The sequence below is a fragment of the Rhizorhabdus phycosphaerae genome (assembly GCF_011044255.1).
Taxonomy (GTDB): Bacteria; Pseudomonadota; Alphaproteobacteria; order Sphingomonadales; family Sphingomonadaceae; genus Rhizorhabdus; species Rhizorhabdus phycosphaerae.
Genome location: NZ_CP049107.1, coordinates 4,110,957 through 4,166,230, shown reverse-complemented (window position 1 = coordinate 4,166,230; position 55,274 = coordinate 4,110,957). Strand labels below are relative to the sequence as shown.

The window sequence follows — 55,274 nt, the reverse complement described above, 5'->3', positions numbered from 1 at the left end:
TAGCCGGCCCGCGCGAGGCGGCCGAGAAAGTCGGTCTGGAGATTGCCGAAGACCGGGAGATTGGGCCGGTCCTTGTCGTTGCCGGCACCGGTATCGAACAGGATGCGGACGGTGCCGGTGTCGATGACCCAGCTTTGCAGGCAGGCGAAGACCTTGCCGCTGTCGGGATCGAAATAGTCGGGGGTAAACTCGTCTCGATGGGGGTCCCACCCCTCTGCCACGAAGCCCGAAAAGAGCTCCGAGGGTGGGGCGAAGGTGCCGGCCCACTCCTCGATGCGGTGCACCCGGATATTGCCGATCGCGAAGCTGTCCATCCCGCCCTGCCCCGAAGATTTGTGCGGATCGAAGAAAGAGAAAGGGGCGGACCTTTCGATCCGCCCCTTTGGTTCAGAAGTTGAAGCCGAGCGTCGCACCATAGGTGCGCGGCGGCATCAGCGAACCCACTCGCGGATAGGCGTAGGTCGCCGCCGCGATGATGTTGTTGGCGATGATGAACTTGTTGGTCAGGTTCTTGACCCAGCCCGTCAGCGTCCACTGGTCGTTCGGCGCATGATAGGCCGCGCTGGCGTTGAGCAGGACATAGGAGCCCTGCACGGCATCGCGGTTGTTGAACTCGCTGAAGAAGACCTTCGACTGATATTTCAGGTCGCCGCCGAGGGTGACCTTGCTCTCGCCCAGCGGAATGTCCCAGTTGAACCCACCGCCGAACGAATAGCGCGGCGCGTTGGGCAAGCGGTTTCCGCTGAGGTCGACCAGACCGGCCTGACCCGGGCACGGCGCATAGGAGATGCCGGCCCGCGCGGGGAAGGCTGCGCCATAATAGGCATTGCAGAACTTCGTGAACTTGGCGTTGAGGTAGGACGCGTTGGCGTTGATCGAGAATTGCGGAGTGACCTTCGCCTCCAGCTCGAGCTCGCCGCCATAGTTGCGTGCGGTCGCGGCGTTGATCGTCTGGACGATGCTGTTCGCGTTGACGAAGCTGACCTGCAAGTTGCTGTAGTCATAGTAGAAGATCGCGCCGCTCAGCATCACGCGGTTGCCCGCGAAGCGCTGCTTGAAGCCGCCCTCATAGCTCCACACCGTCTCCGGGTTGATCGCCGGATCGGCGCTGCCGACGTTGATCACGCCAGACTTGAAGCCCTTGGTGACGCTCGCATAGAGCATCGTGGTGTCGGTCGGGCGATATTCCAGAAGCAGCTTCGGCGTGAGCGCCGACCAGCCCTTGGTCTCGTCGGTCGGGATGTTGATGCCGATCGCGTCGAAGCGGAAATAGCCGTCGCCCTTGCGCCGCTCATAATTGTAGCGCGCACCAGCGGTCAGCTTGAGGGTGGGGCTTAGGTCGACCGCACCCTGCAGATAGACGCCGACGGCATCGATCTTGACGACGCCATTCTGTTCATAGGCGCCATTGTCGAAGGTGTTCGCCGGCAGGCCGAACAGCACGCCGAGGTTGGTGGTGGGGACGAGCACCGAGCCGGTCAGCTTCTCGTGCAGGTACATGGCGCCGCCGAGCAGGGTGAAGCCATCGCCCTGATAGTTGACGGTGAACTCCTGGCTGACCGCACGGCTCTTTTCGACATAGTCGTTGCGGCCGGCAAGGTTGACCTGCGAGCTGTCGAGATCGTCGCGCTGGAAGCGGTTGAAGCTGCGATAGGCGGTGGTCGACTTGATCGTGGCAGCGCCCAGATCCCAGTCGAGCAGGCCGGTGAAGCCGTAACCGTCGCGCTTGTTGATCGCTTCCTGGTCGGAATAGATGTTGCGCAGGTTCACCTTCTCGCCGCGCGCCTTGTAATATTCGATGATCGTCTGACCGCCGATCAGCTTGTGCGGCAGGCCGGCTTCCGGAACGACCGAAGGGCCGAAATAGTGGAAGGCGTAGTTGTTGTCGTCTTCCTTGAAATGGTCGACGATGACCGTGCCGGTCAGCGTTTCGGAGAATTTCGCGACCACGGTGCCGCGCAGCGAATAGGCGTCGCGATCGTCGACGTCGGCGCCGGTGAAGACGTTCTTGCCGTAACCGTCGCGCTTCTCATATTTGCCGGCGACGCGGACGAGCAGCTTGTCGCCCGAAAGACCGCCGCCGACCGCCGCCTCGAGGATCTTCGAGTCATAATTGCCGTAGGTCGCCCGAACATAGCCTTCGAGCTCTTCCTTCGGACGCGCAGTCACCATGTTGATCGCACCGGCGGTGGCGCCGCGACCATAGAGGATCGACTGCGGGCCGCGCAGGACCTCGATCTGCTCGAGATCGAAGAAGCCGCTGAGCTGCTGCGCCGGACGGGGGAGGATCGCGCCATTCTGGAGGAAGGCCACGGCACCCTCGCCGCCGACGTCGAAATTGTTGAGGCCGACGCCGCGAATGAAGGTCCGGTTCACACCGAACTGGTCGCCGATCGAGACGTTGGGAACGACGACCTGAAGATCGCCGATATTCTGCACGCCGCCCGGCGCGATGTCGGCGGCGCGAACCGCACTGACGGCGGCCGCCACGCGGCTGAGCGCGGTGTTCTGGCGCGTCGCGGTGACGATGATCTCGGCGGTGTCCGCCACGGCGTCCTCGGCCGGCGCCTTGGCCGCCGACTGCGCGCTGACGATCGCAGGCCACATGACCAGCATGGCCAGCGACGCATTGCGAACGGAACGAAGATGGATTTTCATCTGGCCTCCCCTAATCGGATGAACCGCTGCCTTACTCTTCAGCGCTGATTCATACTGACGGGTATATATTCCTTTCACTTGGTACTCAAGCGCTTTCACGCCGTGGCGCAGCAGCGTCCGGCGCACCCTCGGTCAGGAGCGCTCACATGATTTCCGAGAGCGAGATCAGTGGCTTCGCTTGCAAACTCAGCCGTGAACGAGGGGAGCGGCTATGCCGCCCCCCTCGACATCAGTCGAAGTCGCCGAGGTCGATCAGACCGGGGGTAACGCCGGCGAGCTTGATGGCAGAGTCGATCATACTGCCCCCGCTCGCCGCGAAGAACAGATAGGTGTCGACCCCCACGGTGACCGCAACGACTTCGTTGTTGCCGGCATGGCCGTCGATCGCCGCCTGAGCGGCGGTCTGGGCCGCCGTCAGGTCGGCCGCCGTGGCGCTGAGCAGCGCGACAGGATCGAAATCGAGGTCGATTTCGTCGATGCCATGCTGGAAGTCGCCGATGGTCTCGACGCCGCTACCCGAATACAGTGCCGAGTCGGAGGAAAATTTGAAGACGTCGGCTTGCCGAGATTGCCGTTGAGGCGATCATTGCCGGCATCGCCCGACAGGGAGTCGTTGTCCGCGCCACCATTGATCCGGTCGGAACCGGAACCGCCGACCAGCGTATCCGCCCCGGCATTGCCTTGTAGATAGTCCGAGCCGTCGCCGCCCGACAGACTGTCGGCATCGTCGGCCCCGCCGCTGGCGCTGCGGCCATAGAGATGGTCGTTGCCGCTGCCGCCGATCAGCGTGTCGCGACCATTGCCGCCATAAAGGGCGTCATGCCCGTTGCCGCCATCGAGGCGATCGCCGCCCTCGCCGCCTTCCAGATCGTCATCGTCGTCACCGCCGCTCAGGTCGTCGTCGCCATCGTCGCCGCGCAGATGGTCGCGTCCACGTCCACCGCCGAGATGGTCGCTGCCGCTGCCGCCCGACAGGCTGTCGTCGCCATCCTCGCCTTCGAGGTCGTCGTCGCCATCGTCGCCGCCCAGATCGTCGTCGCCGCCGCCGCCGAGAATGGAGTCGTCGCCGAGGCCGCCATGTTCGATGTCGGAATCGTCCGATCCGTCGACCAGATCGTCATCGGAACCGTCGCCGTCGCGGTCGTCATCGTCGCGGGAATCGTCGTCAGGACCGTCTTCGCTGTCGTCCTGCGGGTCATCGTCGTTGCCCGATCCGCTCCCGCTGTCGTCGCTGCCGCCGCTGAACAGCGCCGCCTTGGCAATGGCGGAAAGCGCATCCTGCGCATCGGCTTCGCGATCGATCATGCTCATAACTAAGCCCCCACGTTGGTCATCTCTCCCCGACGGCTAGATGATCCCCCTGACCGCAAGCTGACGACTGCGGGAACTACTTGACCATCTCATCGGGGATAGTCGGCTGCGGCAGGCTCAGGCGGCTAGGAAGGCCGACGCATCGCTTCTAAGGATCGCAGCTAGGAGGCCCGCGCCCGATGACCATGACCATAAGAGCGGCAACGCTCGACCGCTGCGGTTGCAGCGAAGCCCCGTTCGAGACGTCGAAGCCCCTGCGGCTTGCACCGCTTCATCTCGCAGCGCCGCGCCCAGGCGAGTTGCTCGTCCGGATCGAAGCGGCGGGGCTCTGCCATTCGGACCTGTCGGTGATCAACGGCGATCGCCCGCGCCCGATGCCGATGGCGCTGGGCCACGAAGCCTGCGCCACGGTCATGGGCTTGGGCGACGCAGCGGACATGGATTTCGCAATTGGCGACCGGGTGGTCCTCGTCTTCCTGCCCGCCTGCGGGTCGTGCGAGGAATGCGCGTCGGGACGCGGCTACCTCTGCCCGCGTGGGGCGGCCGCCAACGGCAAGGGTGAGTTGCTGCAGGGCGGATGCCGGCTGTCGCGGGACGGCGAGCCGGTCCACCATCATCTGGGCGTGTCCGCCTTCGCCAGCCATGCGGTCGTCGATCGCCGATCGGCGGTGAAGATCGACCGCGACATTCCGCCCGAGATCGCCGCTTTGTTCGGCTGCGCGGTGCTGACCGGGGTCGGCGCGGTGTGGAACAGCGCGCGCCTCGCGCCCGGCGAAACGGTGACCATCTGGGGGCTCGGCGGGGTCGGCCTCGCCGCCCTGCTCGGCGCGGTGGCGGGTGGCGCGATCGATATCTGCGTGGTCGATCCATCGCCCGACAAGCGGGCGCTGGCGCTCGAACTCGGCGCGGCGCGCGCCTTCGCGCCGGATGATGCCGAGGCACTCCCACGGTCGCAGGTGGTGATCGAGACGGTGGGCAAGGCGGCCGTCCTGGCCCAGGCCTATGCCGGCGCCGCGCGGGGCGGGCGCATCGCGACGGTCGGCCTGCCCAACCCTCAGGAGATGCTGTCGATCCCGGCGATCTCGCTGGTCGCGGAGGGCAAGACGCTGATCGGCAGCTATATGGGCGACGCCATTCCGGCGCGCGACATTCCCCGCTACATCGCGCTGTGGCGCGCCGGGCGGCTGCCGGTGGAGCGGCTGCTCACATCGGTCAGCCCGCTCGACGACATCAACCTGCTGATGGACCGGCTGGCGGCGGGCGAAGCGATCCGCCAGATCGTCCTGCCCGGCGCATCCCCCGAGGACGACTGAATGGACCGCACGCCCCTTTCACCCCGCCCCGCTTATCGCCACTGGACGCGCATCCAGACGCTATGGGCGGACAATGACATCTATGGTCATGTCAACAATGCGGTCCATTATCGCTGGTTCGACACGGCGGTGAACGCCTGGCTGATCGAGCGCGGCCTGCTCGACATCGAGAAGGGCAATCCGATCGGCCTCGTGGTCGAGACGGCCTGCCGCTATGCGGCGTCGCTCGCTTATCCGGAGGTGGTCGAGATCGGGCTGGCGGTGGAGAAGATCGGGACGTCGAGCGTCACCTATCGGCTCGGGGCCTTCGGCGCCGGAAAGGACGAAGCGGCCGCGCAGGGCCGCTTCACCCATGTCTATGTCGACCGCGCCTCGCGGCGGCCGGTGCCGCTGCCCGAAGACTGGCGCGCGGCGTTCGGGGAGTTGCTGCTCGACTGAGCGAGCGGGGCCGACGCACGCAGCGCCGGCCCACCCGTTCAGAGCATCTCGGCGGGAATATCCATGATCGGATCGGCGCCCTCGCGGATCGCGGCGGCAAGGCCCAGCGCCTGCGGCAGGACGCGGCGCACATAATAAGCGCCGACGCCGCGCTTGGCGGCATGGAGCGGCTCGTCGCTGCGCGCCGCATCGACCATGCGGACCCACATCCAGCCCATCGAGACGAGCGCGAAGAGGCGCAGATAATCGACCGCAGCCGCCCCGGCGACGTCGACCGACGCGCCGCGCACCGATGCCGTGATCGCGCGCAACTCGGTCAGCGCATCGGCGACCCGCGACGCCATCGCGCGCGCCTCGGCCGTCTCGACCGCCGCCAGTTCGGCCGCGATCAGGTCGAAATAGCCGTCGACCACCGCGCCGCCCGCCAGCGTCAGCTTGCGGCCGATCAGGTCCATCGCCTGCACGCCGTTGGTGCCCTCGTAGATCTGGGCGATGCGGGCGTCGCGGACGAACTGCTCCATGCCCCATTCGCGGATATAGCCATGGCCGCCGAACACCTGCTGCGCCTGCACCGCGGCCTCGAAGCCGATATCGGTGAAGGCCGCCTTCACGACGGGGGTCAGCAGCGCGACCAGCGCATCGGCCTTGGCGCGCTCGCCGCTGTCGGGATGCGAGGCCGCGCGGTCGAGCTGGAGCGCGGTCCAGCCCGCCAGCGCGCGGCCCGCCTCGACGAAGGAGCGAACGTTGAGCAGCATGCGTCGGACGTCGGCATGTTCGACGATCGAAACCGGGTTGCGGGCGCCATCGGCGCTGCGCCCCTGCAGACGATCGCGCGCATAGGCCACCGCCTGCTGATAGGCGCCGCCGGCAATGCCCAGGCCCTGGATGCCCACCATCAGCCGCTCGGCGTTCATCATCGTGAACATGGCGGCGAGGCCACGATGCGGCTCACCGACCAGCCAGCCGGTCGCGCCGTCATAGTTCATCACGCAGGTCGGCTGGGCATGGATGCCCATCTTCTTCTCGAGCGCGCCGACCGACATGGCGTTGCGGACGGTGAAATTGCCGTCGGCATCGGGCAGGAATTTGGGCACGAGGAACAGGCTGATCCCCTTCACCCCCGCCGGGGCGTCGGGCAGCCGCGCAAGGACGAGGTGGACGATGTTGCCGCCGAAATCATGGTCGCCCGAGGAGATGAAGATCTTGGTCCCCTGCACCGCATAGCTGTCGTCGCCATTGGGCGTGGCGCGCGTCTTGAGCAGGGCCAGGTCGGTGCCGGCGCCACTCTCGGTCAGCGCCATCGCGCCGGTCCATTCGCCGGTGACGAGCGGCGCCAGATAGCGCGCCTTGAGCTCCTCGCTGGCATGGGCCGCGATCGCCTCGCAGGCGCCGCGCGTCAGGCCGGGGAACAGGCCGAAGGACAGGTTGGTCGCCGAGATCATCTCGTCGAGCCACAGCTGCAGCACGAAGGGCAGCCCCTGCCCGCCATGCGCCGGATCGCCCGACAGCGACGCCCAGCCGGCCGCGACGAACTCGCGATAAGCCTCGGCATAGCCCTCGGGGGTGTGGACGACGCCGTCGATCAGGCGGCTGCCCTGCTCGTCGCCCTCGCGGTTGAGCGGCTGGAGCCGTTCGGCGCACATCTTGCCGGCCTCGTCGAGCACGGCGACGGCCAGGTCGGCGTCGACCTCCTTGCCCATCTCGCCCATGGCGCGGTCGAAGCCGAGCACCTCGGTCAGCAGGAACTTATAGTCGTCGATCGGCGGAATATAGGTCTGCATCGGACATCCTCTGAATCAGTTGCCGCTCTTATACCAAACATCTGTTACAGTCGCAATCGACCCGCCCCTGCCCCTAAGGCCACTCACCCATTCGGCACGTCCCCATGGCGGAACAGCAGCGCCACCTGTCGCGCGATGTCGCGCGGGGTCAGCCGGCCCGGCCGGTACCAGTCCGCCGCCGAGTTGAGCTGGACCAGCAGCATGTTGCGATAGACCGAGCGGTCCACATCGGCGGGCAGCGGCAGCCGGTCGATCAGGTCGCGGAACAGCGTCTCGAAACGGTCGCGCCGTTCGATCAGCGCGGCGCGCACCTCGACGGGCACCTCGCGAAAATCGTTCATCATCGGCATGGTCAGCGAATTGGGATCGAGCTGCAGGTCGAGCAGCGCCCCGCAGGCGGCCTCCAGCTGCGCCCAGGGATCCGAATGCAGCGCCATCTCGCCCGCGATCTTCGCCTCGGCCGCATCGAGCGCGGCATTGTGCAGCTCGACGAACAGCGCGTCCTTAGACTTGATATGGTGATAAAGCGAGCCGCCCAGCACGCCCGCCTGCTCGCCGATGTCGCGCATCGATGTGCCGCGATAGCCCTTGCGCGCGAACAGCTGCGCCGCGATCTCCAATATCTGCCGCCGGCGGTCGCTGCCCTTGTCGTCCTGTCGCGTGCCCGACGCCATCCCTGCCCCGCCTGCTCTACCGTCGAAGGGCTTATAGCCACCTTCCTGCCCGCGCCAAGCCGCACCGCGCCCTACCCACCGACAGCGCAGGGGCTCGACGCCGGCCCGGCTTTCGACGACAGCAGTCTGCCCCTGTCATCGAGCGAGTCCTTCATGACCGAACATATCCGCGCCGACCGTGCCGACCGCGTCCTCGTCCTCAGCTTCGCGCGGCCCGACAAGAAGAACGCCATCACCCTGGCGATGTACGACGCGCTGACTGCGCATCTGGCCGAGGCCGCGCGGGACGAGACGATCGGCGCCGTCCTGTTCCGCGGCGACGGCACGATGTTCAGCGCGGGCAACGACCTGCTCGACTTCGCCAAAGTCGCCGGCGCGGGCCAGGTGCCGGAAAACGCCCCCCGCTTCATCGACGCCATCGCCGCCTTCCCCAAGCCGGTGATCGCCGCCGTCCAGGGCCGCGCCGTGGGCATCGGCACGACGATGCTGCTCCACTGCGACCATGTGCTGCTGACCGAAGACGCCCTCCTCACCGCGCCCTTCGTCGGGCTGGGCCTGGTGCCCGAAGCCGGCTCCAGCCTCCTCCTGACCGCCCGCCTCGGCCACGCCCGCGCGATGGCGATGTTCGCCCTGGGCGAAGCGATCGACGCGCAGGCGGCCCTGACCGCCGGCATCGCCAACCGCCTCGTTGCGGCGGATGCGCTGGACGCCGAGGCACTCACGGCGGCGCAGGCCTTCGCGGCCCTGCCGGCCCAGGCCTTCGCCCAAACCAAACGCCTGATGCGCGACGGCGCGGCGCTGGCAAGCCGGATCGCGGAGGAGAACAAGGCGTTCGGCGAGCGGCTGCGGTCGGCCGAGACGGCGAAGATCGTGGCGGCGCGGATGGGAGCGATTGGTGCGAAAGTGTAAGAGGTTTGGAGGGCTGCTGGATACATCGGCGGCCCATAAGCTCAAAGCCGTTCAGCGCGCTGGAAAGTCGATAGTTGGGACTTTCCCGCCCTTACCGGGTGACGCGTAGTACGGCAGGTCTCGCCAAAAGCGGACGCCAAGACTTCGCTCACCGGCCATCGGAGGGCGACTGGAGATGGGGAATATGCCGAAACGCAGTTCCTACCGCCGTTGATGGCGATAGCAGCCGCAGGACCGGCGATGGGGGGCTCGGAAATTAGTAGGGGGCACCCATTTGAGCAGGCCGAGATGATGCTCTGGTCCCAGCTTATCGAAACCGACCGTTATTGAGCAGCTAACTCCACCTCACCATTTTGCATCGAACTGCTTATGCACGTCTGCCTTTAATTTTTCCGTCATTTCAGTGACCATGGCAGCGGCGCGAGCGTCGTCTACCTTCGAGATTTCCGACGCGTCGCGCATCACCTTCTTGAACTCGGCGTCGCGTAGCCCTGACGACAACCGAACCCCTAGAGCCGTAGGGAAGATGGATTCGTAGCTGGCGTGCACTTCTGCCTTGGACGGTGACATAGCTATGTAGTGGAGAAGCAATTCGGGTCGCATCATGAAACGTTGATTTTGATTGGCGCGAACCACATCCCGCGCTGCCCGTCGCACCTTTCCATCCTGTGTAAGCCACCACGTTTTAAAGCCAAAAGGATTGCCTGGGCTGGATTCACGCTCTGCGCGCCGCTTCTGATAAATCCGGAGCACTTGCAAAGCATCATTGTAGGCTAGGATGCTAAGCGCTGATTTTTGGTAGCCCCCCTCCTCCTTGATGACACGGATCGCAGCAGCTAACTGCTCGATTTCGCCCTCCTCAATACCAGCGCGCATCTCTTCTTCACTCTCATAGGAGAGCTCGAAACGACGCATTAGGTAATTGGCCAGTTCGCGATCACCCGAATTTCGAACGACGTCCGAAGGATTGCAGAATTGGGAGAGATAGTCTCGCCAATTCTTTGGTGGCGATACGCCATTAACTGGCGCCAGCTTTGCATAGAAAAATGACCTTATGAGAAGTCGATCAATATATTCTACTTCTGCCAAACTTATCCTATGGACATTACGCTCGTAATGATTCTCGAACTCTAGCATCTGACGGCGTATGTGGGTTGCGACTTCTTCCACGGCTTTCTCCGTGAGAATGAGCTTCGATCCAGCAGCTTTCAGAATACGAAGTAAATTAATGGTCGTCTGCGATTCCGGATGCAAATACAACTCAGACAGTGAACGAATAATGATATCGGTACCGAGGTAAAGATCAAACGAACCCGCCATTGAGGAAAAGAACTCTACAATTTTTGGTTCGTTTTTCAACAAAAGCAACAAAACGTAGGTTCTGCTCAATTTGTCGAGATATCGACGCTCCACAGCTGTGGACATGTAAAATGTGCCACGCAGAACTAGAATGACGTGTCGTCGAATTTTTGTTTTAATATCGCCCGTCAACGGGAGTCCTGCAACAACTTGACTTACTATCTGCCCAACATCCGTGAACAGCTCGTCATCCATGTCAGCATCGGTCACAAACTGTGCCACTTTAAGACCTTGATGCTCGAATACACTCTCAAGAGTAGAGTGGCATACCTTGACAATCGATTCTCGCTCAGCCTCGGTGTCTTCGTTCGATCTTTGAGCCAGTCGGTCTTCGAATGCACACGATACCTGATGCTTTAACAAATCGTCGTCGGCATTCTCGACCGCAACAAGCTTTCGAGTTTCGTATGGCAGACAGAATTGCCCTAATCCTCGATAATGCCTAATTTGCCGCCCGCCGGGCGCATCTTTCGCCGACAAAACCCCCAGCCGATGGTCGAGCGTGGCTCGAATGAAGGCCTTTGCAGTTGGCAGCGCGGTTTCAATGCGACGCAGTATTTCGGCTCTATCAATTGCCTTAGGTTTGGTCGGGTCGGCATCTGTATCGCGAAGTGCCCACAAAATGAGACTATCAGACACGGCTTCAAGAAGAGTACTTCTATTATGACGCCTTTCTACTTCTTGCCGAAGAAATACTGCAAGCGTCTTGTTGAATTGGTCGGGTACTTTCTGAGCGATATCCGACTCACCAAAATTAAATAAATATGAGATCGATGGAAGAAGATAGGCGTTAAAGGCAGCTTGGATTGCTTCACTGCTGTTGATATAAATTTCAATAAATTTTGCGTCTCTTATGGCAACTCGACAGCCAAGTTCATCACTGAGAACGCGCTCGTCTTTATCTATATCTTTGACGGTCTGAGAGGTGATGTATGTCAGCGCTTTAGGATTGCGCCCATATGCAACAAGCCTAGCATGCGTCTTACGGATCTTGCCCCGTGTCGAGACTTCTTTGGAAACCTGCAGAAAGCTGGTCGCAGCTTCGTCAACGAATAGCTCAGGATCGTTAGTTAAGGCTGCATCAAAACCCTCGGCTCCGCCGTCGTGCACACCACCCAACGGCACAAAGTTACGATCCTGCAAATCGCCATAAAATACCTGAGCAAACCGCTCGAAATTTGACGTGTCGACGTCAATCAGCGCCTTTGCAACGAGTCGGGGGTCTATCATCCTCACCTACCTATCGGCATCACGCTCACTAGCAAACGCGAAGTAATCCGTGACCAGGTTGAAAATCTTGGTCGAAAAGGTAGTTGCGACCAATAAATGATAAATTTGTATCATGATTTCGATGGGCTACAAACTCAAGCGGCGGAGCAGGAGGAAGTTGGGTGCTGATGAAAGGTTTAGGGCCGCCAGTACCACTAGCCAGATGACCGGGTTTAGGGCGCACTGCTGCCAGACTGCTCGATGCGGATAGAATGGCGGGTTTCGGCGAGAGCGGCCATTCTGGCGCGGGTTTTGGAACGGCCTGATTTGATCGAAAGCTGCTGTTCGGGACGGCAGTCCGAGCAAAATGTGCGGGCCAAGCCGTTCCGGCCGCCACAGCCTCTCCGCTTCCCCCTCACACCGGCAAAGCCGTCACATGCTTCGTCAGCGACAGCGCGAAATGCGATGACGCCGTCGCCACCGACGGATGGTTGAGCAGCGTCCGCATCAGGAAGGCCTCATAATCCGCCACGTCGCGCGCGACGACGCGGAGGAGATAGTCCCATTCGCCGGACATGGAGAAGCATTCCAATATCTCGGGCCGGGAGCGGACGAAGCTTTCGAAGCTCGCGCGGTCTTCGGCGCTGTGGCTGCGGACGCGGATGTTGCAGATCACGTTGACGCCATAGCCCAGCCGCGCCGCGTCGACGGTGCGGATCGCGCCGTTCAGTAGGCCGGCGCTCTCCATCGCGCGGATGCGGCGCCAGACCGAGGCGGAGGAGCTTCCGACGCGCTGCGCCAGATCGGCGTGGCTGATCGCGGCGTCGGCCTGGAGCTCAGCCAGGATGCGGCGGTCGATCGCATCGATCTGAACGATTTCACTCATGATCGGCTCCATATCGATATGAGGTTTCAGAAGATCGCCGATCAGCGATCATTTTGAAAGGCATTTTCGCTTATCCTCTGCAATGATCGCTTCATGACGACCACCGCCTCCACGCCGCCCGCCGGGGCCGCCGCCGACTGGACCATCCCGCAGGGCTGGGAGCGCTACACCCCGGCCGAACATGCGATGTGGGACCAGCTGTTCGCGCGGCAGGCGAAGCTGCTCCAGGGCCGCGCCGCGCCGGAGTTTCTGGCCGGGCTCGACGTGCTGCGGATGGAGCGGCCGGGCATCCCGAATTTCGAGGAACTGTCGGAGCGGCTGATGGCGCTGACCGGCTGGCAGGTGCTGGCGGTGCCCGGCCTCGTGCCCGACGACATCTTCTTCGACCATCTGGCGAACCGCCGCTTCGTGGCGGGCAATTTCCTCCGCACGCCCGAACAGCTCGACTATCTGCAGGAACCCGACGTGTTCCACGACGTGTTCGGCCATGTCCCGCTGCTCGCCGATCCGGTGTTCGCCGATTATATGCAGGCCTATGGCCGGGGCGGGCAGCGCGCCGGGGCGCTGGGCGCGATCGAGCGGCTGTCGCGGCTCTACTGGTACACGGTCGAGTTCGGGCTGGTGCGGCAGGCGGAGGGCCTGCGCATCTATGGCGCGGGGATCGTCTCCTCGCACGCCGAGTCCCTCTTCGCGCTCGACGACGCCTCGCCCAACCGGATCGGCTTCGACCTGCGCCGGGTGATGCGGACCGAGTACCGGATCGACGATTATCAGCAGAATTATTTCGTGATCGACAGCTTCGAGGATCTGCTGCGCCAGACGCTGGAGACCGATTTCGGCCCGGTCTATGCGCAGCTGTCGCAGGAAAGCGACATCCCGATCGCGGCGATCCTGCCCGGCGACGATGTGATCACGCACGGCACGCAGGCGCATGCCCTTGCCGCCAGCGAGGCTCCGGCCGCGTAAAGGACGCCGTTTCTACAACGTCCAGCGGCGGACGCTCTCCGGGGTCGCGACGTCGCGCCACATGCCCTTGAGGTCGGCGAGCAGGCCATTGTGCTTGAGCAGCGCGGCCAGCCGGTCGGCGGGCATCGCGGCATAGTCGCTGTGCGACACCGCGCCGATCACCACGTCATAGCTGCCCGACAGCGCGTCGCCGGCCAGCTCGACCCCATATTCGTGCCGCGCCTCGGCCGCGTCGGCGAGCGGGTCGTGGATCACCACCTCGTGCCGCAGCCACTCCAGCCGGCGGACGACATCGATCACGCGCGAGTTGCGCAGGTCGGGGACATTTTCCTTGAAGGTGAGGCCCAGGACGAGGACGCGCGCGCCGCTGCCGATGCGCTCGTGGATCTGGTCGGCGATCCAGGCGCCCATGCCGTCGTTGATGCCGCGCCCGGCCAGGATCACGCGCGGATAATGGCCGAGTTGCTGCGCCAGATGGCTGAGATAATAGGGATCGACGCCGATGCAGTGGCCGCCGACCAGACCCGGCACGAAGCGGAGGAAGTTCCACTTGGTCCCCGCCGCCGCCAGCACGTCCCACACCGAGATGCCGACCTTGCCGAAAATCTGGGTGATCTCGTTGATGAAGGCGATGTTGATGTCGCGCTGGGCGTTCTCGATCACCTTCGCCGCCTCGGCGACCTTGATCGAGGCCGCGCGGAAGGTGCCGCCGGTGGTGACCGCGCCATATACCTCGCACAGCCGGTCGAGGACCTGCGGATTCTCGCCCGCGACGACCTTGGTGATGCGGTCGACCGTATGTTCGCGGTCGCCGGGATTGATCCGCTCGGGGCTGTAGCCGAGGAAGAAGTCGGTGCCGCGCTTCAGGCCCGACAGGCGCTCGATCTCGGGCCCGCAGATGTCTTCGGTCACGCCGGGATAGACGGTGCTCTCATAGACCACGATCGTGCCGCGGCCGGGCTTCAATATGCCCGCCAGCGCGCGGGTCGCCGACATGACGGGGCGCAGATCGGGGTCGTTCGCCTGGTCGACCGGGGTCGGCACGGTGACGATGATGACGTCGGCATCGGCGCCGGCGGCGATGTCGGTGGCATAGTCGAGCGAGGATGCGCCCAGCGTCGGCCCGTCGATCTCGTTGGTGCGGTCGTGCCCGGCGCGCAGCTCGGCGACGCGGCCCTGGTCGATGTCGATCCCCACGGTCGGGAAATGCCGCGCGAGCGCGACCGCCAGAGGCAAGCCCACATAGCCCAGACCGACGACCGCGATCCGGCTTCCATCCACCCGCTTATCGATGCTCACGAACGACGCCCCCATCACTCTGGCCCAATCACTCTGGCCCACTGCCCCCGAAACCGAACGGCTCTATTGGCCCACCTTGGCGTTCCCGCAATACCAAGGCAATGCTTCGCGCAGGCCTTCGCCCAGGCTGTGCGTCGGCGCATAGCCGATCGCAGCCAGCGCAGCGCCGATATCGGCGAGCGAATGGCGCACATCGCCTGCGCGGAAATCGGCATGGGTCGCGGCCCGGTCATAGGCATGGCCGAGCGTCCCCAGCCCGTCGCGCAGCAGGCCGAACAGCTGGTTGAGCGTGGTCCGCTCGCCATAAGCGACGTTCAGGAAGCGCGCCTCGCCCGCCTGGGGCGACAGCGCCGCGCGCAGATTGGCCTGCACCGCATTGGCGACATAGCAGAAGTCGCGGCTCGTCTCGCCGTCGCCGTTGATCACGACCTCGTCGCCCGCGATCATCGCGGCGGTCCAGCGCGGGATCACCGCCGCATAGGCGCCGTTCGGGTCCTGACGGGGGCCGAAGACATTGAAATAGCGCAGCCCCGTCGAGGCGAAGCCATAGCTGCGCGCATAGATACCGGCGACCAGTTCATTGTGCAGCTTCGACAGCGCATAGGGCGACAGCACCCGCCCCACCCGCGCCTCGACCTTGGGCAGGGTCGGCTCGTCGCCATAGACCGAGCTCGAAGAGGCGAAGACGAAGCTGCCAACGCCGGCCAGGCGCGCGGCGTCGATCATGTTGGCGAAGCCGGTGGCGTTGACGTCGTGCGTCGTCAGCGGATCGGCGATCGAGCGCGGCACCGATCCCAGCGCCGCCTGGTGCAGCACATGGTCGATGCCCTCGACCGCCGCGGCGCAGGTCGCGCGGTCGCGAATGTCGCCCTCGATGAAGGAGAAGTTCGCCCAGGCCGCCTCGCCGACCCGCGCGCGGATGTCGTCGAGATTGTGGCGATGCCCGGTGGCGAAATTGTCGAGGCCGCGCACATGCTGGCCTGCGCGCAGCAGCGTCTCGACCAGATGCGACCCGATGAAGCCCGCCGCCCCCGTGACCAGCCAGTGCGCGCGGCGTTGCGAAAGCAGCGTGTCGAGATCGTTCATCCCCGCTGCCTAGCCCAGAAATGCGCGGTCGGGAATCGGCTATCGCCGCGCCCTGCCCTCCCATCGGCGATTCCCCACTTTGAACCGTCACGCCGCATCGCTATCTGCGCGGGCATGAGCAACTATCGCCAGCCCGCCGAATGGGCGCCGCACGACGCCGTCTGGATCGGCTTTCCCAGTCATCCCGAATTGTGGGAGGACGATCTCGAACCCGCGCAGGACGAAGTTGTCGCCTTCGCGCGCGCCGTTCATGCCGATGGCAAGGGCGAGCGCGTCATCCTCGTCGCCGCCGACGAGGCATCGGCCGAGCGCGCCCGCGAGCTGGCGGGCGATGCGGCCGAGGTGATCGTCGAGGCGTTCGGCGACATCTGGCTGCGCGACAGTGCGCCGATCATCGTCCGTTCGGAGGCCGGTCTCGCCGCGACCGACTTCGGCTTCAACTGGTGGGGCGGCAAATATGAACTGCCCGGCGACGAGAGCATCGGCGCCCGCCTCGCCGCGCGCACCGGTTTTCAGACGCGCCGGCAGGACTGGGTGTTCGAGGGCGGCGCGATCGACGTCGACGGCACCGGCGTCGCCGTGACGACCGAGCAATGCCTGCTCAACCCGAACCGCAACCCCGACCTCGACCGCGCGGCGATCGAGGCGCGGCTGGTGGACGGGCTGGGCATCGAGCGGCTGTTGTGGCTCGGCGACGGGCTGCTCAACGACCATACCGACGGCCATGTCGACAATCTCGCCCGCTTCGTGGCACCCGGCACCATCGCCATTCCCGAACCGGCCGGTGTGGACGATCCCAATGCCGAGGTCTTCGCCGACGCGCGCGCGCGGGCCGAGGCCTTCGGGCTGAAGGTGGTCGCCATCCCCTCGCCCGGCGCGGTGGAGAGCGATGGGGAGATCATCCCCGCCTCCTATATGAACTTCTACATCGGCAACGCCGCCGTGGTCGTGCCGCTCTATGGCGCACCGAACGACGATGCCGCCGTGGCCGCGATCGCCGCGCTGTTTCCGGGCCGGACGGTGACCGGCTTCCGCGCCGACCATATCCTGACCGGCGGCGGCAGCTTCCACTGCATCAGCCAGCAGATTCCGAGCGCATAAGGAGCGAACCGAGATGACCAAGATCAAGGTGGCGGCGCTCCAGCTCGCCTTCTCCGACGACATCGACGAGAACATCGCCGAAGTGTCGAATCTCGTCCGCGAGGCGGCGGGCAAGGGCGCGCAGGTCATCCTGCCGCCCGAGCTGTTCGAGGGCCATTATTTCTGCCGGGTCGAGGACGAAGGCCTGTTCGCGCGCGCCAAGCCCACGGCCGAACACAAGGCCGTCACGGCGATGCAGGCGCTGGCGGCCGAGCTGAAGATCCATATCCCGACCAGCTTCTTCGAGGCCGACGGCCCGCATCATTATAACAGCCTCGCGATGATCGATCCCGACGGGCGGGTGCAGGGCGTCTATCGCAAGAGCCACATCCCCGACGGCCCCGGCTATGAAGAGAAATTCTACTTCCGCCCGGGCAATACCGGCTTCAAGGTCTGGCCGGCCGAGGACACGACCGTCGGCGTCGGCATCTGCTGGGACCAATGGTATCCGGAGACGGCGCGCGCGATGATGCTGATGGGCGCGCAGGTCCTCTTCTACCCGACCGCGATCGGCAATGAGCCGCACGACCCCGATCTCGACACCAGCCGCCTGTGGCGTCGGGCGATGATCGGCCATGCGGTGTCGAACGTCGTGCCGGTTGTCGCCGCAAACCGGATCGGGACCGAAGACGGCCAGACCTTCTACGGCCACAGCTTCATCTGCGACGAGCGCGGCGATCTGTTGGCCGAATTCGGCGCGACCGAGACCGGGGTTCTCGTCGCGGAACTGGACATCGATCTGGCCAAGCGCCACCGTGCGGCCTTCGGCTTCTTCCGCGACCGGCGTCCCGAACTCTACGGCCGCCTCGCGCAGGATATCTGACAAACGCCCGCTGAGGAGAGGGACGATGACGATCGCGCGAGTCTATACGATGCACGCCAAGGAAGGCATGTCCGCCGAAATGGAGGCGGCGCTCAACCATCTGATCGACGGCGTGACCGCGATCGACGGCTCGCATGGCGCTGAACTGCTCCGCGACGCGGGCAATGACCGGCGCTTCATCCTGATCGAGAAGTGGGAGAGCATCGAGGCGCACAAGGCCGGCGCGGAGGCCTTCAAGAAGATCGACACGTCGGCGCTCATGGCGGCGATCGACGGCCCGCCCGACGGTGCCTATTTCGACTATCTCGTCCGGCAATAAGCGCCGGCATCCGCAGAAAAGAGAAGAGCCCCTCGACCGGTGGTCGGGGGGCTCTTTCGTTTCAGACGTCAGGGCGCGTGCGCCGGCTCGATCTCGGCGGGTTCGATCGGATCTAGATATTTGGTTTCCCATTTCGCGACCACGACGCTGGCGACGGCATTGCCGACGACGTTGGTCGCAGACCGTCCCATGTCGAGGAAATGATCGACCGCGAGGATCAGCAGCAGCCCCGCCTCGGGAATGTCGAAGAAGGCCAGCGTCGACGAGATGATGACCAGGCTGGCGCGCGGCACGCCGGCGATCCCCTTCGACGTCACCATCAGGATCAGCAGCATCGTGAACTGGTGCCACAGAGTCAGTTCGACGCCATAAGCCTGCGCGATGAACATCGTCGCGAAGGTGCAGTAGATCATCGAGCCGTCGAGATTGAACGAATAGCCGAGCGGCAGGACGAAGCTGGCGATGCGCGGCGGCACGCCGAAGCGGTCGAGCGCCTCGAGCGTCCGCGGGAAGGCCGCTTCCGAAGAGGCGGTGCTGAAGGCCAGCAGGATCGGCTCGCGGATATAGCGGATCAGCAGCCCCGTGCGCGACCCGACGACGAGGAAGCACAGCGTCAGCAGCACGCCCCACAGCACCAGCATTGACAGATAGAAGCTGCCCATGAACTTACCGAAGCTGATCAGGATGGTCGGTCCCTGCTCGGCCAGCGCCGTCGTCACGGCGGCGAACACGGCAAACGGGGCGAAGCGCATCACATAGTCGGTGATCTGGAGCATGACCTGCGCCAGCGCCTCGATACCCCGGACGAGCGGCGCTGCCTTTTCGCCTACCGCCGTCACCGCGACGCCGGTGAAGACCGAAAAGACGAGGATCTGCAATATCTCGTTGGTCGCCATCGCCTCGAAGAAGCTCTTGGGCACCAGATGGGTGATGAACTGCTTGAGCGAGAAATCGCCCTGCGACAGACCCGCGCTCGCGCCTTCGGGCGGCAGGACCAGGTCTGCGCCTACCCCCGGCTGCAGCAGGTTGACCATCACCAGGCCCAGGGTCAGCGACAACAGGCTTGCGCCCAGGAACCAGCCGATAGCGCGCGCCCCGACCCGTCCCAATGCCGCCGTGTCGCCCATGTGCGAAATGCCGACGACGAGGGTCGCGAACACCAGTGGCGCGATGATCATCTTGATCAGGCGCAGGAATATCTCCGTCAGGATGGAGATATAGCCGGTGATGTCCTTGAGCGTCGCCGGATCGGCGACCGTCTTGTTGAGCGTGATGCCGAGGATGATGCCGACAACCATCGCTATGAGAATGTACATCGTGAGGCGCTTGGCCACGGGCGTCTCCGGAATATGTAAAGCATGTTGGTCGTCGCAAAGCGCTGCGCGGTCAAGGGCAAGGGTGTCGAAAATGGCGGCGTTCCGCGCGACGCAACGAATGGTGGGATGACGCCGCCCCTTCCCACTTCGCGCGGCCTCGCTATGCTGGCGCGATGAAAAGCGGATTGGGGGACGACGGCGCGACCGTCGAAGGCAGGGGCATCATCGCGGCGTTCCGGCCCTATCTGGAACCGGCGCCGCTCTCGGCGCTGTTCCTGGGCATAAGCTCTGGCTTTCCCTTCGCGATGATCGGCGCGACCCTTACCACGCGCCTGGCACAGGACGGCATAGACAAGAAGGCCGTCACCGCCTTCACCCTCGCCTTCCTGGTCTATAATCTTAAATTTCTCTGGGCCTGGGTCGTCGATGGTATCCGCCTCCCCGTCCTGGGGCGGTTGGGGCAGCGCGTATCCTGGATGCTCGTCATCGGGCTGCTCGTCATCGCCGCTGTATTCCATCTCGCGCTGGTCGATCCCAAGGCGAGTCTGATGCAGACCGCCGTCGCGGCGATACTGGTCGGCGCGGCCGGCGCGACCTTCGACATCATCATCGACGCCTATCGAATCGAACTGCTCGAGGCGCGGCAACTGGGTGTGGGCGCGGGCATGTCGCAATATGGCTGGCGGATCGGATCGGCGACGGCCGGTGCCGTGGCGCTGATCCTGGCCGGTCGCTTCGGCTGGGAGGTCGCTTATGCCGCCTGCGCCGCCTTCGCCCTGCCCGCGATGATCACAGCGCTGGTGATGGGCGAACCCGAGCGCCACCGCGAGCCGACCGGCCGGCGCAGCGGCGGCGAAGTCTGGGCATCGATCGTCGGGCCTCTGCTCGAATTCTTCCGGCGCCGCGGCGCGATGCTCGTGCTGCTCTTCATCCTGCTGCACAAGATCGGCGACACGCTCGCCAACCTCACCTTCCGGCTGCTCTTCGACGATCTCGGCTACAGCAACGACGAAATCGCGATCTACGATATCGGCTTCGGCTTCTGGGCCTATCTCGCCGGCATCTTCATCGGCGGCATCCTCTATTCCCGGCTGGGCCTGAAACGATCGGTGCTGTTGAGCCTGATCCTCATGGCCGTTTCAAACCTGAGCTTCGCCGGGCTCGCCGCGAGCGGCCATGACAATTGGGCGATGGCCGGAGCGATCGGCTTCGAGAACATCGCCAGTGGCATCGGTGGCGTCTGCGTGGTCGCCTATTTCTCCGCGCTGTGCGACCTGCGCTTCACCGCCGCCCAATATGCTCTGATATCGGCGGCGGCCAGCGTGGTCGGGCGGGTGATGACGGGAACCACGGCCGGCGCGATGATCGAAGCCGTCGGCTATGTGAATTTCTACCTGCTGACCACCCTCGCCGCCCTGCCCGGCATCCTGCTCTTCTGGCTGATGATGCGCGCGGGGCTGATCGACCAGTCGATCGGCAGCGCGGGCGAAGACGAGACGGCAACCGCGGCCTGAGCCCCGGCCTTACCCCTCGCTCTCGCGTGCCAGCAGGCGGCGCTTGCGATCCGGCCCCCAGCGATAGCCGGTGATCGACCCGTCCGACCGCAACACCCGGTGGCACGGCACCGCCACCGCTATGGCATTCGCCGCACAGGCGGCAGCCACCGCGCGCGACGCGCGCGGCTCGCCGATCGCCTGCGCCACCTCCGCGTAGCTGCGCGTCTCACCCGACGGAATGGCGCGCAGCGCCTGCCACACCCGCTGCTGGAAGGCCGTCCCGCGAATGTCGAGCGGCAGCGCCATTCCCCGGGCCGGCTCCTCGATCATGGCGACCACGGCGTCGAGCGTTTCGCGGAAAGCCTCGCCGGCCTCGCTGATCGCCGCATTCGGGAAGCGGCGGTGCAGGTCCGCGACCAGCGGCGCGTCTTGGTCGCCCATCAAAATCGCACAGATGCCGCGCTCGCTGGCGGCGGCGAGTACGCGGCCGAGCGAGCAGGCCGCCGTCGCATAGCGCACATCCATCGCCTGTCCGCCCCGGCGATAGGCGGCGGGTGGCATGCCGAGCGCGGCGTCGGCGGCAGCATAGAAACGACCGCTCGATCCGAACCCCGCTTCGTACAAGGCGCGGGTGACATGCTCGCCCGCCTCGAGCGCCGAGCGGACCCGGCCGGCCCGGTGAGCGACGGCATAACCCTTCGGGGTAAGCCCGGTGACCGCCTTGAACATGCGGTGGAAATGATAGGGACTGACGCCGGCAGCGTCGGCTAGCTGGCCGAGCGATGGCGGCTCCTCGGCCGCTTCGATCATGCGGCAGGCCTCCGCCACCAGCGCCGCCTGGCGCTCGGCACGGGGCGCCTCGTTGGGACGGCACCGCTTGCACGGGCGAAAGCCGGCAGCCTCGGCCTCGGTCGGCCCGGCATGGAAGCGGACATTGGCGGGCTTGGGCGTCCGGGCGCCGCAGCTGGGCCGGCAATAGACCCCGGTGGATGCGACCGAATAAACGAAGCTGCCGTCGGCCGCAGCCGAGCGCGCCAGCAACTGGCTCCAGCGGGGATCTTCGACGATGGCGTCCATCAGCATCTCATAGCTCCTTCGACCGATGATGTGTCGAGAGGATCATGAGGGTCTGCGGGGCAACGCGCTCCCCGCCTCTTGCTTTCGAATTGAACGGACGGGGATCGGTCGACGCGATCAGGCGGCGGCGCGGCTCTCCGCATCGCGTTCGCAGTCGGGACAAGGACCGACATGCGGATAGGGATGCGCCGCCTCGTGCCAATGCGCCACGGCCGCCTCGAAGATATCGATGCCCTCGCCATAGCCCAGGCCGCGCAGCACGTCGTTGGTCAGGATGTCCAGCGCGCGATGCGCCTCATGCCCGCTGCTCGTCGCGACGATGTCGCGCGCACGACGGGCGAACTCCTCTGCCGAGATCAGGGGGGCGGGCTTGGTCATCCGCGCGCCCCTAGACCCGAAAACCGGCCATTTCAAGGCTTGGGCGCCACCTCCGCTGGAACGGGTGCAGCCGCATTGCCGGCCGCTGGCGCGGTGCCGTCTTCGCGGCAGAAGCCCTCGCCCTGCTGGATCATCAGGCAGTTCTGCTTGCCGGCCAGCCACTTGAGCCCGGTCTGGTCGCCCGTTGCAGCGCGGACGCTTTCCGGGCGACCGTTGCGGGTGAAGCGGATGAGATCGCCATCAGCCGTTCCTTCGTAGCTTTTGGTGCCGTCCATCAGCGTCACGCTGAGCACGTAGCGCCCGCGCTCGCCGGCCGGCTGGATATCGAGGACAAGCCCCTCGACGCCGATCCACTTGCCGACCCAGGCGTCGGTCGGCAGCGGCGACGCCGCGTTGTCGGCGGGAGCCTCTTCATCGAGCGTGTCGACGGCGGCCTTATCGACGAGCGAGACATTTTCGATCGGCTGAGCATCCTCGCCGCGCGCGCAGGCCGCGAGGAGAGCGAGAGCCGCAAGGCTGGAAACGGTAAAGGTCTTCATCGAATTATGCTCCGTCAACGACGTCTCGATTTGTGATGCGGCACCTTGAACGGGATAGGGACAGCGCCGGTCAACCGAAAAGCGATCGGGTGAAGAGCGGCCAGCATGCTCATCGGTTCCCTTTTGTCATCCTTTCGCGGCATTGCAGCGCGGCGCTTTGGTCCCTAGAGGGTTGCCGCACCCGACTCGTAAAGCACTGGACAGGATATGGCCGAGACCATCGCCATCGCATCCGATCATGCCGCATTCGACATGAAAGCCGCGCTGGCGGACTGGCTCCGCGACCAGGGCCATGAGGTCTTGGACCTCGGGCCTGACAGCACGGCTTCGGTCGACTATCCCGATTATGGCTACAAGCTGGCCCAGGCGATCGCCGATGGGCGCGCCACCAAGGGCATCGCTCTGTGCGGCTCGGGGATCGGCATCTCGATCGCGGTCAACCGTCACCCCGCCGCGCGCTGTGCGCTCGTTTCGGAAGAATTGTCCGCCCGCCTCTCGCGCGAGCACAATGACGCGAACGTCATCGCCATGGGCGCTCGACTCATCGGCATCGAGCAGGCCCGCGCCTGCGCCGCCGCCTTCCTGTCGACGGACTTCGCCGGAGATCGCCATCTCCGCCGCGTCGACAAGCTCTCCAACCCCGCGTTCGACAAGGAACCCGCATGAGCAGCAACCCCGCAGCCACCCTGTCCCAGGTCCAGCCGGACGGCTTCTTCTCGCGCGGCCTCGCCGACGCCGATCCCGCGGTCTTCGCCGGTCTCCAGCAGGAAATCTCGCGCGAAAAGAAGCAGATCGAACTGATCGCATCGGAAAACATCGTCTCCAAGGCGGTGCTCGAAGCGCAGGGTTCGGTCTTCACCAATAAATATGCCGAGGGTTATCCCGGCAAGCGCTATTATCAGGGCTGCCATCCGTCCGACGTGGTCGAGCAGCTGGCGATCGACCGCGCCAAGGAGCTGTTCGGCTGCGGCTTCGCCAATGTCCAGCCGCACTCGGGCGCGCAGGCGAACGGCGCGGTCATGCTGGCGCTGACGAAGCCCGGCGACACGATCATGGGCCTCAGCCTCGACGCGGGCGGTCACCTTACCCACGGCGCCAAGGCCGCGCTGTCGGGAAAGTGGTATAACGCCATCCAATATGGCGTCCGTCCCGACGATCATTTGATCGACTTCGACCAGGTCGAGGCGCTGGCGCGCGAGCACAAGCCGACCCTGATCATCACCGGCGGCTCGGCCTATCCGCGCCAGATCGACTTTGCCCGCTTCCGCGCGATCGCGGACGAGGTCGGCGCGCTGTTCATGGTCGACATGGCGCATTTCGCCGGTCTCGTGGCAGGCGGCGTCCACGCGAGCCCGTTCGAACATGCCCATGTCGTGACCACGACGACGCACAAGACCCTGCGCGGTCCGCGCGGCGGCATGATCATGACCAATGACGAGGCGATCGCGAAGAAGATCAACTCGGCGGTCTTCCCCGGCCTCCAGGGCGGCCCGCTGATGCATGTGATCGCCGCCAAGGCGGTTGCCTTCGGCGAAGCGCTGCAGCCGGAATTCAAATCCTATGCCGCCGCCGTGGTCGAGAACGCCAAGGTCCTCGCGGCGCGCCTCAAGGAGCGCGGCGCCGACCTCGTCTCGGGCGGCACCGACACGCATCTTGCGCTGGTCGATCTGCGCCCGATCGGCGTGACCGGCCGCGACGCCGATGAGGCGCTCGAGCGCGCCGGCATCACCTGCAACAAGAATGGCGTGCCGAACGATCCACTGCCGCCGGTCAAGACGTCGGGCATCCGCGTCGGTTCTCCCGCCGGCACCACCCGCGGCTTCGGCCCGGCCGAGTTCCGCGAGATCGCCGACATGATCGCCGACGTCCTCGATGGACTCGCCAAGAACGGTCCCGAAGGCAATGGCCAGACCGAAGCGCATGTGCGTGCCCGCGTCGAGGCGCTGTGCGATCGCTTCCCGATCTATCCGGAGCTCTAATTGCGCTGCCCCTTCTGCTCGCATGAAGACAGCCAGGTGAAGGACAGCCGCCCCACCGACGATGGGGCGGCGATCCGGCGCCGGCGCCAATGCGAAGGCTGCGGCGCGCGCTTCACGACGTTCGAGCGGATCCAGCTGCGCGAAATGACGGTGGTGAAGAGCGACGGCCGGCGCGAGCCGTTCGATCGCTCGAAGCTCGAACGGTCGATCGCTGTGGCCTGCCGCAAGCGGCCGGTGGATCCCGCGCGCATCGAACGCCTCGCGACAGCGATCCAGCGCCAGATCGAGACGACCGGCGATAGCGAGATCGCGGCCAATGCGGTCGGCGAGATGGTGATGGACGGGCTCAAGGCACTCGATAGCGTCGCCTATATCCGCTTCGCCAGCGTCTACAAGGACTTCACCGAGGCGAAGGACTTCGAGGATTTCGCCGGTGCCGTCAGCGAGGCGGGTCGCGAGTGAGCGGAAGCACCACCCCGCAACCCGCGATTGTTCTCGTCCGTCCTCAGCTCGGCGAGAATATCGGCAAGGCGGCCCGCGCCATGCTGAACTTCGGGCTGACCGACATGCGGCTGGTTGCGCCGCGCGACGGCTGGCCCAATCCGCAGGCGGGGCCTGCCGCGTCGGGCGCCGATGTCGTCCTCGAGCGCGCGCGCGTCTATGACAGCGTCGCCGAGGCGATCTCGGATTGCACGCACGTCTTCGCTACCACCGTGCGCAAGCGGGGCGTAACCAAGCCGGTCATGACGCCGGAAGAGGCTGCAGGTGCGATCCGGAGCGAGCCTGGCCGCTCGGCGATCCTGTTCGGCGCCGAACGCTCCGGCCTGGAGACCGACGATGTCGCGATCGCTCGGACGATCCTGACGGTTCCGATCAATCCCGAGTTCGGCAGCCTGAACCTGGCCCAGGCGGTCATCCTTGTCGCCTATGAATGGTCGAAGGGCGAGGCGCTGGTCTCCCCGACCGCGACCGAACTCGATCCGCCCGCCTCGCAAGTCGAGCTCGACGGGCTGATCGACCATCTCGACCGTATGCTCGACGAATCGGGATATTTCTTCCCGCCCGACAGGGTACCGACGACCAAGCGCATGCTTCGGGGGCTTCTCACCAAACCGGCGTGGAATGCTCAAGAGGTGCGAACGATGCGGGGAGTTTTGACCGCGTTGGAAAGACCTCGCCCTCGGTAATTTCGGCAACTTACCGCCGCTTGGAGGGTTAACGCGAGATCATAGCAATTGTAAACTGGATGTAAACCGCTAAAATCTGCGGAATCTTGCATTTACCAATTGTATACTGTAGATCACCTTATATGCGTATTGTGTATCGGGGGCCTTGGTTGGATGCGTAACAAGCTCGTCGCGCTGCTTGCTGTGCTGGCTGCCTGCCTGTCGGCGGCCCAGGCTCATGCAGCCAATCTGCTGGTCAACGGCGGGTTTGAGACAACCTCCTTCTTCTATCTCGATGGCGGCGGCAATCCGGTCTACCCCGGTACATCCTGGGGGCCTTACTTCACCGACCAGACCGTGCAGGGCTGGGATAATGCCGGCTATAATTTCATCTTCACGCCCGATCTGTCCGCATCGGCGTCGGGTAGTCCGACCACGCCCGCCTACCTTCAGCTGTGGGGCATGCCGGGAACCGGCGTCAGCAACGGCATCACCGCCAGCCCGGTCGGCGGCAATTTCGTTGCGGCCGACGGCGCTTATCTGAACGCGCCGCTGTCGCAGACCGTGACGGGCCTGACCGTGGGTCAGCAATATGCCGTGACCTTCTGGTGGGCGGCAGGCCAGCAATATGGCATCAATTTCAACGGCGACACGGCAAGCGGCTGGAACATCTGCTTCGGCACCTGCGCCTACACCACCAGTTACGATGCCAATGGCGACGGCTATTCGACCTTCACAGGCGTGGATAGCCAGATCGTGGGTACCGGCATGGTCAGCGTACCGGAGCATGGCTTCGTGCCGTGGCGCTATGAATATCTGACGTTCACGGCCACCTCCTCGACGCAGACGCTGTCGCTGCTTGCCTATGGTACGCCGCTGGGTCAGCCGCCTTTCGCGCTGATCGACGGTATCGGCCTCCAGGCGGTTCCGGAACCCACGACCTGGGCGATGATGCTGGTCGGCTTCGGGCTGATCGGTGGCGTGATGCGGGGGCGTCGGCAGTCTCCCCTTCGGCAGACCCCCGGGCACGCCCAGATCATCTGAGGGGTTCCGCGCCCTGCGGCCTGTCCGCATGGGCGGATGACGGCCCCACCCCGACGGTCTAAGGTAAAGCATGGCGCCTGACCTCGAGCATTATCTGCGCACGGCAATGAGCCTTTTCGTCTGGCTCGTCCTGCTGACGGCTATCTTCGTGCCACTCGAACGGCTGGCCGGTCGCCACCGCCAGACGACATTGCGTCCGCAGATGCTCGCCGACCTCGCCTATTTCTTCATGACGGGCCTGATCCCGACCCTCGTCCTGGCGATGCCCATGGCGGTGATAGGGGCGACCGGAAGACAGATCGTGCCCGAAGCCTACACGCTGTGGATCATCGGCCTGCCGATCTGGCTGCAGATCCTCGTCGCGCTGGCGATCGGCGAGTTCGGCTTCTACTGGGGTCACAGGCTGATGCACGAAGTGCCATGGCTATGGCGCTTCCATGCGACCCATCACGAACCGCAGCGGATGGACTGGCTGATCAACACGCGCGCCCATCCGGTGGATATCATCCTCACCCGCATGTTCGGGCTGACACTGGTCAACATCGCCGGCTTCGGCTCGCCGGGGGCCGGCTCGGGAAGCCTCGTACCGGTTATCGTGCTGATCATCGGCACCTTCTGGGGCTTCTTCATCCACGCCAATCTGAATGTCAGCCTGCCCTGGTTCGAACAGTTGCTGTCGACACCGCGTTTCCACCATTGGCACCATTCGCGCGACGAGCAGGTGAACCGCAACTATGCCTCGGTCCTGCCGATCTACGACCGGATGTTCGGAACCTTCCACCTGCCGGCAAAGGCTTGGCCGCCGAGCTACGGCATCGCACCGGAGAACCGCCCGGAGGTGCTGCTCGCCGCCGAACATATGCCGGCGCCGGCGGCCGAGAGGCCCGCAGAGCCGAAGACGCCGGCCTGAGTTCAGCCCTGGCGGAGTTCGTCGAACCTCTCGAGCTCGTGCGCGATCGAGCCTTCGACCAGCATGTCGTAAAGGCGATAGGCCAATTTGGGCGGAAAGCCACGATCATCGGCGACCTTGACCGCATGGGCGATGACCTGGGCCTTGCGGACCTCGTCGCGAACCGCGCCGCGATCCGGCTTTATCCGCGCAGCGGCCTCGATATAGCGCATGCGTTCCGCCAGCAGGCTGACTATCAGCGTGTCGAGACTGTCGATCGCGGCACGGACCTCGCGCATGTCTGTGCAATCGGCTGCGGGAAGGATCGTCTTTTCAGCAGGCTCTGTCATGCGCGCGCCCTTAGACCATATTCGCGGCCGATTGAACCGCCCGATCGGGCTTTTGTGACGACGACGGCCAAGTCGCCTGCTAGGGGGCGCCGAGGGGGGACATGATGACCGGATCGCGCAACTGGAAAGCCCTGGCGGGTCATCCGCTCGCCCTGCTGTGCCTGGCGGCTTTGTGTATCCGGCTGGCATCCGCGATCCTGCTGCCGAACATCACCCATCCCGACGAGACCTTCCAATATGGCGAGCAGGCTTTTCGCGTGGTCGCTGGACGCGGACTCATTCCCTGGGAATATGAGGTCGGAGCGCGGAGCTGGCTCCTCCCCGGATTGCAAATCCCCATCGTCGCGGCAGCGAGGGCCTTCGCCGACGACCCCATGCTGCTGCGGACCATGCTGGCGGCGGCCATGTCGCTGCTCGCACTGCTGACGACCGTTGCCGCCTACCGGATCGGCCGCAGCCTGGGCGGCACGCGCGACGCGGCGATCCTGTCGGCCCTGCTTGCGGCCTTGTGGTGCGAGTTCGTCTATTTCTCGACGCATTTCCTTGCCGACACCGTCTCGGCGGCCTTTCTGCTCCTGGCCGTGGCGGCGGGAAGCTCGGCGCGGCAGGCGTGGGACGATGCCCGGCCGATGCCCGCCTCACGCTGGCTCTTATGCGCCGGGCTCCTGCTCGGGCTGGCTGTCGCCTTCCGGCCGCAGCTGGGGCCTGCGGCGGTTCTTCTGGGTCTGTGGATCGCCGGCGCGATACCCTCGGCGCGCTGGCTGCGCCTGCTCGCGGGTGGCCTTGTCCCGATCCTGGCGATGGGGCTTCTGGACTGGGCCAGCTGGGGAAGCCCCTTCCATTCGGTGCTGACCTATGTCCGCGCCAATTCCGGCGGTATCGCGAACATCTTCGGCGTCGAGCCGGGGCATTATTATCTCAGCCGCGAGCTGGCGGTCTGGGGCGTCGCAACCCCGCTGATCCTTGGCACGGCGCTCCTCGGTTTGCGCCGCGCGCCGATACTGGCGATCGTCAGCCTGACAATTCTCATCACCTTCTCGGCCGTGCCGCACAAGGAGTGGCGCTTCGTCTATCCGGCCTTGCCGCCGCTCTTCTGTCTCTGCGCGATCGGATCAGCGGACGCCGTCGCCTATCTGCGCCGGCGCCTGCCGACAGTGAACGGGTCCACCATGTTCGCGGCCGCTGCCCTGCTGTGGATCGCGCTGTCGCTGCTCAGCGGGGTACGGGGCGCCATGCGGCCGGTCTGGCTGCAGGGCTCGGAGAGCATATTGGCGCTCGAGCAGACCAGCCGCGACCCGCAGGCTTGCGGTCTTGGCGTCGAGCCCCCCGACCGCTGGATGCGAACCGGCATGTCGCGCCTGCGGTCCGACATCCGCCTCTATCCCGCCCGGTCCGGTCAGGACGGGCATTACAACTATGCGATCAGTTTCGAAGCCTCGCGCAGCCGCTTTGCCCGGGGTGACGCGGGTTTCGCCGAAGTCGGCTGCTTTCGCTCCGACACCTGCCTCTACCGACGCCCCGGCGGTTGCACGCCAGGCGGCGAGGAACTGCGTGCGGACCCCGAACCCGCCGTACGCGACATGCTCGACCGGCTCGACGTCGGCCCCGCGAAACCATGAGCGCGCCCGCTGAACGCCATCTTGACTCGCCGGGCCCACCACGTCATAGGCGCGCCTTCGCAATCGGCCCCGCACCCCGGTGAAGCGGCGGCCCCGATGCCCGAACGGGCAAAAGGAGCGAGTACCGGGACCGATCCTGCACCGCATCGCGGCTGCAGGCTACGTAACAGCGATTGAAGGACGATATCATGTCGAAGCGCAACAGCGCCAAGTACAAGCTCGACCGCCGGATGGGCGAAAACATCTGGGGTCGCCCGAAGAGCCCGGTCAACAAGCGTGAATATGGCCCCGGCCAGCACGGTCAGCGCCGCAAGGGCAAGCTCTCCGACTACGGTATCCAGCTGAAGGCGAAGCAGAAGCTCAAGGGCTATTACGGCGACGTCACCGAGAAGCAGTTCAAGAAGAACTACACCGAAGCGTCGCGCATGAAGGGCGACACCTCGCAGAACCTGATCGGTCTGCTCGAGCGCCGCCTCGATGCAGTCGTCTATCGTGCCAAGTTCGCGCCGACGATCTTCGCCGCGCGTCAGCTCGTCAGCCACGGTCACATCCGCGTCAACGGCGTGAAGTGCAACATCGCCTCGCGTCAGGTGAAGCCGGGCGACGAGATCTCGCTGGGCAGCAAGGCGCAGGAAATGGCGCTCGTCCTCGAGGCCCAGGGCCTGTCCGAGCGCGACATTCCCGAATATATCGCGCAGGACGGCGGCGCGAAGGTTACCTTCGTCCGCGTCCCGACGCTCGACGAGGTGCCCTACCCCGTCAAGATGGAGCCGAATCTGGTCGTCGAGTTCTACTCGCGCTGATCGGGCATCATCGAGAAAACAGGAAAGGGCGGCCCGCGGGTCGCCCTTTTCTTTTGTCGTCTTCAGTTGACAAGCCATTCCCGTCCCCCGATCAATGCGACCCAGGAACGGGGCAGTAACCACTCCCGAGCCGTGTAGCGTGAGAGGGGTGTACGAGTGGGCAAGACGCGTCAGCCGAACAATATCGGCTTGCTGCGCCTGATATTCGCCAGCGGCGTCATCCTGACACACGGCCATGAGCAATGGGGCCAGGCGCCTGCCGGGCCGGACCTGCTCCAGAAGATGACAGGCAATGGCCTGACGGTTGCCGCGCTCTGTGTCGACGCCTTCTTTCTGATCAGCGGATATCTGATCGTCCAGTCGATGCGCAACTCGGCCGACCTGCGCAGCTATTTTGCCAAGAGAATCCTGCGCATCTATCCCGCGTTCATCATCGCCTTCCTGCTCAGCGCGCTACTGGTGCCCTTCCTTTTCGAGCAGTTCCCCGACCCGGGACAATTCTGGCGGATGATCATCCTCCAACGTCCCGAGCCTTTCCTGGCGGGGTCGACCTGGATCGAGCCCAACTCGCCGATGTGGACGATATCCTACGAGTTCCGCTGCTATATATTGGTGGCACTGCTTGGCGCCGGAGGATGGCTGGACCGGCGCGAAGCCGTACTCAAGGCAAGCTGCATCCTGTTCCTGCTGTTCTGCCTATGCAATGTGCCGGCGCTCTATTGGCGGGTAGAGCAGTTCCGCTTCCCGCCGATCGTCGACATGACGCTAGGCGCGCCCTATCCCACGCTTCGTCTGCTCTCGGCTTTCGGCTTCGGTGCCTGCGCCTATCTCTATCGCGAGGAATTGCGGAAGCTGAACGGCCGATACGCAGCGCTTGCCGGCGCGCTCGCCCTCGCAGCGCTTTTCTACCGCCCTATCGCGCAGCCATCGGCGATGCTCGCGGGCGGCCTATTGCTCTACTGGGTTGCGTTCCGGGTCGATCTCGGCCGGGCGCAGCGGATCAACGATCGCTTCGACATCAGCTACGGCACCTATCTCTACGGCTTCCCGCTGGGCATAGCGCTGAGCTTCGCAGCCCTGCCGTTCGAGACCTATGTCATGGCGACGCTGGTTGCGGCCTGGACCATGGGCGCATTGAGCTGGATCCTGGTCGAACGGCCCGCCCAGCAATGGAAATCGCGATGGATGCACGGGAAGGGGGCGGTTCCGACCTGACCGGCCGGCGCCCGAGCCACCGTTGCTGCACGGCGTTATGCTGGCCCGTAAAGCGCCATGAAGGTCGCCATCGTCTGATCGACATCAGACGCGATCATCTCGCCCGTCGCCTCGTCCAGCAGCCCTAGCAGCAACTGATGATGGCAGCCGGCCATGCTCAGCACGACCATCAGATGGGCAGCGCGGTCCGGATCTGCCCGCTTCAGCCGGTCGCGCTCCATCATCGAGCGAAGGAAATCGGAGAGAACCCGCTGCGTGGCTCGCGGCGCCCGTTCGTAGAAGATGCGACCGATCTCGGGAAAGCGACCGCATTCGGCCATGATGAGCCGATTGAGCGCGATCGCATCGGGTGCCGTTACCCGCTCGATGAACCCCTTGCAGAAATTGCGCAGACTCTGTTCCGCATCCCCGCACGGGTCGAGCAGCACCAGCAGCCTCTGCCGAAACTCGCTCGTAGCCTTCTCCAGGCCCGCCTCGAACAAGGCCTCTTTCGATGGAAAATAGCTCCACAGCGTGGCCTTTGATCCACCGATCTCCGCCGCGATGGCGGACATGCTCGCGGCGGCATAGCCATGCTCGAGAAAGAAGCGCATGGCGACGTCGATGATGGCTTCGCGGCGGTCCTGGCGACGCGCCTCGCGACGGCTGAGCGGAATCTTCTCCTGTGTCATTTTCATTACCGTACTATACGGTACAGATTTTTATTGACAAGAGGCTAAGTCCAGCGCAGAGCGAAACAATACGACACAGTACGGTTTCCTATGACCCCGAATCACCGAAGATCTCTCCGCACCTTGGCGCCGCTCACGCTCGTGATCGCGCTGTCCGCCTGTGCAGCCGTTCCCGATCTTGGCCCCCGCCCTGCCCTGCGAGCGCCGGACTCGATCGCCGCCGAGCAGAGCCTGGCGACCACCGCCGCCCAGGGCTGGCCGGGTGACGGATGGTGGCAGGCCTTCGGAGACCCCCAGCTCGACGCCCTGATCCGCGAAGGACTGAACGGATCGCCCGATGCCGCCGCCGCCGCCGCGAGGCTGAGGCGTGCCGAGGCTGCGGTCCAGTCGGCCGGCGGCGCGCTTCTGCCGTCGCTCGACGCGGCGGCGGAAGGCGGGTGGCAGAAGCAGAGCTACAATATGGGCTTCCCGAAGGAGTTCGTACCCAAGGGGTGGAAGCAGCGCGGACAGGCTTCCGTCGACCTGTCGTTCGATCTCGATCTGTGGGGCAAGAATCGCGCGACCCTGGCGGCTGCCACGTCCGAGGCTGAAGCAGCGAGGATCGAGCAGGCTCAGGCCCGGCTGACCCTCGCCACCTCGATTGCCTCGGCCTATGCCGATCTCGCCCGTCTTTATGCTGAGCGCGACGTACTCGCGGCCGCCCTCGAACTGAGGGGCGCGACTCAGAAGCTCGTGGCGAACCGCGTCGCCACCGGGCTCGACACCCGCGCCGAGCTGAAGCAGGCGGATGCCGCCGTCCCGACCGCAAAGGCCGATCTGGCCGCTGTGGACGACATGATAACAGCGACCCGCCATCAGCTTGCCGCGCTGGTCGGCGCAGGCCCCGATCGCGGCCTGGCGATCACCCGTCCGGCTCTGGCCCGGCTGCTGGCCCCCGGTCTGCCAGCGCAGACCACCACCGAGCTGATCGGCCGTCGGCCGGACATCGCCGCAGCCCGCGCCCGCGCCGAAGCCGCGGCCGCCCGCATCAAGGTGGCGCGCGCCGACTTCTATCCTGCGGTCAGCCTGAGCGCGCTGGTCGGCGTGCAATCGCTGGGTTTCGACAATCTCGCCAAGAAAGACTCGATCTTCGGCAATGTCGGACCGGCGATCAGCCTGCCGATCTTTCGAGGCGGCAGCCTCGCAGGACAATATCGCGGCGCGCGGGCGACCTATGATGAGGCCGTCGCCGATTATGATCGCACGATATTGGCCGCCTATCGCGAGGTCGCCGATGCCGTGACGAGCCAGCGATCGATCGCCGAGCAGCTGGCCCAGTCGCGACAGGCCCTCGCGGACTCCGAAGAAGCCTATGCGATAGCGCGCAAGCGCTATGAGGGCGGCCTTTCCACCTATCTCGACGTGCTGACAGCGGAAGAGAGAGTGCTGCAGGCGCGCCGCGCCGCAGCGGACCTCGATGCCCGGAGGTTCGGCATCGACATCACTCTCGTTCGCGCGCTGGGCGGCGGCTTCGCTGCGCCCGCTACCGCTCTCTCCAAGGAAGACCAGAATGGCTGAAGCCGATCAGAAGCCCCAGACCGCAGCCCCCAGCCAGCCAGCGGGCGAGAGCCCCGAGGCCAGGGAGGCACGGTTGCAGACACGCAAGACCTGGCTCATCCGCTTCGCGATCCTCGTGGTTGCCGTGGCTCTGATCTACGGCGCTTGGTATCTGCTGGTCGGGCGCAACCATGTCAGCACCGACAACGCCTATGTGAACGCCGAGGTGGCCCAGGTGACGCCGCTGGTCAGCGCGCAGGTGGTGGAGGTTCTGGTCAGCGACACGCAAGCGGTCAAGAAGGGCGACGTGCTCGTCCGCCTCGACGACAGTAACATGCGGATCGCCTATGCCCAGGCGGAAGCCGAACTGGCTCGTGCGAAGCGGATGTTCCGCCAGAGCAGCGCGACCAGCGAAGCGCTATCGGCGCAGGTCAACGCCCGCAGCGCCGACATTGCCAGCGCCGAGGCCGATTATCAGAAGGCCAAGGTCGATCTGGAACGCCGCCTTGCTCTCCAGCCGTCGGGTGCCGTCTCGGGAGACGAACTGACCGCCGCGCGCAAAGCCTTCGCCGCGGCGCAGGCCAGCCTGAACCAGGCGCGCGCCAACCGCGGTGCCGCATCGGGCCAACTCGCCGCCAATCAGGCGCTGGTGTCCGGCTCGACGGTCGAGACCGACCCCGCCGTGCTCGCGGCGAAGGCGAAGCTCGACGCTGCCAAGCTCGACCTCGATCGCGCCGTCATTCGCGCGCCGATCGACGGCGTCGTGACCCGCCGGCAGGTGCAGGTCGGACAGCGTGTGGCCGTCGGCAACCAGATCATGATGATCGTCCCGGTCACGAAGGTCTATGTCGACGCGAACTTCAAGGAACGCCAGCTGCGCCGCGTGCGGCCGGGTCAGGCCGCGACGCTGACCGCCGATCTCTACGGCAGCGACGTGGTCTATCACGGCAAGGTCGTCGGCTTCTCGGGTGGCACCGGCTCCGCCTTCGCGCTGATCCCGGCGCAGAACGCGACCGGCAACTGGATCAAGGTCGTCCAGCGCGTGCCCGTCCGTATCGAACTCGACCCGAAGGAACTGGCCGAGCATCCGCTGCGCGTCGGCCTGTCGATGGAAGCCGAAGTGGACGTCAGCGATCGCTGATACCATGGCCGCCGTCGATCCTTCGTCGCTCTTGACCGGCCGCAAGCGCGCCCTTGCCGGGGCTGCGCTGGCGGCCGCCAATCTCATGGTCGTGCTCGACATGACCATCGCCAATGTCTCTGTGCCGCACATCTCCGGCAATCTCGGCATTTCTGCCAGCCAGGGAACATGGGTCATCACCTCCTATGCGGTGGCGGAGGCGATCTGCCTGCCGCTCACCGGCTGGCTGTCGCAGCGTATCGGCACCGTCCGGCTGTTCATTTTGTCAGTGCTCGGCTTCGGCCTGTTCTCGGTGCTGTGCGGACTGTCGCCGACGCTGGGCATGCTGGTCGTCGCGCGTATCGGCCAGGGGATATGCGGCGGGCCGCTGGTCCCGCTCACCCAGACGCTGCTGATGCGCATCTATCCGCCGGAGAAGCGCCCGCAGGCCATGGGAATATGGGCGATCACAACGCTCACGGGCCCGGCTCTGGGCCCGATCATGGGCGGATTCATCAGCGACAACTGGAGCTGGCACTGGATCTTCTTTATCAACATGCCGATCGTCGCCTTCTGCGCCGGCGTCAGCTACGCGATGCTCCGTCCGGCCGAGACGCCGGTCGTCCGCATCCCGATCGACAAGATCGGTATCGCTTTGCTCGTGCTGTGGATCGGCTGTCTCCAGATCATGCTCGACATCGGGCGCGAACATGACTGGTTCGCCGACCCGTTCGTGCTCGGCCTCGGCATTGCGGCAGCGGTCTTCTTTGTCCTGTTCATCATCTGGGAACTGACCGACGAGCACCCGGTCGTCGACCTGCGGATCTTCCGCTATCGCGGCTTCACGCTGAGCGCCTTCACCCTTGCGCTCGGTTTTGGCGCCTATTTCGCCGGGATCGTTGTCATTCCGCAGTGGATGCAGCTGTCGCTCGGCTACACCGCGACTCAGGCGGGCTTCGCCACCGCCTTCACAGCGATCGCCGCCCTGTTCGTGGCCCGTTTCCCACCGCTGCTGATGGGCAAGATGGACGCACGCTTCGTTCTCAGCTTCGGCCTCATCTGGCTGGGTGGGTCGACCCTGTTGCGGACCAACTGGACCAGCGGCGCCGACTTCTGGTCGCTCGCCATGCCGCAGTTCATCATGGGCATCGGCATGCCCTTCTTCTTCGTCACGGTGACTTCGATCTCGCTGAGTTCGGTGCCGCCGCAGATGGTGACGTCGGCGGCCAGCCTCCAGAATCTTCTGCGCACGATCGCCCTCGCTTTTTCGACCTCTGTCGTGGTGACCTTCTGGAACGATCAGGCGCGGATGTTCGGCAGCGACCTGTCGGGCAACGTCAATCCCGACAGCATGACGGCCACGCTGACCGAGCGCGGCTTTTCGAGCGAGCAGATCCGCACGTTGATCGCGCAGCTGGTGGACAAGGAGGCCCTCACCCTGGCCACCGACAAGGTGTTTCTGGTGACGGGCGGATTGTTGATCGCGATCACCGCGCTCGTGTGGCTCGCCCCGCGTCCGCGTATCAGCGGCCCGCCCAGCGCCGGTCATTGAACGGACGTTCGGCGAAACTGTCGCACAGTTGCTATGCCGATCGGTAGAGGGCGGTCTATGATCCGGCGATGACCGCTCCTGCCCCCTTTTCTCGCCGGCCGCTGCCCGCCGCCTTCGTCGACGACATGCGCGCATTGCTGGGCGACCGCCTCCATCTGGGCGAAGCGATGCGCCGGCAGCATGGATCGAGCGAGGCGCATTTCGAACCGGTGCTGCCCGACGCCGTGGCCTTCCCACACTCGACCGAGGAAGTCGCGGCGCTGGTGCGGCTCTGCCTCGCCGCCGAGATTCCGGTGGTCCCCTTCGGTGCCGGCACCTCGCTGGAGGGCAATGCAACGCCGGTGCGCGGCGGGCTGACGATCGACCTCGGCGAGATGAGCCGGATCGTCGAGGTCAATGCCCAGGATCTCGACTGCACGGTCGAGGCGGGCGTCCGTCGCGAGCAGCTCAACGCCCATCTACGCGACCAGGGGCTTTTCTTCCCGATCGACCCCGGCGCCAATGCGACGATCGGCGGCATGGCCTCCACCCGCGCGTCAGGCACCAACGCGGTGCGCTACGGCACGATGCGCGATGCGGTCCTGTCGCTGAAGGTCGTCACCCCGGAAGGCACCGTCGTCCGCACCGCGCGGCGCGCGCGCAAGTCCGCCGCAGGTTATGATCTGACACGGCTGATGATCGGCGCCGAAGGCACACTGGGCATCATCACCGAAATCTGCCTGCGGCTGCACGGCATTCCCGAGGCAATCTCCTCCGCTGTCTGCCCGTTCGACGCGCTCGCCGGCGCGGTCGACACGGTCGTCCAGGCAATCCAGATGGGCGTCCCGGTCGCCCGCATCGAGCTGCTCGACGCGGCCCAGATGCGCGCCTGCAACGCCTATTCGAAGCTCGATTATCCGGAACAGACGACCTTGCTGTTCGAATTTCACGGCTCCGAGCGCCATGTCGAGGAGCAGGTGGCCACGGTCCGCGATCTCGCCGCCGCCAATGGTGGCGGGCCGTTCCGCTGGTCCAACCTGCCCGAGGAGCGCACGAGGCTGTGGAAGGCGCGGCACGAGGCCTATTATGCAGCGATGAACCAGCGGCCTGGAGCCGTCGGCCTGACCACCGACGTCTGCGTACCGATCAGCCGCCTCGCCGACTGCATATTGGAGACGCGGCAGGACCTCGACGGATGCGCAGTGCCGGCGACCATCGTCGGCCATGTCGGCGACGGCAATTTCCATGTCGTCTTCGCGATCGATCCTAATGCACCCGAAGAGATGCACGCCGTCGAGGCGCTGAACGCCCGCCTCGTCGCCCGCGCGCTGTCGATGGACGGCAGCTGCACCGGCGAGCATGGTATAGGGCTGGGGAAGCAAAGCTTCCTCGTCGATGAGCTCGGCGATGCCGTCGACATGATGCGGACGATAAAGCGCGCGCTCGATCCGAAAGACCTGTTCAATCCGGGCAAGATATTCCAGCTTTGACACCAAGGCACGGAATCGTGCCGTCGAACGATATTGGAGAGCCTGGCCCCATGAGCAGCCGTCACCTCGTCGATGCGCAGATCGCGCCGCTGATCGAGATCTTCGCCCAGATGGCCTTCACGCCGGAAGGGCTGAGCGCATTGCGGGACGCACCCATGACGGCGCCGTCGCCGCCGGACGATCGGGTGAAGCGCGAGTGCGTCACGGTACCGGGACCTGCGGGAGCGCCCGACATCGACCTCCACATCCTCACGCCGGTTCATGCGCAGGGTCCGCTGCCGCTGATCTATCACATCCATGGCGGCGGCTATATCGTCGGCAAGGCGTCCGAGATGGTCCTGCGGCATCAGTCGCTGGTCGCCGAACTCGGCTGCGCGCTCGCCTCGGTCGAATATCGCCTCGCACCCGAGACGCCCTTCCCGGGCGCGATCGAGGATTGCTATTCGGGCCTCGCCTGGATGTTCGACCATGCCGCCGAGCGCGGGATCGATCCGGCGCGCATCGGCGTGATGGGGGAAAGCGCGGGCGGCGGGCTGGCTGCGGCTCTCGCCCTGCTGGCGCGGGACAGGGGCGACTATCGGCTCGCCTTCCAGCACCTCATCTATCCGATGCTCGACGACCGTACCGGAACGTCGTCCGATCCGCATCCCTATGTCGGCGAATATGTGTGGACCGCCGAAAGCAACCGTTTCGGCTGGTCGGCCCTGCTCGGGCACGAGCCCGGGGGAGACGATGTCTCGCCTTATGCCGCCCCCGCCCGCGCAACCGACCTGTCCAGGCTGCCGCCCGCCTTCATCTACACCGGTGCGCTCGACCTCTTCCTCGAAGAGGATTTGGACTATGCGCGGCGGCTGGCGCGCGCGGGTGTGCCGGTCGAGTTTCACCTGTTCCCCGGCGCCTTTCACGGCTTCGAGCTGCAGGAGGATTCACACCTGGCCGGGGCGGCACGGCGGCTGAGCATGGCGGCCCTGCGCCGCTTCATGGCGCTGTCGGACGACGGGCCGGCATAGGGCCCGCCCCGTCTCAGGCGGGAACCCGTTCCCTGCGGATCATCGCCGACGCCATGTTGCGCAGCGCATCCCCCATCTGACGCAGGAAATCCGGTTCCAGACCCTGTTCGGTGCCGAACTCGACGATCGCCTGCTGCATCGCCTCGGCCCATTGCTGCGCCGTCTGCGCAGTGACCGCGATCGCGCCGTGCAGCGACATCACACATTTGCCGGGATTGTCGGCGAACCAGTCCCTCGGTCCGCCGAGCCAGGCCGTCAGGAAACCCGACAGCGATGCCCGCATCGGATCGAGATCGGCGCCATGGAGCGCGCGGAGCTCGGCATAGCCCGGCTCCTCGTCCATCAGATCGTAGAAGCAATCGACGATGGCGCGCACCGCAGTCTCGCCTCCGACCATGTCGAACGGCGTCATCTTCGTCATGTCTCCGGTCCTCCTCCCGTCATCCTGGCCCCACGCTCGGCGATGGCGGCGCAGCTTGCCTTGACCTGCATCAAGCCGGCCCGCTGTTTCCGGCGCGGGGGGTGACGTGCGAAGATGAGCGATCGTTAATCCGGAGGTCGCCGGCTGTTCTGAAATCGCCGTTGCCTTTCAGATATTTACTAGCTCATTCTCAAGCAATCCTGTCGGCACCTTAACGTGCATATCCTTTCTGTCCGGGCGAATATGCGGCCAGCGAGACGAGGCCGATGGCCCTCGCCGTCGCGGGACGAAAGGATAGGACGATGTTGAAGACAGCCCTTCGCTTTATTGCCCTGACGGTTGCGATCTCGGGGCTCGGCACGACCCTGGTGATGGGTGCGGCGAACGCGCAGACCCTGACCGGCGATGTGCCGCTCTGTTCGCGCACCATCACCGACAAATGCATGACCCCGTCGCAGGCACCGGGCCGGCATATCGCCCACACGACGCACAAAGCCCATCCTGCGCGGCACAGCCCGGCGGCGAAGACGAAGACCACGACCGCCGGCTGATATCCGAAGACCCGACCGAAGTGATCAAGGGAGTGGCCACCGGCCGCTCCCTTTTCGTATCCGCCCTGCCGCGTCGTTGAATGGCCGCCTCTGATCGCGCAGGGGCCTGCTCCACGATCCATGCGAGGCCAAGGCGCCGATCGCGCCGACGTATTCCGTCAGGCTTTCTTTCGAGGTAGCCGCTTGCGTCACGGCAAGACTTCGAAGGACCGGATCAGGCACGATGGGCGCGGGCGCTACCCCTGGTAGCGCTGCATCGTCGTTAGAGCGGCTTGCAAGGCCCTGCGCGGTCTGCAGAAAATCGACCTGCTCGATGTCGTCCAGTCCTGTATAGGGGCCGTTGACTGGCATCTTCATCGTCATGCCGACAAAGGCCTCGCTCCCGTCGAGCGACATCTCGCCACTCTTGATCCTGGAGTTGACCCAGTCCGCGAGATCCTTCCGCGTCATGTGCGAAAAGTCCGCCCGCGTTGTTGGGCCAGACGATGATCCACCAGAAGAAGAGGATTCCGAGCTCGCCCCGCTCAACGCCGCCGCGAACGAGCTGCCCGCCCCATTTCCTTTCTCGGCGGCGTCGGCGGCCTGCCTGTTCAGGGCGAGATGATGGCTGCCCTTTCCATCGATCCGCATGAGCCCATTCCCTCCATCATCGATCACGAACTGCTCGTGCATGAAGCAAGTCTTGCGCCAGACTTTCCCGATAGAATCGTTGCGATATTTCGGATGCGCTGTGGAGGTTGCCGCCCGGAAAAGACGTGCGCTGTCCGAGCAAGGCCGGAAAGACAATGCCGGGCAGCGGCAGGTTTCTGCCGTTCCCGGAGAGGCAGAAAGGGCCGGCAGGAATGCGACCGGAAATCAGCCGTCGCTGCGGTCACTCGAAATCCTAGAAGCGGGCCTTCGGTTAGAGTGCGTCGAAGTTCCGCCGCTCGACCAACTAACGACGACGTTGCGCCTTACGGTGACTCTCAAGCACCTCGTCCACGCGCGCGGTCGCAAGCGCCATTGGGTCTGCTTCGCCTAGCAAGTCAAAGCTGCCGTTCAGAGCAAAAGCACAATGCCCGTGGACAGTCGCGATCAGCGATCGCCCAAGGCTTGCGGCGCTATCGGAGTCGAGCGTGGGGAGGGCGCTTGCAACCTCGCTGATAACGATGTCGGTCAGCCGCGCGCGCTGTTCGGCGAGATCGGCAGGAAGGAGCATTCCTTCGGGCAGACGATGCTCGTAGATCGCGCTCCACAAGTTTCGGTGCTGCTTGGCAAAGGCGAAATAGCCGCGCACCAACGCGTGAATGCGGTCTCCGCCGCCGTCCTGCAGCGCACGGATAAGCATCTCGGCCCATAAGAGGAAGCTGCGGCTGTTGATCGCCAGCACGAGCCCGTCGACGCTGCCAAAGAGGTTCATGATCGTTCCGACCGAATAGCCGATCCGTTTCGCGACCTCGCGCGCGGAGAAGCGCGCGAAGCCAACTTCGGCCATCAGCTGCTGCCCTTCATCGAGGATCAGCGCGACCAGTTCCTCGCGGCTATGATCGGATCGTCTGCCCATAGCCCACTAATAACGCAAAATTAGACACTGTCTAATTTATTAATTGCACACCGTATAATTTCTGGTAGGCAGAGGCGTCGAGCAATGGGGATAAAAATGACGCTGATCCTGTTCGTGGCTCTGGGGGTGATGGGCTGGCTGCTGTTCGATACGCGCCGCCGTTTGTCCGAAGCTGAAATCGAGGCCTCCGAGGCGCTCTCGATCGCGCAGGCCGCGATGCGTAAAGCTCAGGAGATCCGCAGTGTGCCTGCATCGGTGCCGAGACTAACAACGGAGGAACCGTCGGCATCTCCGCCCAAAGCGCGGGTCACCTCCGCCCCCATCGCCCGGCGATCGGCTTATGAAGCCCCTCCGCGTCCGACGATCGTGCAAGTGGCGAGGCCGGTCGAACCGATTGTCACTCATGCCGACGAAGAAACGTCATCGGGCTTTGAGGATCTGTTCGGTCGCAAGCTGCCGATCTGGGGAGGTGGGATCACGCTGCTTGTCGCGGCGGTACTGCTTGTGCGCTATTCGATCGAGGCGGGGCTGCTCTCGCCGCTGGTCCGGACGATCGGAGGATGGCTGTTCGGCGTCGGCCTGATCGGCGGAGCTGAGGCCGCGCGCCGCATCCGCATTTTCGCCGAAGATCCGCGCGTTGCCCAGGCGCTCGCCGGCGCGGGCATCGGCAGCCTTTATGTCGCGACTCTCGCAGCGGCTAATTTGTATGACCTGATCGGTCCGGTTCTAGCCTTCGGTGCGATGACCGCGATAACCGCGCTCGCGCTAGGCCTCGCACTCCGTTTCGGGGTGCCCAGTGCAGTCCTGGGCCTTGTGGGTGGTGTCGCGACGCCCGCTCTCGTGCAGAGCACAGCGCTTAACGTTCCTTTGCTCGCCGCCTATCTAGCGCTCGTCATTGGCGGGCTGACCCTGCTGTCACGTAATCAGCGCTGGTTCTGGCTGGGCATCAGCGCGCTGATTGGCGGCGCCGGGTGGAGTGCATTGCTTATCCTTGCGGGTGGGCTCGGATCGCTGTCGACGGCGTCGGTCGGTATGCTCGTGATCGTGCTGGGCCTCGGCCTGCCCTTGTTCGGTCGCCATGATGATCGCGCATGGATGGTGCAGGGCGCCGCGGCGGCCGTTGCCGCGCTCCAACTTGCAGTGCTCGTTGCGAACGGCGGTTTCGCGCTGCTCAACTGGGGCCTCTACGGGCTGCTTGCGATCGGGTTCGTCGCGCTTACGATATGGCAGGTCGCGCTGCGCCCGCTGATCCTGCTGCCACTCTTGACCGCGCTGCTCCTTACCGCGCTCTGGCTCGATCCGGCCATGATGCATCTCGGCTTGGTGATGGTCGGCATCGTCCTGATTTTCGGGAGCGAGGCGCTGTGGCGGCTCTGGCGCACCGATGGAGGGATGCTTGAGGCGGGGCGGATCGTCGCGCTGTCGGTCGGCGGCTATGCCGTATGCCACTGGCAGGTTCTGGGCCTGGAATGGGCGCGCGATACGCGCCTGGCACTGGTTGCTGTCGCCTTCGCTTTGCTGCCGATTGCAGCCGTGGCGACGGGATGGCGCCGTGCGGAACCGCGTGACGATCTTCGCTTCGGCACGCTCGCCATGGTGGCCGGGACTACAGTAATTTTGGCCGCGCTGATGGCGCTGCCCGGCTGGCTCGCCCCGGTCGCGATCGCAGGAATTGCTGCGGCACTGCTGCTAACCGCCGAACAGGCTGGAGACGCCCTGCTCGCGCGCAACGCCGCTGCCTATGTTGTGGTGGCCGCGGTGTTCGCACTGCTGACCGATCCGGTACTGATGGAAACCAGTCGGCTGTTCGGCCTGACGGTATCGACCGACATGATGTCCGCATTGCTGCGTTGGGCGGCTCCGGCGCTTGCGGCGATGTTCTTCACTTGGCGTCTATGGGATCAGCCGGTGGCCCGTCCTCTGGTCGGTTTTTCTGCGCTGCTGGCCTATGGTGCGGCGGCACAAGTCATGCCGGCCGATATGCTGGCGCCGACGGTCGGCTTGGGGCTGATGGGAGTCGCAGAAGCAATGCGGCTTCGGCATGCGACCAGACTGCTGCCCGCATTCGGCGTGCTGGGCCTCATCGCATGGGGGTGGGCGTTGCTTTCGCTCGGCGAGTGGCTCCTGTCTGCAGTTGCCTCTCTGGTCGGCGATCCCTTTCTCGTCAGCGACCTGCCTTCGCTCGCCTCGTCGATCGAGCGGGTGCTCGCGCCTGCACTGCTCTCCGTGATCGCATTGTTCCGACTGCGCGCCTTTTCCCATACGGTGAGCTGGCGCGCAGCCATCGCAGGCGCTGCAGCAGCGGCGATAATCGGCGTGCACATGGCCTACAAGCATCTGTTCGCTATTCATGACGCGCTAACGTTCGAAAGTCTCGGCCTCGCGGAGCGCACCTTGTGGCAGTTGCTGCTGCTCGGCGTCGGTGTGGCCGCATGGCGCATGAAGCTGCGGTGGTGGGCCGCGCTGCTGCCGGTCGCGATGGCCCTGATCCATGCAATCTTCTATTCGCTGTTGCTGCACGATCCACTGTGGGTGAGACAGGCGGTCGGGCCATGGCCCATCACCAACCTCCTCATGCCTATGGCGGCGATCATCTTCAGCGCGCTGCTGCTCGCTCAGCGGATCGCGCCTCAGATCATGTCGCGCGCTATTCGGCCAATCGCGGTCCTGCGGATGGTCACGATCCTGTTCCTGGTTCTCGCGAGCTTGCGGCAGATATTCTGTGGCAGCCTGCTTGCGCCGGAGCCGATGGGGGCAGTGGAAGATATTGGCCGCTCAGTGATCCTGATCCTGACCGCGATCGGCTTCCTGCTGTGGGGTATTCGCGTCCGGGCGCGCGACTGGCGAATCGGATCGCTGGTGCTGATGCTGGCGGCGGTGATGAAGGTCTTCCTTGTCGATGCGTCGGGTGCCGAAGGTCTGCTACGCATTGTCTCCTTCCTCGCGCTCGGTCTCAGTCTGATCGGGCTCGGCTGGCTCTATAGCCGATATCTGCGCGGGGACGCGGTGAGCGCATGAATATGAAGCTTAACACGGCAAGCTTGTCACCTATGGAAGGACAGCAACGCGCCCATGGTTGTATATGGCGGCCGGTCTCGCCCCACTATGCAAGCGGTCTGTTAACTTTGACGGCTCTGACGTTGGCTCTGGGGTGGCAAACTGCCTGTTGGCTTCGGTGATCAGCGGCGGAATGCGGATATTCTCGCCGAATGAGCGCTATCGACACCGTTTCGGACAAAGACTGTTGAAGCCAAACCGCGCCAAATGCTCATCAGATTCTCATGAAAATCAAAGCTGATAGTGCGAGCATACCGATTGCAGTCTTGAGTAATGATGGATGAATAAAAGCGGGTGCGCTGTGGCTTTTGCGGCATTTCTGGCACTGCTATTATGCTTGACGCCTGGCTCAACTTCGCAACGGCAATTGAACATGAGTGCGCCTTATCAGGTGACGGCGGATGGGTTGCGATCGCTGGGGGCGGTTGCGCGTTCTTATCGCAAAGAAGTTCAAGCCCTACTCGTGACTTCTGCTTTCCACCCTAATCTAACCATCACACAGCCCATGGCACGGCTCAAGATCAGCCGATCATCCAGGCTGCTATTCGTTCACGCTGCCTAAAAACTATATTCGATCCCGATCGCACCGCTCCACTGGTTCGCGTCGCCGACATCTTCGACCAGCGGCGAACGCCGGTAGGCGCCCAGAATGCGCTGATAGCCGGCCGTGGCGAAGAGTCCCCAGCCGTGGGTGAGCATGCCGGTCAGGCTGTGCACCGCCGTCGCGCTGAGGTTCCAGTCCTTCCAGCCGGCCCGGGCCGCACCGTCATAGGGGCGCAGGCCGCTCGCTGCCGCCTCGCTGGTGCCGATGTCGTAATAATAGCCGCCAAAGCCGCGTCCCACATAATCGGCCGAGGCGGAGACGCTGACGAAGCTTCGCTCCGACAGCGGCGTATCATAATCGAGTTCGGGGCTGACGACATAGGAACCATGGGCGCCGGCGACGTCCCGTTGCCAGGAGATGCTTGCGGAGAAGCTGTCATAAGGGCTGGTGATCACGCCCGTCCGCTGGATACCGACCGACAGGCCGGGCTCCACCGCGATCGCGCGGTCGTCGAGCGCGTCGACGCGGCGGTCGCCGACATGGCCATGGCGATCGAGGCGCACCGCCAGCAGCGGACCGAAGACCGGCTTCCACCCGGTGCCGCCTTTCGACCGGATCAGGTCGAGATAGAGCGCGGTGCCCGAACTGTTGAAGGCATAGCCGTCCATCTGCCCCTGGATCGCCAGCGTCGGCAGCACCCGGTTGCGCGACGATCCGATATAGGTCGGGGTCGACGATAGGCCGACGCCGATCGAAATCCGGTCGCCGCCGATCTTCACGTCATCGGGCACGCCCGAGACATCCTGGGCGATGGCGGCCGTCGCCCACAGCGCGCCAGCGAACAGGCTGGCGGCGATCGCCAGCGACCTCGTATTGTGGACGTTCACGCATGGGCTTTTGGCTGGGCGAGCACGGCATCGAGCTCGGAGGAGAGGGTTCGGAACAGACGATCCGCATCGCGGTGCAGCGGGTGGCCGCCCGGCAAGGCGATGCGCCGCGCGTTCGGCTGCCGGAGCAGCGGGCACAGACTGTCCTTCTCCTCGCGGCCCTGGATGCAGAGCAGCGGGACGCCGGTCACGTCCCGGGCCGTGTCGATCGCCGCTGCATCGGCCTTTACCAGATCGAGCGTTTCGGCGGGCGATACGCGGTAGATCACGGTGTCGGTCGGCACGACGAGGACGACGAGGGCCACGCGCTTCTTCAGATCGGCAGGCAGGCCGGCGAAACCCACATGCACCATGTCGGCGCCATAGGATTGACCGATCAGCAGCAGCCTGTCGGCATGGCCGTAGCGAAGCCCCCGCCCCACCGCCTGTTCGAGCAGAGCGGTCGCTTCTTCCGGGGTGCGCCGATGGCGGAAATAGGCGAGCGAGTCGACGCCCAGCACGGGGATGCCGGAAGCCGAAAGCCTCTGCGCAACCTTGCGCCCCATGCCGACACGAAGGCCCATGTCGCCCGACAGAAGCACGGCGGCGACCCCGCGATGCCTGGGACTGGCAGGGTGCTGTGCGGGAAATCCGACATAGAGATCGCGTCCGCCGAAATAGCCGAGCCAGGCCCCATAGCCGAGGAGCGCGAGGAGCAGAGCTGCGACGATCGCGACGATGCGGCTGCGCGTCCGCATCAGACCAGCCCCTTCAGGACGGTGGCGGCAAGCGCGTCGTCATTGCCGCCGAAATGATGCCCACCCGCCAGCACGACCTGCTCGACCATAGCGTCCGGCAAGGAGAGGCATCCGCTATGCTCCTCGTCCGAGCCACGCACGCATTGCATCGGCGTCCCGCGCAAGGCCTCGACGGCAGGCCGGGTCGGCAAGGCACCGCTTCCGGACAGATCGAGCCAGGAGGCCAGATGGAATTGGAAGTCCGCCGTTCCGCTGAGCCCCAACATGCTGACGCGGGCGACCGTGGCGCGCAGCCTCGGCGGCAGTCCGCCGACGATGTAAGGCAGGTCGTCGGCGCCGAAGGAATAGCCGACGAACAGCACCCGCGACCGGTGCAGCACCGGGGCGAAATGATCGACGACACGCGCGGCGTCGGCGGCGGCCTGGGCCGGGGAGCGCGCCGTCCAGAAATAGCGGAGGCTGTCCACGCCCACCACCGGCACGCCCCTTGCAGCGAGGCGCGCGGCCAGATCCCGGTCGATCCCGGCCCAGCCGCCGTCGCCCGAATAGAGGACGGCCATCATGTCCGTCTGCGGTGCTGAAGGGTCCTGGACGATGGTCAGCGGCAGATCGGCGACGCTTGCAGACTGCTTTCCGGTGGCGGGCGCATCTGCCGCCAGCAGCGGCTCGATCGCCGCTTTGAACTGCGGCATCCAGTTGTCCTGAACCGAGAAGCCGTGGCCCACCTTGGGCAGCTCGATCAGGCGAGCCTGCGGCACGGCGGAGGCGAAGCGTCGTGCTTCATCGGCGCTCACCACCTGGTCGACGCTTCCCTGAAGCAGGACCCAGGGGGCCGAGAGATGTGCGGCAGGCGAGAAGAGCCAGCCATGCTCGGGCTTGGTGATGCGCGAGATGCTGACGCCTGGGATCGGGCACCAGGGCTTGTGCCCGCCGATATCCGGCCCGAACCCCAGCGAGACCGCCGCCTTCCACGTGCCGCCCGGCGCCTGGGCCAGTGCCGCATAAGCCATGGTCGCGCCCGACGAATAGCCGATCAGCATCGGCTGGACATAAGCGGCGAGGCCAAGACGGTGCTCATAATCCTGTGCCAATGCCTGCAGCGCGAAGTTCGGATTGACGCAGGAGCCGGCGCCTTTCTCCAGCTGTTTCTGGAAGGCCGGAACGGACAGTCCGACGACCGCCACGCCTCGCGCGGCGACGGCTTTCGCCATATCGACGACACCCAGATTCCAACCGCCGTCGCCCGACAGGAAGATCGCCACACCCCTGACCGGTCCGTGGGGCCGGTAGGCCGAAACATCCAGCCCCTGGCTCCGGAAACTCGAGGCATCGACCCCGACATCCTCCGGCGGCCGCTCGACGACCGCCACCGACGGCGCGCCCGCCGCAACGGGGGTGGAGGTGGAGGACAGCGAGGCAAGCAGCAGCGCGACCGCCCCGGCCATGATCGAGAAAGCTGCCACTAATCTGCGCACCTGACATCTCCTGAACGGATCGATGCCCCGTGCTAGACCTGGGCCACCTTTCGGAGCGTGGGGGCCAGGTTAAACATCGGTAATCCCGTCAGGCGGCGCCGCCCCGCTCGTCGGCATGAAAGCGCAGGACGACGCGAAGGCCGGGCGCATTGTCGCCGAGCTCGAGCCTGCCCCCGTGCAGATGCGCGACGGCCGCCGCCAGGGCCAGGCCCAGCCCGGCACCGGCCTTGCTCCGCGCCGCATCCAGCCTGCCGAAGCGCCTCAGCGCCTCGGCCCGCTGCGCCTCCGCAATACCGGGCCCCTGATCGGTGACCGCGACGATGACGTCCCTGCCCTCGCTTCGCGCCGAAACGACGATGCGACCGGCGCCATATTTCATCGCATTGTCGATGAGGTTCGCCAGCGCCTGCCCCAGCAGTTCGCGATGCACGCGCGCCGGGACGGGGCCGGCAATGTCGGCGACGATCTCGAAGCCATTGTCCTCGGCGAGCGGTCCATAGACCTCGACCAGATCCTCCACCATCCCGGCAAGGTCGATCGCGACGAACTGTTCCCGACCCAGACCCGCCTCCGCCCGGCTGATCCGCAAGGCGGTATCGAGCATGGCCAGCAGCCGGTCGCCCTCGTCGATCGCCCGCGCGACGGAGGCGCGGGCATCGTCGGATTCGCAGGCCTCGAGCGCGCGCTCCAGCGTCGACCGCAGGCGGGTCAGCGGCGACCGGAGGTCGTGCGCCAGCCCGTCGGTCGCGATCTTCAGTTCGGTCATCAGCGCATCGATGCGATCGAGCATCTGGTTGATCGTGACGCCCAGCGCGTCGAAGACATCCTCGCTGTGGTCCACCGGTACGCGCCGGGCGAGATCGCCCGCCGCCACCGCGCGCGCCGTGTCCACGGTGGAGGCCAGCCGCCTGTGGATCAGCCGCGCCGCGCTCCACGCCGCGAAGGCGGCGAGCGCGACCGCCACCGCCACCCCGCCGATCATCGCTTCTTCGAGGATCAGCGTGAACCGCAACTCGCTCTCGACGACATGGCCCACCAGCAATCTGGCACCATCGGACAGCGGCACGGCCGAGGCATAGATGCGCTCGGATTCGTCGCGACCCGTGCGGAAAAGCTCGAGCGTCGCCGGGGCGTCAGCCGCGATCAGCGAAGGCGGCCATTCGGCGAGATTGCCCGCCAGGACCTGCTTACCGCCATCGACTAGCAGGAGAACGCTGCCCTGTGCACGGGCAGGTAGGAGCGACTGCCGGACTCCGTCGGACAACGCCCGCATGCCACCGCGTCGATAGTCGTCGATCAGCGCCCGGCGCAGCTCGTCGGTCCTGGCTTCGGCTTCGGCCGTGATCTGGTGGTGCGTCAGCAGGCGGACTGTGCCGAGCAGCACCCCCGCGCCGGCGAGTTGCAGCAGGAAAACCAGCGCGGCGAAGCGGAAGATCGTCGACCGCGCGAGCGCCATGGCTCAGCCGTCCTGACCGAGACGATAGCCCGATCCGCGAACCGTATGGAGCAGCGGTCGCGCATGGCCCTCGTCTATCTTCTTGCGCAGCCGGCTGACATGGACGTCGATCACGTTCGTGCCGGGATCGAAATGATAATCCCACACGCCTTCCAGCAACATGGTGCGGGTCACGACCTGATCGGCATGGCGTAGCATGAATTCGAGCAGGCGAAATTCGCGCGGCTGCAGATCCACGACCTGCCCCGCCCGCTTAACCTTGCGCGACAGCAGATCCATCTCGAGGTCGGCGCACGACAGGCGCGTCTCCGGCGCAGCCCCCGCGCCGTTGCCGGCGCGACGGATGAGCAGCCGGATCCGGGCCAGAAGCTCGGCAAAGGCGAAGGGCTTGGTCAGATAGTCGTCCGATCCGCCCTCGAGTCCCTTCACCCGATCCTCGGCCGATCCCAGCGCGGACAGGATGATCACGGGCGTGTCGATGCCGGCTGCCCGCAGGGCGCCAAGCACGGCCATGCCATCCATGCCGGGCAGCATCCGGTCGAGAATGATGCAGTCATAGCTTCCGTCGGTCGCATGGAAGAGGCCATCGCGGCCATTGTTCGCCCGATCGACGACAAATCCATGTTCGGCGAGGCCTGTAGCGACGAAGTCGGCGGTGCTGGCATCATCCTCGACGACGAGGATCTTGTGACTCATTGGCTTCCCCCTGGCCCGCGCGGGACCCCGACCTCCATCAGCTGCCCGTCACGCCTAACCTGAAGACGCACGATAGCAAAGCGGCCCGCGGCCAGGTCGCGATCGAACGCGCCCATCGTCGGGGCCGGTCGTCCGTCGACCGTCTCGATCGCATCCCCCACCCGAAGCCCCGCGCGCCGCGCCGGCCCGTCCGACCGCAGGCTGGTCACGACGAGACGCGGCTGGCCCTCGGTTTCGATCGTCGCAAGCGTCGCCCCGGTCGAACGCCAGCGTCCCGCCACGACGTCCTGCCGCAGCGCGCGGTCCGAAAGTTGCAGCGCGACGACGGCGATGGCGAGCAGTGCGCAGGCCAGCGCCACCCAGCCCATCCAGGACGGCGACCGGGCCATCTCAGTCACGCTCCCGCGCCAGCTCACCGACAGTCGCCGTGAGCCGCTCGATCATCTCGTGCAGCCGCAATATCTCGAGCTCGGCCCGCAGATTGACCTCATAATCGAGGCTGGCCGCCAGCCGGTCCTTCGCCGCCTGCCTGTTCTGGCTCATCATGATGATCGGCGCCTGGATCGCAGCAAGCGTCGACAGCATCAGGTTGAGGAAGATGTAGGGATAGGGGTCGAAGGCGAGCCCCCACCGCCCGAGTACGTCGGTGTTGAGCAGCATCCAGCCGATCAGTGCCACCGCGAAAGCGATGATGAAGGCCCAGCTTCCCCCGACCGCCGCGACGCGATCCGCCAGGCGATCGCCCAGCGTTGCCCGCGCATCGGCTACGTCGGCCACGTCCTGCGCTATCGGCTGCCGCGCCAGGATCTTGGCGAGGACATTTGCCTCCTCCGGGTCGAGCGCGCGATTGCCGAGATAGCGGCCCGCCAGCGTGTCGAGAGAATTGCTCGCCATATCCGGCTCCTTTCCCGCTCCTCATAGGTGCGGGCGCCATACCCCCGGATGGGCGGCACATTACGAATAGTTCAGTTGCCCCCCACGCGGCCGCCATCCCCACGGGCCTAGGTCGGCGCCATGATCATCTGGGGCTTATCCATGCGACCATTTATTCTCGCGCTTGCCGGCGCCTTCACCGCCTGCGCCATGACGCCGGCCTCTGCGCAAAGCTCCGTCGACGGGCTCTGGCTGAATCCCCATGGCAGCGTCGCCGTCCGGACCGGTCCGTGCGGCGACCGGCTGTGCGGCTGGATCGTCTGGGCCAATGCCGAGGCCCGAGCCGACGCGAAGGACAGCGGCGTCGACAAGCTCGACGGGATCGAACTGCTCGAGGATTACCGCCCCGACGGCGAGGGCGGCTGGAAGGGCACCGTCTACGTGCCCGACATGGGACACCGCTTCTCCTCCACCATCACCCAGCCGGACGCCCGCAGCCTGCGCGTGAAGGGCTGCCTGATCGGCGGCTTCCTGTGCAAGTCGCAGGTCTGGCAGCGTATCGAAAGCCTGCCGCAATGAGCCGCGTCCTCGCCTTCATCCGCGCACGGCGGGCCCCGCTCTCCGCGCTGCTGGTCGTGTTGCTCGTAGGGCTTGGCTTCGTCGCCCTGCACGACCTCACCCGCGAAATCGGTCTACGCGACGTCAAGAGCGCCTATCATCTGATCGGCGACCGGCAGATCGCGGCGGCACTGGCGCTGACCGCCGCAAGCTATCTTGCCCTGACCCTGTACGACGTCCTCGCGCTGCGGACGATCGGTCGGCCGCTGCCCTGGCGGACGGCGGCGCTCGCCTCGTTTGCAAGCTACACGATCAGCCATAATCTCGGACTGGGACTCATCACCGGGGGATCGGCACGGTTCCGCATCTATACGAAGGCGGGCCTTGCTCCCGGCGACGTCGCGCGCGTCGTTGCGATCGCTTCGGGCACCTTCTGGCTCGGGGTCTTCGCCGTCACGGGCGGCGCCCTGCTTCTGGGCGGGGCAAGCCGGACAACGGCGATGCTGGGCCTGCCCCCCGGCAGCGGCCATGTCGCGGGCGCAGTGGTGACGGCCGCGATCGTCGGGCTGCTGCTGTTCCGCCTCTTCGGCCCGCGCACCATCCGGCTGTTCGGCTGGTCGGTGCCGCTGCCTTCCTCGCCGCTGCTTGCCGCGCAGATGCTGGTGGCTGCCATCGACCTGGCCGCCGCCGCAGCGGCCCTGTTCGTCCTGGTGCCCTCGGCATCGCCGCAGCTCATGCCTGCCTTCTTCGTCGCTTATGCCCTGGCGGTGATCACGGCGCTGATCACCCATGTCCCGGGGGGCCTGGGCATATTCGAGGCCGTGATCCTGGCGACGCTGCCGGTCGACAAGGCCGGCCTGGCCGCCGCGCTGATCGCATATAGGCTGCTCTATTATATCCTGCCGCTGGCTCTGGGCGTGCTGCTGCTTACCCTGCGGGAGGGCCGCGACCGCCGCCTCGGCCGTCTGCTGTCCCATGCGCAGAAGATGGCGAGCGGCGTCGCGCCGCTGCTGATGGCCGTATCGAGCTTTCTCGGCGGGACGCTGCTGCTGCTCTCCGGATCTACCCCGGCCATTCCCGGACGTCTGCACGATCTGCACGCAGTCGTGCCCTTGCCGTTCATCGAGGCGTCGCATTTCGCGGCAAGCCTGTCCGGAACCGGGCTGCTGCTGCTCGCGCCGGCCTTGTACCGGCGCCTCGACGGGGCTTTCGTGGCCGCGCGGGCGCTTTTGCTGGCTGGCGCCGTCTTCTCCCTGACCAAGGGCATCGACTATGAAGAGGCGATCGTCTGTCTCGCCATAGCCGGACTGCTGCAATGGACGCGGCCGGCCTTCTACCGCTCGACCACCCTGGTGTCGGGCATATTCACCCCGGCGTGGATCGCCTGCGTCGGGGCGATCGGCGCCCTGACCCTTTGGGTCGGCCTCTTTTCGTACAAGCATGTCCCCTATGAGAACGGCCTCTGGTGGGATTTCGCGCTGCATGGCGACGCGTCGCGCTATCTGCGCGCCAGCCTCGGCACGGCGATGCTGCTCGCAGGCTTCGCGCTGTGGCGGCTGTTCGCCCCGGCCCCACAGGCCGCAGGGGCGACACGGCTTCCCTCTGCGGTACCCGCCATATTGGCGGAAGCCGAACGGACCGACGCGATGCTTGCCCTGACCGGCGACAAGCGCTTCCTGTTCTCGTCCGACGGCGATGCGATGCTGATGTACCAGATCCGCGGGGCGAGCTGGATCGTGATGGGCGATCCGGTCGGCCCGCGCCATGCCTGGACCGAGTTGCTCTGGCAGATCCGTTCGATGGCCCATGCCGCGCAGGGACGCCTGATGCTGTATCAGATCAGCGGTGAAATGCTCGAACTGGCGATCGCCCTCGGGCTCCAGATCGTCAAATATGGCGAGGAGGCGATCGTCGACGTGCCGCCCTTCTCGATCGAGGGCTCCCGGATGCGCTCGATCCGGCAGACGGTGCGGCGGGCGGAACGCGAAGGCGCGAGTTTCGAGGTCGTCGACGCTTGCGACGTGCCGGCGCTGCTGCCCGAACTCGAGCGCATTTCCGACGACTGGCTGGAGAGCAAGGGGCAGAGGGAGAAAGGCTTCAGCCTCGGCCGCTTCGATCCCGATTATGTCGTGCAGTTCGACTGTGCGCTGGTGCGCGCCGGTGGCCGGATCGTCGCCTTCGCCAATATCTGGCGTACCGCCAATCGCCGGGAGCTGTCGGTCGACCTCATGCGCCATGCGGGCGATGCCCCGCCCGGTACGATGGACTTCCTGTTCGCCAGCCTGATGCGTTGGGGCCAGCAGCAGGGCTATGCCCGCTTCTCGCTGGGGTTGGCACCGCTATCGGGGATCGAGGCCCATCGCCTGTCGCCGCTGTGGGTCAAGGCTGCCGCGATCGTCTTCCGCCATGGAGAGCGGCTCTACGGTTTCCGGGGTCTGCGGGCCTATAAGGAGAAATTCGCGCCCCGATGGGAGCCGCGCTATGTCGCCGCGCCCGGAGGTGCTGGGCTCATCCTGGCGATGCGCGATCTCAACCGCCTGATCGGCCACCCCCGCCCGTCCGATGCGACCGCGCGGATGGCGACGCCCGAGCGCGCTCGCCCCGCCCTCCACGTGGCGCCGCCAGTGATGGTGCCCGCCGAATGAAGCGGTCTTCGAGATGAACGGAATTTCACGTGCACGCCACGGCGGGACAAGGGTGGCGGCGCCATCCTGCGGTGAACAGGAGGCGCTCATGACCATCGACGACGTGATGGAAACTTCGGATCAGGTGAAGACCAAGCCCCGGCGCGTACGCCCGTCCAAGCGGAGGACGATCGGCGCCATCACCCGCGCCTGCCGCGAGGGGCAGCATGTCCCCGAGGCGGCGTTCACCGTCGACGAACAGGGCATGCAACACAGCCGGTGCCGCCATTGCGGCTGTTCGCTCTCGCGCGTGCCTGTCCTTCGCCGCTGGTTCCGGACGGGACCGATGGGCTGAGGTCAGCCCGGCAGCGAAAGCGGGATGCTGGCACCGGTGATCGTCCCCGCCTCATCCGACAGCAGGAAGGCGATCGCCCTGGCCGCCCCGGCAGGGG

The 55,274-nt window shown here is 65.4% G+C and carries 54 protein-coding genes (2 of these 54 cut by a window edge); 28 read left to right on the top strand and 26 right to left on the bottom strand.

The features are described from left to right. The 3 genes from G6P88_RS19380 to G6P88_RS19370 form a co-directional block, all read right to left on the bottom strand. Window positions 1-314: the beginning of an MBL fold metallo-hydrolase gene (locus tag G6P88_RS19380; protein ID WP_165324664.1), read on the bottom strand. 586 nt of this gene lie to the left of the window's left edge; the window shows 314 of its 900 coding nt (coding positions 1-314); the start codon lies at window positions 312-314; the stop codon falls past the left edge of the window. Window positions 315-387: 73 nt separating this feature from the next. Further along, the gene (locus G6P88_RS19375; RefSeq protein ID WP_165324663.1) at window positions 388-2,658 is read right to left on the bottom strand and encodes a TonB-dependent receptor; all 2,271 of its coding nucleotides are present in this window, start codon (window positions 2,656-2,658) and stop codon (window positions 388-390) included. A 414-nt stretch (window positions 2,659-3,072) separates the two neighbouring features. Next, a complete protein-coding gene (locus tag G6P88_RS19370; RefSeq protein WP_165324662.1) occupies window positions 3,073-3,969 on the bottom strand; it encodes a calcium-binding protein in 897 nt (298 codons plus the stop codon). Window positions 3,970-4,148: 179 nt separating this feature from the next. On the opposite strand from G6P88_RS19370, the gene G6P88_RS19365 reads away from it, so the two are divergent. Both G6P88_RS19365 and G6P88_RS19360 read left to right on the top strand, forming a co-directional pair. After that, window positions 4,149-5,282, top strand: a complete 1,134-nt coding sequence (locus G6P88_RS19365) for an alcohol dehydrogenase catalytic domain-containing protein (RefSeq protein WP_206335822.1) — start codon at window positions 4,149-4,151, stop codon at window positions 5,280-5,282. After that, window positions 5,283-5,720 (top strand): acyl-CoA thioesterase, encoded by a 438-nt coding sequence (locus G6P88_RS19360; protein ID WP_165324661.1) that lies wholly within the window; start codon window positions 5,283-5,285, stop codon window positions 5,718-5,720. 38 nt (window positions 5,721-5,758) lie between these two features. On the opposite strand, the gene G6P88_RS19355 is transcribed toward G6P88_RS19360, so the two are convergent. Together G6P88_RS19355 and G6P88_RS19350 are read right to left on the bottom strand one after the other, a co-directional pair. Then, entirely contained in the window at window positions 5,759-7,501 is a 1,743-nt protein-coding gene (locus tag G6P88_RS19355; RefSeq protein WP_165324660.1) for an acyl-CoA dehydrogenase C-terminal domain-containing protein, read from the bottom strand. An 83-nt stretch (window positions 7,502-7,584) separates the two neighbouring features. Beyond that, window positions 7,585-8,175 carry a TetR/AcrR family transcriptional regulator gene (locus G6P88_RS19350; RefSeq protein WP_165324659.1) on the bottom strand — a complete coding sequence of 197 codons (591 nt, stop codon included), beginning with the start codon at window positions 8,173-8,175 and terminating at the stop codon, window positions 7,585-7,587. A gap of 153 nt (window positions 8,176-8,328) precedes the next feature. Here G6P88_RS19350 and G6P88_RS19345 point away from each other — a divergent pair, with 153 nt between their 5' ends. Further along, on the top strand, window positions 8,329-9,084 hold the full coding sequence (locus G6P88_RS19345; RefSeq protein WP_165324658.1) for an enoyl-CoA hydratase-related protein: 756 nt from the start codon (window positions 8,329-8,331) through the stop codon (window positions 9,082-9,084). 345 nt (window positions 9,085-9,429) lie between these two features. Here G6P88_RS19345 and G6P88_RS19340 read toward each other — a convergent pair whose 3' ends face one another. Together G6P88_RS19340 and G6P88_RS19335 are read right to left on the bottom strand one after the other, a co-directional pair. Beyond that, on the bottom strand, window positions 9,430-11,673 hold the full coding sequence (locus tag G6P88_RS19340) for a hypothetical protein (RefSeq protein ID WP_165324657.1): 2,244 nt from the start codon (window positions 11,671-11,673) through the stop codon (window positions 9,430-9,432). A gap of 394 nt (window positions 11,674-12,067) precedes the next feature. After that, window positions 12,068-12,538 carry an Lrp/AsnC family transcriptional regulator gene (locus G6P88_RS19335; RefSeq protein ID WP_165324656.1) on the bottom strand — a complete coding sequence of 157 codons (471 nt, stop codon included), beginning with the start codon at window positions 12,536-12,538 and terminating at the stop codon, window positions 12,068-12,070. Between the two features lie 93 nt (window positions 12,539-12,631). Here G6P88_RS19335 and phhA point away from each other — a divergent pair, with 93 nt between their 5' ends. Beyond that, window positions 12,632-13,504 carry a phenylalanine 4-monooxygenase gene (gene phhA / locus G6P88_RS19330; protein WP_165324655.1) on the top strand — a complete coding sequence of 291 codons (873 nt, stop codon included), beginning with the start codon at window positions 12,632-12,634 and terminating at the stop codon, window positions 13,502-13,504. A gap of 12 nt (window positions 13,505-13,516) precedes the next feature. Here the strand turns inward: phhA and G6P88_RS19325 are convergent, their stop codons facing one another. Next, window positions 13,517-14,797: a nucleotide sugar dehydrogenase gene (locus tag G6P88_RS19325; RefSeq protein WP_425594500.1), complete on the bottom strand. Its 1,281-nt coding sequence runs from the start codon at window positions 14,795-14,797 to the stop codon at window positions 13,517-13,519. Window positions 14,798-14,866: 69 nt separating this feature from the next. Further along, window positions 14,867-15,889, bottom strand: coding sequence for an SDR family oxidoreductase (locus tag G6P88_RS19320; protein ID WP_165324653.1), 1,023 nt, complete (start codon window positions 15,887-15,889; stop codon window positions 14,867-14,869). Window positions 15,890-16,003: 114 nt separating this feature from the next. Here G6P88_RS19320 and G6P88_RS19315 point away from each other — a divergent pair, with 114 nt between their 5' ends. From G6P88_RS19315 to G6P88_RS19305, 3 genes are read left to right on the top strand one after another with little or no spacing between them, the layout of a single operon-like run. Next, window positions 16,004-16,990 (top strand): agmatine deiminase family protein, encoded by a 987-nt coding sequence (locus tag G6P88_RS19315; protein ID WP_165324652.1) that lies wholly within the window; start codon window positions 16,004-16,006, stop codon window positions 16,988-16,990. A gap of 13 nt (window positions 16,991-17,003) precedes the next feature. Further along, entirely contained in the window at window positions 17,004-17,852 is an 849-nt protein-coding gene (aguB, locus tag G6P88_RS19310) for an N-carbamoylputrescine amidase (RefSeq protein WP_165324651.1), read from the top strand. 25 nt (window positions 17,853-17,877) lie between these two features. Then, window positions 17,878-18,171: a putative quinol monooxygenase gene (locus G6P88_RS19305; RefSeq protein WP_165324650.1), complete on the top strand. Its 294-nt coding sequence runs from the start codon at window positions 17,878-17,880 to the stop codon at window positions 18,169-18,171. A 68-nt stretch (window positions 18,172-18,239) separates the two neighbouring features. Here the strand turns inward: G6P88_RS19305 and G6P88_RS19300 are convergent, their stop codons facing one another. Next, window positions 18,240-19,505 (bottom strand): dicarboxylate/amino acid:cation symporter, encoded by a 1,266-nt coding sequence (locus G6P88_RS19300; protein WP_165324649.1) that lies wholly within the window; start codon window positions 19,503-19,505, stop codon window positions 18,240-18,242. A gap of 24 nt (window positions 19,506-19,529) precedes the next feature. Here G6P88_RS19300 and G6P88_RS20470 point away from each other — a divergent pair, with 24 nt between their 5' ends. Both G6P88_RS20470 and G6P88_RS19295 read left to right on the top strand, forming a co-directional pair. Then, window positions 19,530-19,664 (top strand): hypothetical protein, encoded by a 135-nt coding sequence (locus G6P88_RS20470; RefSeq protein WP_282097768.1) that lies wholly within the window; start codon window positions 19,530-19,532, stop codon window positions 19,662-19,664. Continuing rightward, complete coding sequence (locus G6P88_RS19295; protein WP_165324648.1) at window positions 19,661-21,001, top strand: AmpG family muropeptide MFS transporter; 1,341 nt, start codon at window positions 19,661-19,663, stop codon at window positions 20,999-21,001. The genes G6P88_RS20470 and G6P88_RS19295 overlap by 4 nt, the downstream gene beginning before the upstream one ends. 9 nt (window positions 21,002-21,010) lie before the next feature. Here G6P88_RS19295 and ada read toward each other — a convergent pair whose 3' ends face one another. From ada to G6P88_RS19280, 3 genes are all read right to left on the bottom strand, one after another. Next, window positions 21,011-22,066, bottom strand: a complete 1,056-nt coding sequence (ada, locus tag G6P88_RS19290) for a bifunctional DNA-binding transcriptional regulator/O6-methylguanine-DNA methyltransferase Ada (protein ID WP_165324647.1) — start codon at window positions 22,064-22,066, stop codon at window positions 21,011-21,013. A gap of 111 nt (window positions 22,067-22,177) precedes the next feature. Next, on the bottom strand, window positions 22,178-22,438 hold the full coding sequence (locus G6P88_RS19285; RefSeq protein ID WP_165324646.1) for a hypothetical protein: 261 nt from the start codon (window positions 22,436-22,438) through the stop codon (window positions 22,178-22,180). Window positions 22,439-22,470: 32 nt separating this feature from the next. After that, window positions 22,471-22,977: a hypothetical protein gene (locus tag G6P88_RS19280; protein ID WP_165324645.1), complete on the bottom strand. Its 507-nt coding sequence runs from the start codon at window positions 22,975-22,977 to the stop codon at window positions 22,471-22,473. A 207-nt stretch (window positions 22,978-23,184) separates the two neighbouring features. Here G6P88_RS19280 and rpiB point away from each other — a divergent pair, with 207 nt between their 5' ends. The 6 genes from rpiB to G6P88_RS19250 all read left to right on the top strand — a co-directional run bounded on the left by rpiB (window position 23,185) and on the right by G6P88_RS19250 (window position 28,076). After that, window positions 23,185-23,643: a ribose 5-phosphate isomerase B gene (gene rpiB, locus G6P88_RS19275; protein ID WP_165324644.1), complete on the top strand. Its 459-nt coding sequence runs from the start codon at window positions 23,185-23,187 to the stop codon at window positions 23,641-23,643. Further along, window positions 23,640-24,956 carry a serine hydroxymethyltransferase gene (glyA, locus tag G6P88_RS19270; protein ID WP_165324643.1) on the top strand — a complete coding sequence of 439 codons (1,317 nt, stop codon included), beginning with the start codon at window positions 23,640-23,642 and terminating at the stop codon, window positions 24,954-24,956. Before rpiB ends, glyA begins: the two co-directional genes overlap by 4 nt. After that, window positions 24,957-25,418, top strand: a complete 462-nt coding sequence (gene nrdR, locus G6P88_RS19265; protein WP_165324642.1) for a transcriptional regulator NrdR — start codon at window positions 24,957-24,959, stop codon at window positions 25,416-25,418. It abuts the gene before it with no gap. Continuing rightward, window positions 25,415-26,143, top strand: coding sequence for an RNA methyltransferase (locus G6P88_RS19260; protein ID WP_165324641.1), 729 nt, complete (start codon window positions 25,415-25,417; stop codon window positions 26,141-26,143). The genes nrdR and G6P88_RS19260 overlap by 4 nt, the downstream gene beginning before the upstream one ends. Window positions 26,144-26,296: 153 nt before the next feature. Further along, window positions 26,297-27,166: a PEPxxWA-CTERM sorting domain-containing protein gene (locus G6P88_RS19255; protein ID WP_165324640.1), complete on the top strand. Its 870-nt coding sequence runs from the start codon at window positions 26,297-26,299 to the stop codon at window positions 27,164-27,166. Window positions 27,167-27,236: 70 nt separating this feature from the next. Then, the gene (locus G6P88_RS19250) at window positions 27,237-28,076 is read left to right on the top strand and encodes a sterol desaturase family protein (protein ID WP_165324639.1); all 840 of its coding nucleotides are present in this window, start codon (window positions 27,237-27,239) and stop codon (window positions 28,074-28,076) included. A gap of 2 nt (window positions 28,077-28,078) precedes the next feature. Here G6P88_RS19250 and G6P88_RS19245 read toward each other — a convergent pair whose 3' ends face one another. Continuing rightward, complete coding sequence (locus tag G6P88_RS19245; protein ID WP_165324638.1) at window positions 28,079-28,405, bottom strand: chorismate mutase; 327 nt, start codon at window positions 28,403-28,405, stop codon at window positions 28,079-28,081. A 101-nt stretch (window positions 28,406-28,506) separates the two neighbouring features. Here G6P88_RS19245 and G6P88_RS19240 point away from each other — a divergent pair, with 101 nt between their 5' ends. From G6P88_RS19240 to G6P88_RS19230, 3 genes are all read left to right on the top strand, one after another. Next, window positions 28,507-30,024, top strand: a complete 1,518-nt coding sequence (locus G6P88_RS19240; protein ID WP_165324637.1) for a glycosyltransferase family protein — start codon at window positions 28,507-28,509, stop codon at window positions 30,022-30,024. Between the two features lie 188 nt (window positions 30,025-30,212). Further along, window positions 30,213-30,827 carry a 30S ribosomal protein S4 gene (gene rpsD / locus G6P88_RS19235; protein ID WP_165324636.1) on the top strand — a complete coding sequence of 205 codons (615 nt, stop codon included), beginning with the start codon at window positions 30,213-30,215 and terminating at the stop codon, window positions 30,825-30,827. A gap of 156 nt (window positions 30,828-30,983) precedes the next feature. Further along, window positions 30,984-32,042, top strand: coding sequence for an acyltransferase family protein (locus G6P88_RS19230; protein WP_165324635.1), 1,059 nt, complete (start codon window positions 30,984-30,986; stop codon window positions 32,040-32,042). A gap of 35 nt (window positions 32,043-32,077) precedes the next feature. Here the strand turns inward: G6P88_RS19230 and G6P88_RS19225 are convergent, their stop codons facing one another. Then, entirely contained in the window at window positions 32,078-32,719 is a 642-nt protein-coding gene (locus tag G6P88_RS19225; RefSeq protein ID WP_226946645.1) for a TetR/AcrR family transcriptional regulator, read from the bottom strand. Window positions 32,720-32,803: 84 nt separating this feature from the next. On the opposite strand from G6P88_RS19225, the gene G6P88_RS19220 reads away from it, so the two are divergent. From G6P88_RS19220 to G6P88_RS19200, 5 genes are all read left to right on the top strand, one after another. Then, the gene (locus tag G6P88_RS19220; protein WP_165324634.1) at window positions 32,804-34,270 is read left to right on the top strand and encodes an efflux transporter outer membrane subunit; all 1,467 of its coding nucleotides are present in this window, start codon (window positions 32,804-32,806) and stop codon (window positions 34,268-34,270) included. Continuing rightward, window positions 34,263-35,390: an EmrA/EmrK family multidrug efflux transporter periplasmic adaptor subunit gene (locus tag G6P88_RS19215; protein ID WP_165324633.1), complete on the top strand. Its 1,128-nt coding sequence runs from the start codon at window positions 34,263-34,265 to the stop codon at window positions 35,388-35,390. Before G6P88_RS19220 ends, G6P88_RS19215 begins: the two co-directional genes overlap by 8 nt. Window positions 35,391-35,394: 4 nt before the next feature. Next, entirely contained in the window at window positions 35,395-36,921 is a 1,527-nt protein-coding gene (locus tag G6P88_RS19210; RefSeq protein WP_165324632.1) for a DHA2 family efflux MFS transporter permease subunit, read from the top strand. 68 nt (window positions 36,922-36,989) lie between these two features. Further along, on the top strand, window positions 36,990-38,390 hold the full coding sequence (locus G6P88_RS19205) for an FAD-binding oxidoreductase (RefSeq protein WP_165324631.1): 1,401 nt from the start codon (window positions 36,990-36,992) through the stop codon (window positions 38,388-38,390). A 50-nt stretch (window positions 38,391-38,440) separates the two neighbouring features. Beyond that, window positions 38,441-39,400 carry an alpha/beta hydrolase gene (locus G6P88_RS19200; RefSeq protein ID WP_165324630.1) on the top strand — a complete coding sequence of 320 codons (960 nt, stop codon included), beginning with the start codon at window positions 38,441-38,443 and terminating at the stop codon, window positions 39,398-39,400. 13 nt (window positions 39,401-39,413) lie between these two features. Here the strand turns inward: G6P88_RS19200 and G6P88_RS19195 are convergent, their stop codons facing one another. Beyond that, a complete protein-coding gene (locus G6P88_RS19195) occupies window positions 39,414-39,821 on the bottom strand; it encodes a group II truncated hemoglobin (RefSeq protein WP_165324629.1) in 408 nt (135 codons plus the stop codon). A 302-nt stretch (window positions 39,822-40,123) separates the two neighbouring features. On the opposite strand from G6P88_RS19195, the gene G6P88_RS19190 reads away from it, so the two are divergent. Next, a complete protein-coding gene (locus G6P88_RS19190) occupies window positions 40,124-40,372 on the top strand; it encodes a hypothetical protein (RefSeq protein ID WP_165321245.1) in 249 nt (82 codons plus the stop codon). A 24-nt stretch (window positions 40,373-40,396) separates the two neighbouring features. Here G6P88_RS19190 and G6P88_RS19185 read toward each other — a convergent pair whose 3' ends face one another. Then, a complete protein-coding gene (locus G6P88_RS19185; RefSeq protein ID WP_165324628.1) occupies window positions 40,397-41,044 on the bottom strand; it encodes a hypothetical protein in 648 nt (215 codons plus the stop codon). Window positions 41,045-41,306: 262 nt separating this feature from the next. Continuing rightward, window positions 41,307-41,915 carry a TetR/AcrR family transcriptional regulator gene (locus G6P88_RS19180; protein ID WP_165324627.1) on the bottom strand — a complete coding sequence of 203 codons (609 nt, stop codon included), beginning with the start codon at window positions 41,913-41,915 and terminating at the stop codon, window positions 41,307-41,309. A gap of 96 nt (window positions 41,916-42,011) precedes the next feature. On the opposite strand from G6P88_RS19180, the gene G6P88_RS19175 reads away from it, so the two are divergent. Beyond that, window positions 42,012-44,933, top strand: a complete 2,922-nt coding sequence (locus tag G6P88_RS19175) for a DUF2339 domain-containing protein (protein ID WP_206335821.1) — start codon at window positions 42,012-42,014, stop codon at window positions 44,931-44,933. Window positions 44,934-45,530: 597 nt separating this feature from the next. Here the strand turns inward: G6P88_RS19175 and G6P88_RS19170 are convergent. The 7 genes from G6P88_RS19170 to G6P88_RS19140 all read right to left on the bottom strand — a co-directional run bounded on the left by G6P88_RS19170 (window position 45,531) and on the right by G6P88_RS19140 (window position 51,661). Continuing rightward, entirely contained in the window at window positions 45,531-46,403 is an 873-nt protein-coding gene (locus G6P88_RS19170) for a MipA/OmpV family protein (protein ID WP_165324625.1), read from the bottom strand. After that, on the bottom strand, window positions 46,400-47,140 hold the full coding sequence (locus G6P88_RS19165; protein WP_165324624.1) for an AcvB/VirJ family lysyl-phosphatidylglycerol hydrolase: 741 nt from the start codon (window positions 47,138-47,140) through the stop codon (window positions 46,400-46,402). Before G6P88_RS19165 ends, G6P88_RS19170 begins: the two co-directional genes overlap by 4 nt. Next, complete coding sequence (locus G6P88_RS19160) at window positions 47,140-48,615, bottom strand: AcvB/VirJ family lysyl-phosphatidylglycerol hydrolase (protein WP_226946644.1); 1,476 nt, start codon at window positions 48,613-48,615, stop codon at window positions 47,140-47,142. The genes G6P88_RS19165 and G6P88_RS19160 overlap by 1 nt, the downstream gene beginning before the upstream one ends. 88 nt (window positions 48,616-48,703) lie before the next feature. Next, complete coding sequence (locus G6P88_RS19155) at window positions 48,704-50,071, bottom strand: HAMP domain-containing sensor histidine kinase (protein WP_165324623.1); 1,368 nt, start codon at window positions 50,069-50,071, stop codon at window positions 48,704-48,706. 3 nt (window positions 50,072-50,074) lie between these two features. Further along, window positions 50,075-50,767, bottom strand: coding sequence for a winged helix-turn-helix domain-containing protein (locus tag G6P88_RS19150; RefSeq protein WP_165324622.1), 693 nt, complete (start codon window positions 50,765-50,767; stop codon window positions 50,075-50,077). Then, window positions 50,764-51,156: a PDZ domain-containing protein gene (locus G6P88_RS19145; RefSeq protein WP_165325299.1), complete on the bottom strand. Its 393-nt coding sequence runs from the start codon at window positions 51,154-51,156 to the stop codon at window positions 50,764-50,766. Before G6P88_RS19145 ends, G6P88_RS19150 begins: the two co-directional genes overlap by 4 nt. Window position 51,157: 1 nt before the next feature. Next, entirely contained in the window at window positions 51,158-51,661 is a 504-nt protein-coding gene (locus G6P88_RS19140) for a DUF1003 domain-containing protein (RefSeq protein WP_165324621.1), read from the bottom strand. 141 nt (window positions 51,662-51,802) lie between these two features. Between G6P88_RS19140 and G6P88_RS19135 the strand changes: the two genes are divergently transcribed. From G6P88_RS19135 to G6P88_RS19125, 3 genes are all read left to right on the top strand, one after another. Next, window positions 51,803-52,219 carry a DUF2147 domain-containing protein gene (locus G6P88_RS19135; protein ID WP_165324620.1) on the top strand — a complete coding sequence of 139 codons (417 nt, stop codon included), beginning with the start codon at window positions 51,803-51,805 and terminating at the stop codon, window positions 52,217-52,219. Next, window positions 52,216-54,843: a bifunctional lysylphosphatidylglycerol flippase/synthetase MprF gene (gene mprF / locus G6P88_RS19130; RefSeq protein WP_165324619.1), complete on the top strand. Its 2,628-nt coding sequence runs from the start codon at window positions 52,216-52,218 to the stop codon at window positions 54,841-54,843. Before G6P88_RS19135 ends, mprF begins: the two co-directional genes overlap by 4 nt. A gap of 88 nt (window positions 54,844-54,931) precedes the next feature. Further along, window positions 54,932-55,177, top strand: a complete 246-nt coding sequence (locus tag G6P88_RS19125) for a hypothetical protein (RefSeq protein ID WP_165324618.1) — start codon at window positions 54,932-54,934, stop codon at window positions 55,175-55,177. Between the two features lie 2 nt (window positions 55,178-55,179). Here G6P88_RS19125 and G6P88_RS19120 read toward each other — a convergent pair whose 3' ends face one another. Then, a protein-coding gene (locus G6P88_RS19120; RefSeq protein WP_206335820.1) for an SDR family NAD(P)-dependent oxidoreductase crosses the window boundary here: on the bottom strand, window positions 55,180-55,274 show its 3' end. Its footprint extends 571 nt past the window's final position; the window shows 95 of its 666 coding nt (coding positions 572-666); its start codon lies beyond the right edge, outside the window — the gene reads right to left on this strand; the stop codon is at window positions 55,180-55,182.

Excerpts from the sequence above, each read along its gene's own strand:
- G6P88_RS19375 (WP_165324663.1), bottom strand. The coding sequence starts at position 2,658 with ATGAAAATCCATCTTCGTTCCGTTCGCAATGCGTCGCTGGCCATGCTG.
- G6P88_RS19370 (WP_165324662.1), bottom strand. The coding sequence starts at position 3,969 with ATGAGCATGATCGATCGCGAAGCCGATGCGCAGGATGCGCTTTCCGCC.
- G6P88_RS19365 (WP_206335822.1), top strand. The coding sequence starts at position 4,149 with ATGACCATGACCATAAGAGCGGCAACGCTCGACCGCTGCGGTTGCAGC.
- G6P88_RS19360 (WP_165324661.1), top strand. The coding sequence starts at position 5,283 with ATGGACCGCACGCCCCTTTCACCCCGCCCCGCTTATCGCCACTGGACG.
- G6P88_RS19355 (WP_165324660.1), bottom strand. The coding sequence starts at position 7,501 with ATGCAGACCTATATTCCGCCGATCGACGACTATAAGTTCCTGCTGACC.
- G6P88_RS19350 (WP_165324659.1), bottom strand. The coding sequence starts at position 8,175 with ATGGCGTCGGGCACGCGACAGGACGACAAGGGCAGCGACCGCCGGCGG.
- G6P88_RS19345 (WP_165324658.1), top strand. The coding sequence starts at position 8,329 with ATGACCGAACATATCCGCGCCGACCGTGCCGACCGCGTCCTCGTCCTC.
- G6P88_RS19340 (WP_165324657.1), bottom strand. The coding sequence starts at position 11,673 with ATGATAGACCCCCGACTCGTTGCAAAGGCGCTGATTGACGTCGACACG.
- G6P88_RS19335 (WP_165324656.1), bottom strand. The coding sequence starts at position 12,538 with ATGAGTGAAATCGTTCAGATCGATGCGATCGACCGCCGCATCCTGGCT.
- phhA (WP_165324655.1), top strand. The coding sequence starts at position 12,632 with ATGACGACCACCGCCTCCACGCCGCCCGCCGGGGCCGCCGCCGACTGG.
- G6P88_RS19320 (WP_165324653.1), bottom strand. The coding sequence starts at position 15,889 with ATGAACGATCTCGACACGCTGCTTTCGCAACGCCGCGCGCACTGGCTG.
- G6P88_RS19315 (WP_165324652.1), top strand. The coding sequence starts at position 16,004 with ATGAGCAACTATCGCCAGCCCGCCGAATGGGCGCCGCACGACGCCGTC.
- aguB (WP_165324651.1), top strand. The coding sequence starts at position 17,004 with ATGACCAAGATCAAGGTGGCGGCGCTCCAGCTCGCCTTCTCCGACGAC.
- G6P88_RS19305 (WP_165324650.1), top strand. The coding sequence starts at position 17,878 with ATGACGATCGCGCGAGTCTATACGATGCACGCCAAGGAAGGCATGTCC.
- G6P88_RS20470 (WP_282097768.1), top strand. The coding sequence starts at position 19,530 with ATGTTGGTCGTCGCAAAGCGCTGCGCGGTCAAGGGCAAGGGTGTCGAA.
- G6P88_RS19295 (WP_165324648.1), top strand. The coding sequence starts at position 19,661 with ATGAAAAGCGGATTGGGGGACGACGGCGCGACCGTCGAAGGCAGGGGC.
- ada (WP_165324647.1), bottom strand. The coding sequence starts at position 22,066 with ATGCTGATGGACGCCATCGTCGAAGATCCCCGCTGGAGCCAGTTGCTG.
- G6P88_RS19285 (WP_165324646.1), bottom strand. The coding sequence starts at position 22,438 with ATGACCAAGCCCGCCCCCCTGATCTCGGCAGAGGAGTTCGCCCGTCGT.
- G6P88_RS19280 (WP_165324645.1), bottom strand. The coding sequence starts at position 22,977 with ATGAAGACCTTTACCGTTTCCAGCCTTGCGGCTCTCGCTCTCCTCGCG.
- rpiB (WP_165324644.1), top strand. The coding sequence starts at position 23,185 with ATGGCCGAGACCATCGCCATCGCATCCGATCATGCCGCATTCGACATG.
- glyA (WP_165324643.1), top strand. The coding sequence starts at position 23,640 with ATGAGCAGCAACCCCGCAGCCACCCTGTCCCAGGTCCAGCCGGACGGC.
- G6P88_RS19255 (WP_165324640.1), top strand. The coding sequence starts at position 26,297 with ATGCGTAACAAGCTCGTCGCGCTGCTTGCTGTGCTGGCTGCCTGCCTG.
- G6P88_RS19250 (WP_165324639.1), top strand. The coding sequence starts at position 27,237 with ATGGCGCCTGACCTCGAGCATTATCTGCGCACGGCAATGAGCCTTTTC.
- G6P88_RS19245 (WP_165324638.1), bottom strand. The coding sequence starts at position 28,405 with ATGACAGAGCCTGCTGAAAAGACGATCCTTCCCGCAGCCGATTGCACA.
- G6P88_RS19240 (WP_165324637.1), top strand. The coding sequence starts at position 28,507 with ATGATGACCGGATCGCGCAACTGGAAAGCCCTGGCGGGTCATCCGCTC.
- rpsD (WP_165324636.1), top strand. The coding sequence starts at position 30,213 with ATGTCGAAGCGCAACAGCGCCAAGTACAAGCTCGACCGCCGGATGGGC.
- G6P88_RS19225 (WP_226946645.1), bottom strand. The coding sequence starts at position 32,719 with ATGAAAATGACACAGGAGAAGATTCCGCTCAGCCGTCGCGAGGCGCGT.
- G6P88_RS19220 (WP_165324634.1), top strand. The coding sequence starts at position 32,804 with ATGACCCCGAATCACCGAAGATCTCTCCGCACCTTGGCGCCGCTCACG.
- G6P88_RS19215 (WP_165324633.1), top strand. The coding sequence starts at position 34,263 with ATGGCTGAAGCCGATCAGAAGCCCCAGACCGCAGCCCCCAGCCAGCCA.
- G6P88_RS19210 (WP_165324632.1), top strand. The coding sequence starts at position 35,395 with ATGGCCGCCGTCGATCCTTCGTCGCTCTTGACCGGCCGCAAGCGCGCC.
- G6P88_RS19205 (WP_165324631.1), top strand. The coding sequence starts at position 36,990 with ATGACCGCTCCTGCCCCCTTTTCTCGCCGGCCGCTGCCCGCCGCCTTC.
- G6P88_RS19200 (WP_165324630.1), top strand. The coding sequence starts at position 38,441 with ATGAGCAGCCGTCACCTCGTCGATGCGCAGATCGCGCCGCTGATCGAG.
- G6P88_RS19195 (WP_165324629.1), bottom strand. The coding sequence starts at position 39,821 with ATGACGAAGATGACGCCGTTCGACATGGTCGGAGGCGAGACTGCGGTG.
- G6P88_RS19190 (WP_165321245.1), top strand. The coding sequence starts at position 40,124 with ATGTTGAAGACAGCCCTTCGCTTTATTGCCCTGACGGTTGCGATCTCG.
- G6P88_RS19185 (WP_165324628.1), bottom strand. The coding sequence starts at position 41,044 with ATGCACGAGCAGTTCGTGATCGATGATGGAGGGAATGGGCTCATGCGG.
- G6P88_RS19180 (WP_165324627.1), bottom strand. The coding sequence starts at position 41,915 with ATGGGCAGACGATCCGATCATAGCCGCGAGGAACTGGTCGCGCTGATC.
- G6P88_RS19175 (WP_206335821.1), top strand. The coding sequence starts at position 42,012 with ATGACGCTGATCCTGTTCGTGGCTCTGGGGGTGATGGGCTGGCTGCTG.
- G6P88_RS19165 (WP_165324624.1), bottom strand. The coding sequence starts at position 47,140 with ATGCGGACGCGCAGCCGCATCGTCGCGATCGTCGCAGCTCTGCTCCTC.
- G6P88_RS19155 (WP_165324623.1), bottom strand. The coding sequence starts at position 50,071 with ATGGCGCTCGCGCGGTCGACGATCTTCCGCTTCGCCGCGCTGGTTTTC.
- G6P88_RS19150 (WP_165324622.1), bottom strand. The coding sequence starts at position 50,767 with ATGAGTCACAAGATCCTCGTCGTCGAGGATGATGCCAGCACCGCCGAC.
- G6P88_RS19145 (WP_165325299.1), bottom strand. The coding sequence starts at position 51,156 with ATGGCCCGGTCGCCGTCCTGGATGGGCTGGGTGGCGCTGGCCTGCGCA.
- G6P88_RS19140 (WP_165324621.1), bottom strand. The coding sequence starts at position 51,661 with ATGGCGAGCAATTCTCTCGACACGCTGGCGGGCCGCTATCTCGGCAAT.
- G6P88_RS19135 (WP_165324620.1), top strand. The coding sequence starts at position 51,803 with ATGCGACCATTTATTCTCGCGCTTGCCGGCGCCTTCACCGCCTGCGCC.
- mprF (WP_165324619.1), top strand. The coding sequence starts at position 52,216 with ATGAGCCGCGTCCTCGCCTTCATCCGCGCACGGCGGGCCCCGCTCTCC.
- G6P88_RS19125 (WP_165324618.1), top strand. The coding sequence starts at position 54,932 with ATGACCATCGACGACGTGATGGAAACTTCGGATCAGGTGAAGACCAAG.